Source organism: Flintibacter sp., assembly GCF_046973065.1.
This window is the reverse complement of the sequence record NZ_JBKVXZ010000005.1, coordinates 1-54861: the sequence shown is the minus strand read 5'-3', so window position 1 is coordinate 54861 and position 54861 is coordinate 1. Positions and strand designations below refer to the sequence as shown.

Sequence of the window (54861 nt, the reverse complement as noted above, 5' to 3'; positions counted from 1 at the left end):
CCATGATGTCCGCGCCGCCAGTGGAGTTCACCACACTTACCAGGATCTGGGCCCCGGTCTGGGCAAACAAGGAGGCGTTCATGGCGTCGATATGCTCCATGGTCTCATCCGTCAGCACCCCGGCGTAGTCATATACATACGTATAGGACCCCACAATGGCGGTGGACGCCTGGCCTCCGGTGTCCGGCTTCTTGGCCTGCCCAATCACCACCCCGGCCACGATGGCTAAAATCAGCACCACCGCCGCCACGGCCCGTTTCTGAAAAAACTTCATAAGCGTATGTCCTCTCCGTCCCTTCCCCGCAAGCGGGAAAGGGGGCTAAGGGAAAGCCTCCGGTTTTCCCCAGTTCTTCCGCCATTGGCGAAAGAAGAAATTTGAATCATTTTCACCGCAGCGTGTACGTGGCGAAACTACCTTGATCCAAGCGCCCCGGGCGCGTTCACCAGTCCGCAGACTGGTGGGGATTCCAAAGGGGGATCCTGCTCTCCCTTTAATTTCTCAGCTCCAACAGCTTTTGCTTCAGCTCGCCCTCGATGCGGCCCAGCTCCGCCTCGGCGGCCCTGCGCTTCTGGGCGCCCTCCCGCTGGATGTTCAGCACCTCGTCCAGCGTGGAGATCAGCTGTTGGTTGGTGTGCTGCAGCGTCTCAATGTCCACCACGCTCCGCTCTGCCTCCTTGGCGGTCTCAATGGTGCCCATCTTCAACAGATCCGCGTTCTTTTTCAGCAGCTCATTGGTCATCTCCGTCACGGCGCTCTGGGCCGCCGTGGCCTGGCGGCCGTGCTCCAGCCCCAGGGCCAGCACCATCTGACTCTTCCACAGGGGGATGGTGTTCACCAGGGAGGACTGGATCTTTTCCACCATCAAGGTATCGTTGTTCTGCAGCAGCCGAGTCTGGGGGCCCATCTGCACAGAGATCATCCGGGTCAGCTCCAGGTCGTGGAGCTTTTTCTCAAACCGCTCACACATCTGGACCATGTCGTTGTATGCCTGGGCGTCCTCCTGAGCGCCGGACTGTTCTGCCTTGGCCTTCAGAGCAGGCAGTTCGCCCGCCCGCATGTCCTCCAGCTTCTTCTTGCCCGCCAGAATGTACATGGTGAGCTCCTTGTAGTATTTCAGGTTCAGCTCATACATCTGGTCGAACATGGCCACATCCTTTAAAAGCGTGACCTGATGCTGCTCCAGCTCCCGGGCGATCTTGTCCACGTTGGACTCCACCTTGGCGTACTGGGCCTTCATGGCCTCCAGCTTGCTGCCTGTCTTTTTGAAGAGGCCGAAGAGCCCCTTCTTCTCCTCTTCCTCGCCGAAGCCCTTCAACTCCACCACCAGCTCGCTGAGGGACTTGCCCACCTCTCCCAGGTCCTTGGTGCGCACAGAGTTCAGGGCATTCTCAGAAAAGCTGGCCACGTTCTTCTGGGCCGCCGCGCCGTACTGCAGGATCAGGTTGGAGTCCGTCAGGTCGATCTTCTTGGAAAACGCCTCCACCGCCTGTTTCTCCGCGTCGTTCAGCAGGTTCTCGTCCAGCCGCACCGGCGTCGCCTCCGGCTTGGCGGCCTCCGGTGCGGGGGCGGCGGGCGCTGCCGGGTCCAGAGTCAACTGGGGCACCGCATCCGTCCGGCTGGGATCCAGGGTCAGTTCAGGCATCATGCTCTTCTCGTCTGCCATTGTGTCATCCTCCATCATAGTATCATTCACTCTCTGCCATTTTCTTCATTCCGGCGGGCTTCTCCCGCCGCCCGCACACCGCAGACAGCATAAACCACTGCGTACACCACCCCCAGCACACCGCAGAGGGTGCAGATGCCCGGGGCCTGCTTCATAAAACCGATACCTAGCAGCAGCCATATCACAGAAGAGAAAAAGTGATGGGCAGCCTCTCCCCACCTTCCCGCCTGTTTACAGGCCTTGTCCAGCCGAAGGCCCAAAGCCACCGCCCCCGCCAGCCATGCCAGCGGCAGCAGGAGCTCCGCGTTATGCAACCCGCCACGCTCCAGTTTCCAGAACAGAAGGACAAATCCTGCGGCCATATAGAAAACCAGGCCCGCCATTCTGATGGCGATCTTTCTCATGGCGTTTCCTCCGATCACAGCTCCAGCCGGATATCGGTCTCTTTCTTCTCGTCCGGCTCCGCCTTCAGCGGGCTGTCCACCAGTCCCTCCCGGGCCATCATGTTCTCCAGCACCGTGATATCCGTGGAGATGTCCAGGGCCTCGGCGCCGTACAGGCTGTCCAGCTGCTTTTCAAAGGCCGCCACGATGGTCCGCATCATCCCCTCCACCTTGGCCAGGGTGGTGTCGATGTTCTCTCCGGAGACCCCGGTACCGCTCATGCGGTCATAGGCATTCAGCAACTTCAGGGTGGTGGGCAGGTAGTAGTCCAGAAAGCGCCTGATCTGGGGCAGCTTCTCCGGGTGCGTGCGCACCTCGTCGAAGATTCGGGCGCTCACCTGCTCCAGCCGCACGATGTCGGCGGAGATGCCGGGGTCCGCGATATCCTCATCCAGCCGTTTCATCTCCCGGATGGCCATCTCCCCGTCGCGGGCCATCTTGTCCAGCTCAGGATTTCCTGTAGAGGCCGGTTTCTTTTCAACGGGCTCCTCGGCCTTTTCCGGCGGCGCCTTGCCAGCCTCCTCTCCCACGGGGCCGCCCCGGCACAGGGCGGCCGCCGCCGCGAACGCCAGAAGGGAGGCCCCCGCCGCCAGGGCATAGTGCAGCGGCTCATACAGCGGCAGCACCAGCGCGTAGGCCAGCCATACCGCCGCAGCGGCGTAAAAAGGCGCCGCACGCTTCTGTCTTGTGGTCTCCATCCGCTTCAGCCTCCCCAGGTCGCTTTTAACGGTATTATACCCCGCCGGAGAGAGCCGGTCAACGGCAGGGACAGAAAATCCCCCGAAGCAAAGCGGCGCCCCTCTCGAAAGAGGGGCGCCTGCTTTCATTTGGGGAGCCCATAGCCCAGCGTCACCGGGTCCTGCCATAGCCCCAGCTCCGGCGGATGGAACGTGCAGTAGACGAAGAGGAACGCCAGCCCCCACAGCGCCAGCAGGCCCAGGATCTGCTGCCAGAGAGAGGTGAAGCGCCCCCGCCGCAGAAGCCGGAAATCCAAGGCGAATGCCCCCAGCACGGAGAGGTAGAACACGGCGATGTCCGCCCAGAGCAGATGCCGCCCCAGCACGCCGGTGTACGTATAGAACAGCACCGGAATCAGCGCGACCCCTGTCACTGTGCTGACGCCCCGGGCTGCCAGAAAGTTCGGATAGTTCCGTCCCAGGCAGCACACCTGCACCACGGAAAAGAGAAACATGGGGAAAAACAGCAGCTTCATATGTTCCCAGGTGGACTCATTCACCGCAGAGAAGGCAGCCGCCGCGCCCCATCCGCCGCTCCAGTCGTAAACAAAGTGCAGCAGCGTCCCCATCGCCGCCGTGAACAGCGCACCCGCCAGCTCCCAGTAAAACAACCGCTTCCCCATATCCACCTCCACGACAAAACAAAAGGACTGCGGCCAGGCCGCAGTCCCAGTTTATACCGGCGTTGGCAGATTTATGCATCCAGATACGCCCCATAGCTTCCCAAGGCCGCCGCCAGCGTCTCCGGTGTCCAGTCCCAGTAGAAGGAAGCCTCTCCCGGCGCTGAAAAATGCCGGTCGGACTTCCGCCGGCCGGCATCTCTTCTCTTTTTTCACACAAACACCGCCTGTACCAGCACCATGTACAGCACAGTACCCCCAGCGATGGACAGCAGCACATTCCGCTTCCAGAGATGGAGCCCCGCCACCGCAGCAATGGCGATCAGCTCCGGCGCTCCGTGGGGCGCCGACAGCCAGGAGATGCTCCGCAGGCAGTACACCACCAGCAGGCCCATCATGGCGGGCGGAAGGACTTTCCCCAGGTATGCCACTACAGCGGGGGGGCTGTTTCTTCTCTGGAAACAGCCAAAAGGGCAGCCATCGGGTCAGCTGGGTCCCAGCGGCCACCGCCAGGATAATACCCAGCGTCTGTAAAGGCGTCAGTGTCACAGGTCCCCCTCCTCTCCGCTGCGGTCCAGGCGGCGCCGTGCACCCAGCAGCACTGCCAGCACCAGCACCATGGCGGGGATCACCATGTTGTCCGCTCCGAACACCGCCAGGCTGGCAGCGGCGCAGAGGATCCCCATCACCCCGGCGGGCCGGTTCTCCGGCTTCTTCCACTGCTCCAGGAACAGTACCACGAACAGCGCCGTCAGAGCAAAGTCCAGGCCCGTAGTGTCAAAGGTGAGGAAACTCCCCAGCAGGCCGCCCAATGCTGTGCCCGTAATCCAGTAGAGGTAGTCCAGCAGGGAGATCCAGAAGTAGAAGTCCTTCCGGGCCACGCCTTCCGGCGGCTCCAGAGTGGACACCAGGGAAAACGTCTCGTCGCACAGCACGTAGATCAGAAACGCCCGAACCTTTCCCAGGCCCTTGTATTTGTCCAGCAGGCTCAGCCCGTAGAACATGTGCCGGGCATTGACCATGACGGACAGCAGAAACGCCTGCACGGGGTCAAAGGCCGTGGTCAGCAGCGTGACAGCCACAAACTGCATGCTGCCGCCGAAAGCGATGGCGCTCATGAGGACGGACCATCCCGGCCCATACCCCTTGGACTGCATCAAAAGGCCATAGGCAGTCCCCAGGCAAAGAAAGCCCGTCATCACCGGAATGGTGGCGGGAAACGCCGCCCGCAGGGCTCCATTGTGACAGCTTGTACGGCGAATTCTCTCCATAGGCTCTCCTTCTGCATTGGTGGCTGCTACTGCTCTGCGGGCAGGCTGCCACACAACACCACCAGGAACGCCAGTGTCAGCAAAACCGCCATCAGTAAATTGGGCGTGGAGCTGACAAAGCCCATCCGCCCTACCTCTGTCTGCTTTCCCTTTGGGTCCTGGGCCCAATCGATCCATGCCGCCGCACACAGTACCCCCAGGAAGGCGATCTTCCAGCCCGAAAACACGCCGGCCAGCCCGGCCGCCAGCAGGAGCGCGGCCAGCGCCACCAGGATGATCCGCACCAGCCGCAGGCCCCATCGCTTCATTCCCTCACCCCCAGGTCTGGAATGCGTCGCTTACATCTTCTCCGGTGCGTCCACGCCGATGAGCTTCAGTCCGTTCCGCAGGACGATCCGGGTGTCATCCGCCAGCTTCAGCCGGGCGTCCCGGACCGCCGGCTCCTCGCCCTTGATGCGGCAGGCGGTGTAGAACCGGTGGAAGCAGGCCGCCAACTCCTGGAGATAACGGTTGATGTGGCTGGGGTCGTAATCCCGGGCCGCCAGCTTGATCTCCTCGCAGAACTGGGCGATCTGCTTCAGCAGGGCCCGTTCCGCCTCGCCGGAGAGCAGGGACATGTCCACGTCCGCCTGTCTGGGCACGGAGGTGCCATCCTCCGCCAGAGCCCGCAGCAGTGAGCAGATCCGGGCGTGGGCGTATTCCACGTAGTAGATGGGGTTTTCGCTGTCCTCCCGGACCGCCAGACCCAGATCGAACTCCATCTGGGTATCCGGCTTGGCATTGAAGTACCACCGGGCGGCGTCCACGCTGACCTCGTCCAGCAGGTCGGACAGGGAGATGGCCTTGCCGGTACGCTTGCTCATCCGTACCACCTCACCGTCCCGCAGCAGCTTCACCAGCTGCATCAGCACGATGTCCAGCCGCTCGCTGCCGTTGAGGCCGAGCGCGTCCAGGGCGCCTTTCAGCCGGGCCACGTGGCCGTGGTGGTCCGCACCCCAGATGTTGATGACCTTGTCGAAGCCCCGGACAGCGAACTTGTTCCGGTGATAGGCGATGTCCGCGGCGAAGTAGGTGTAAAACCCGTTGGCCCGGCGCAGTACGTCATCCTTCAGGTCCAACTTCTCGATGTCCGCCTCTTTCTTCCCCTGCCTGCGGTAGTGGTCCCGTAGGATGTCGGCCGTGCGGAGCCATAGGGCGCCGTCCTTCTCATAGGTCCAGCCCCGCTCCGCCAGCAGATCCACTGTCTCCTTCACATAGCCGCTCTCATGGAGAGAGGACTCGTAGAACCAGTTGTCATAGTGGATCTTGTACCGCTCCAGATCGGTCTTCATCTTAGGCAGGTTGATGGACAACCCGAACTGGGCCAGCGCCTCCTGGCGCTCCGCCTCCGGCACATCCAACAGCTTGTCTCCGTTTTTCTCATAATAGGCCCGGGCCAGGTCCTTGATGTCCTCACCCTGGTATCCGTCCTCCGGGAAGGGCACCGCGTCCTCCCCCCGGATGATCTGGAGATACCGGGCTTCAATGGAGTGGGCGAACTTATCGATCTGGTGGCCCGCGTCGTTCACGTAAAACTCCCTCGTCACGTCGGCGCCGCACGCCGCCAGCACGCTGGCCAGGGTGTCTCCCAGCACGCCGCCCCGGGCATTGCCCATGTGCATGGGGCCGGTGGGGTTGGCGGAGACGAATTCCACCATGATCTTCTGCCCCTTCAGGTGGTCGGCGGTGCCGTAGCCGGCACCCTCGCTCTCCACCGCCTCGCAGACGGCAGCGTACCAGCTGTCGTTGAGACGGAAGTTCAGAAAGCCCGGTCCCGCAATCTCCGCGGAGGCAAAGTAGCTCCCCGCCAGGTCCATGTGGTCCAGCAGTGCCTGGGCGATATTACGGGGCGGCTGCCGCAGCGCCTTGGAGGCCGCCAGGGCAAACGTGGTGGTGAAATCGCCGTTGGCGGTGTCCTTGGGGATCTCCACCGGGGCGGTCTTCACCTCCGCCTGGGGCAGCGTCCCGTCCGCCACTGCAGCCTGATAGGCGGCCATGGCCAGCGCCGCCGCCTGGTCCTTCGCGTTTTGTACCATGTTGATCATATCGTTCCCTCTTTCGTGAATGAGGAATTCAGAATGAGGAATTTTGGTGTCCGGCAAAGCCGGACAGATTCCAATTGCCACCTGCGGCGGCACCGCAATTCCTAATTCCCAACTCCTGTTTTTCCCGTTTTACCCGGGTCTTAAAGCTGTTTCTCCCTGTCACCGTGCGCTTCCCACGGGACAGATCCCGGGGGACCCCTTTTCTCGGAATCCCCGGGCGAAATGAATTCGCCCTCCGCCAAAGATTTTGGCTCCTCCAAAATACTTGGACGCGCTGCCGCACGATTTGCCGGAATGCTCTCTTACTTTCGCTTTACCCGGATCTTGAAGCTGTTTCTTCCTGTCACCGTATGCTCGACCGCGATGGAGTACTTGATCTCCAGCAGGCCGCCCCGCTCGCTGAGGTTGTGCCGCAGGGCGCTGGTCTGGATATCCACCGACAGCTCCCCGTAGGGGGTCTCATACAGGGACGTGTGCTGCCGCCCCTCCTCAAACACCATCTGGGAGTTCACACTGCCCACCCGGCGCAGGATCACCTGGGGCCCGCTGACCTCAAAGGTGGTGGTCGTCCCCTCCATGCCAGTGAGGGCTGTCTCCTGATAGGTCAGCAGCAGGCCCTTCTCCGTCAGCTCCAGGGTCCCCTCCGTCGTCAGCTCCGTGGCATCCGGGTCCACATCGTCAAAATACTGCTCTCCCCGGATGAAGAGCAGCACCGGCAGCTTCTTCTGCCGCGTCTCAATATCGCTCAATGTCAATCCTCCGTGCTGTATGGCGCAGGTCCTCCTGCAGAAACAGCGAGGCCGTCCGCTCAAAATCCTCCACCCGGTCACTGACGTAGAACTCCGTCTCGCCGCGGCGGCGCTCGTCCGCCCGCAGCTCCCGGGCCTTCAGCATCCGTTTCAGCTCAAAGGCGGACTCCTCCCCGGCGGACACCAGCTCCACGCCCGGCCCCATCACGTCCCCGATCACATCCGTCAGCAGCGGGTAATGGGTACAGCCCAGAATCAGGGTGTCCACCCCCGCATTCTTCAGGGGCGTCAGATACTCCCGGGCCACGGTCTCGATCACCACGTCTCCCCGCCGGATGCGCCCGGCCTCCGCCAGGGGCACGAACAGGGGGCAGGCCCGGCTGAACACGGTCACCTCCGGGTCCAGCCGCCGGAGAGCCGCCTCGTAGGCACCGGAGCGGACGGAGGCCGCCGTGGCGATGAGCCCTACCCGCTTGTTTTGGGTCATCAGCACCGCCCGGCGGCAAGTGGGCTCTACCACGCCTACCATGGGCAGGTCGTTTTCCGCCTGCAGCGCCGCCAGCGAGGTGGTGGTCACCGTCCCGCAGGCGATGAGGATGGCCTTCAGATCGAAGGAGCGCAGGAAACGCACATCCTGGCGGGCGTATTTCAAAATGGCCTCCCGGGAACGGCTGCCATAGGGCACCCGGGCGGTGTCACCGAAGTAGATCAGGTCCTCCTCCGGCAGGATGCGCCAGAGGGAGTGCACCGCCGTCAGACCCCCCAGGCCTGAATCGAATACCCCGATAGGACGCTGGTCCATCCCGCTCCGCCTCCTTCTTCTCCCGCCGCCGGACCGGCGGCCGCCTCATGCTCATTTTGCATCTGGATTACATATTATACTATGCGGCGCCTTCTGCCGCAAGACAGATTTTAGTCTTTTTGCCCTGTTTTTTATGTGGAATTCTGCGTATGTCTCTGCTATAATCGTGACAGTATCATCTATTTGGGAGGTGTCTGCCCCATGAAGATCGAACTGACGGAACAGCAGTTCCGGTATCTGCTGGATCTGGTGTACATAGGAAACTGGGTCATCAATTCCACCCGGGAGAACGACCGCATCCAGGAATATGACCAGGTGGAGAGCCTGATTTTCTCCCACTGCCTGCACCACAAGATGAGCAAGCTGGTGGAGCTGTACCGGGGGGAGCTGATCCCCTCCCGGGCCTTTGCGGACGGCGGCATCCACGAGGCCATCGAGCAGTATGAGGACGTGGTGTTCTATGAGATCCTGGCGGAGGAGCTGGCCCTGCGGGACATGGATGGGGAACCCCTGACCCGTGAAAACTATGGGGAGCTGATGGAGCGGATCGACGCTTATCTCTCCGAGTTTGACGAGCACGGCACCGACAACATCTCTGTGGACCTGCCGTAAGGCGGAAGGCACGCCGCCCCGGCACCGGAGAGGTTTCTCTCCAGGCTTGTTTCAAAGAACAGAAAGAGAAAAAGGAGCAACGAGATCATGGCTGAAAAATCCAAAGTCTACTTTGCGGACTTCCGCGCCCCCAGCTGGCGGGAGAACCTGCCCCAGAAGCTGGCCCGGCTGATGATGACCGCCGGCTTCGGCGATATCGATATGGACGGCAAGTACGTGGCCATCAAGATGCACTTCGGCGAGCCGGGCAACCTGGCCTACCTCCGCCCCAACTGGGCCCGGGCCGTGGTGGACCTGGTGAAGTCCCACGGCGGCAAGCCCTTCTTGACGGACTGCAATACCCTGTATGTCGGCGGCCGGAAAAACGCCCTGGACCACATCGAATCGGCTTATATCAACGGCTTCACCCCCTACTCCACCGGCTGCCACATCCTGATCGCCGACGGCCTGAAGGGCAACGACGAGGTAGAGGTTCCCGTGGAGGGCGGGGAGTATGTGAAGTCCGCCAAGATCGGCCGTGCGGTGATGGACGCGGACGTGTTCATCTCCCTGACCCACTTCAAGGGCCACGAGCAGGCCGGCATGGGCGGCGCTCTGAAAAACATCGGCATGGGCTGCGGCTCCCGGGCCGGCAAGATGGAGCAGCACAACTCCGGCAAGCCCTTCGTCAAGCAGAAGAAGTGCATCGGCTGCCGGGCCTGCGCCAGGATCTGCGCCCACGGCGCGCCCCAGTTCGGTGCCGACGGCAAAGCCACCATCGACACGGACAAGTGCGTGGGCTGCGCCCGGTGCCTGGCGGTGTGCCCCAAGGATGCCATCCAGTGCCTGTATGACGAGGCGCCCGCTATTCTGAATAAGAAGATCGCCGAGTACACCAAGGCCGTGGTAGACGGCCGCCCCTGCTTCCACGTGTCCCTGGTAGTGGATGTCTCCCCCAACTGCGACTGCCACGCGGAGAACGATGTCCCCATCGTCCCGGACGTGGGCATGTTTGCCTCCTTCGACCCGGTGGCTCTGGACCAAGCCTGTGCCGACGCCGTGCTGGCCCAGACTCCCGCGCCCAACTCCGCCCTGTTTGACGAGGGCTGCGACTGCTCCTCCGGTGACTACTTCCACGCCGCCCATCCGGACACGGACTGGGCCGTCTGCCTGGAGCACGCGGAGAAGATCGGCATCGGCACCCGGGCATACGAGCTCATCAAAATCTGATCGGAACGAAACGAAGCAGGACTTAAAAAGTCCTGCTTCGTTTTCCGCATTGCGGGACCCCACTCAGGCGAACAGGGCGTTGAACTGCTCCACCACCGCGTCCGCGCCGGTGTGCGCCACCAGCATCACAAAGTTGCCATTGGAGACAATCCGGGACTCGTTCCGCCACATCTCCGTGGGCGCGGGGTACCAGGCACCGCCGGGGCTTGTGCCGTCCCCCACCTGATAGTCGATTCGGGCCTGGAAGATGTCCTTCACCGCCTGGACATCGCCGCTGTTCTCCACCTCTACCAGGGCAATCTCGTCACCGGAGGCGGAGATCATGGCCATCTGCACCAGACACTGCTGGGTGGCGATGGCGGAGAGTCCCGCATAGAACGTATCCAGCGTCTCACCCTCCACGGCCATCAGGGCGGGCCACGTCTCCTGGTCCCCGGTCACGGAAGCGCAGAAATCCGCCAGATCCACGCCGGAAGCAGACTCCACTGGAGGGGCAGGGGCGGGCTGGGCCGGCGTCTCCGGCTCCTTGTCCGGCTGCTGGGGCTTTGTGTCCTCCACCGGCTGGTATACCGGCTTCTCCGCCGGGTCTGCCGGACGGCTCCCCGTCTCCGGCTCCTTCGCCGGGTCCGCGGGGCGGGAGCCCAGATCCGGCTCGTCCTCCTGGAGCTGCTGGGAATCATCCGCCGTCTCAGGGCCCTCTATGGTCACAGGGACGCCGTCCTCCCCATCGGTTTCCGAAGTCTCTTCCTCCTGGGGCGGCGCAGCTTCCTCCATCCTCTGGTCCTGGGCGGCGTCCTCCTGCGCCTCCGTTCCTCCACAGGCAGCCAGCGCCAGTATCAGCGCCAGAGCCAGCAATCCTGCAAGTCCTCTCTTTTTCATGTTTTTCTCCTAACCTCTCACGGGATTTCACGGCGCTCCGCCGCGGTCTGAGAGGTTAGACGGGCTCTACGGAAAAAAGTTCCCGCTCCGGCGATTTTTCTCCGCTGCTCCGCCCATGACCGCCCCGGTGTGTATAACATTGACTTTTTTCGGAAATTCAAATATAATTGTTTTATCCAAACATCAAATAAATACACAGGCCGCGCGTCGTCCGCGCGGCCGCTTTGCCCTTATTCAGCGGACATCCGTCCACCTGCAAGGCAAGAGGAGGTCTCCTATGAAGAAACACCTTCAGGACAGCTTGGTCATCGGTTTCGCCCTGTTCTCCATGTTTTTCGGCGCAGGTAATGTCATCTTCCCCCCTTATCTGGGACTGGAATCGGGTCCGGAGTGGCTGGCCGGCTTTTTCAGTTACTTTATGGCCGACATCGGACTGGCCCTGCTGGCTATGTTTGCCATTCTCCGGCAGGGAAGTCCCGACGGGATCACCGCCCGCATCGGCAGGATTCCCTCCACAGCGCTCATGTGCGCCATTGTGCTGTGCATCGGTCCCATGCTGGCCATTCCCCGGACTGCCGCCACCACCTACGAAACTTCTCTGGCCCCGCTGGTGTCCGGCTTCAGTCCGGCGCTCTTCTCCATCCTCTTCTTTCTGCTGATCCTGCTGCTGTGCGTGCGGGAAACAGCGGTGGTGGACATCGTGGGAAAGATCCTGACCCCCGCTCTGCTGATTGGCCTGTTGATCCTGATCGTGGTGGGTGTGGTGAATCCCATCGGGCCGGTGGGTGAGCAGCCGCTGGTGGAGAATGTGGCCGCCACCGGCGTGGAAGCCGGCTATCAGACCATGGACGTGCTGGCGGCCATCGTGTTCGGCTATATCATTCTGAAGAGCGCCCGGGAGAAGGGACACACGACTCCCGGCGCCCAGCTCCGGGTGGTGTCCGGCGCCAGTCTGGTGGCAGGCATCGGCCTGCTGGCGGTTTATCTGGGGCTGACTTATCTGGGCGCCACCACCGCCCGCTTCTTCGACATCACCGTGGACCGCACGTTCCTGGTGGTGTCCATTGTCCGGAACCTGTTGGGGCAGGCGGGCATCATCCTCTTTGCCGTGGTGGTGGCTCTGGCCTGCGTCACCACCGCTGTGGGGCTGGTCAGCGCATGCGCCGATTACTTCTCCGGCCTCTCGGGGGGCCGCGTTTCCTACCGCACGCTGGTGTGCGTCATCTGCGTGTTCAGTGCCGTGGTATCCAACTTTGGTCTCAATGAGATCATCGCCATCGCCTCCCCCATCCTCAGCGTGGTCTATCCCCCCACGCTGGTGCTGATCGTGCTGGCCCTGTTCGGCAGCCGCATCCGCCGGGACTGGGTGTTCCGCCTGGCGGCCCTGGGCGCCCTGGCAGTGAGCCTGCTGGAGGTAGTCCGCACCTACACCGGTGTGGAGCTGGCCTTTCTGGACCTGCTGCCCCTGGCGTCTCTGGATTTCGGCTGGGTGTTGCCCGCCGCTGTCTGCGGCGCAGTGGGCGCCCTGATCCCCGGCGGCCGGACTGCCGCCTCCTGATGCCATATTTTCATTTTTCACATACTGGAGGACTGATTGTATGAAACAGCACTATCAAGGTCTCGGCCACATTGCCGTGTATACGGCGGATATGGACGCCAGCATCGCCTTTTACAGGAAGATCGGCGGCAGCCTGCATCTCCGGGCCCCCGCCTGCCCGCCGGAACAGCAGCGGGAGCTGGCCCTTGTGGAGTTCGGCGGTTTCCTGGTGGAGTTGATTGCCGCCCCTGTGCCGGAGGGTGCGGGCTGCATCCCTCATTTCGCCGTCTATGTGGACGATGTGGACCAAGCCGCCGCGGATCTCCGCGCCGCCGGCGTGGACACCTTCCAGACCGCAGAGAAGTGCGTGATGCCCAACACCTTCGGCGGGTTGGAGAACTGGTTCTTCACTGGCCCCTCCGGGGAACAGATCGAACTTTTGAAGATGATTTGAGTCCGCTTTGGCTGCGGAACAGGGAGACCGTCTATTGGACGGTCTCCCTGTTTTTCTGTGCAAATACACCGCAGATATGGAAAATCGAGCTCTCTCCTGTGTCTGCGGCGGCCGTCAGCGCATGGGGATTTACAGTGTTTCGGCCTACCCTGCCAGGGGCAGGCACACCACCAGCTCGAACCCGTTGTCCCGGACCCCAGCGTCCAGGGTGCCGCCATAGCGCTCCGCGATTTCCCGCATCCCGGGGATGCCGAAGCCGTGGGCGGACTTGTCCGTCTTGGTAGTTGCAAGATCCGGCTGCACCGCGCCGCCCAGGGTGTTCTCCACCCGCAGCATGAAGAGTCCCTTGTCCGCCTTGCAGCGGATGGTGATTCGCCGTTCCCCGGCGCCCCGGCTGCCCTCGATGGCGTTGTCCAGAGCGTTGCCCAGCAGGGCGCACAGATCCATATCCGCCACAGGCAGGTCCCGGGGCAGGGAGACGGCGAAGTCTGCGGCGACTCCCTCCCGCTCCATGGCCTCCGCCTTGGCGGTGAGGACGGCATTGGCCGCCTCGTTTTCACAGAGTCGTCTGGTTCCCCGCAGGGCCGGGGAACCGGCTATCTGGTCCAGATAGCCGATGGCCCCCTGTTCATCTCCCTGCTCCAGAAAACCCCGGACCGCCGTCAGGTGATTCCGCAGATCGTGGCGGAGACGGCGCACCTGGGTCTCCTGCTGCCGGAGGCCCTGATAGTAGACCTCCCGCAGACCTGCCAGGCGATTTGCCTGCTCCAGCCGCTCGTGATCCGCCAGAATCAAAATGGCGAACAACAGGACCAGAGAGGTCAGAAATACAAAGGGCAGCACCACCATGCCCTGGTACATCGCCACGGTATTGACCTCGATAGAGTCATACCGCCGGAAGGTCAGCAGCACCACGGCGATCAGGGCGCACAGGGGCATGGCCGCTAGACCCAGCACCAGCTTCCACAGCCGCCGGGAGAGCACCACCGGCTCCCGGGGCAGGCGGCGGCGCAGCAGCAGCCACAGCGGGCCGAACACCAGCGGGCGGGCCAGGCGCACCAGCACGTCATAGAGCGCATTCCTGTTGATCCGCTCCACATAGGTGTCCAGCAGGGCACACACGGACATCTCCAGGCAGAAGAGGATGATGCACACCGCCAGCCGCCCTATCCGGTCACCCCGGGTAGAGAGGAGGAACAAGGCGAAAAACGCCGGCAGCGTATAGAGCAGGTTGGGGTCGCCGATCCAAATCACCATGCCGGTGGACCCCGCCAGGGTCAGAAAGAGCAGCACCCTCCAGAAGCGCCCATTCCGGGGGCGGACAAAGGGGGCACAGAGCTTGTAGAGGAAAAAGCCGCTGGCCGCCACGGTCAGAAAATAGCCGCAGTTGAGCCAGATCTGCCAGAGAACATCCCGCATCCTCATCCCTCCAGCTCCGCCCGGGTAAAGGCCAGCAGGGCCGAGGGCTGGCAGGACCGGCTGACCGGCAGCCGCCGGCCGTCCCGCAGCACCACCTCGCCGCCCTCCATCCGGTCCACAGCTCCTGTCCGAACCAGATACCGCTGGTGGATGCGGACAAAGTCCGCCCCCACCTCCGCCGCCACCGTGTCCAGCTTGCCGTAAAACGTGTACTCCCGTCCGGCGGTGACACAGGCCACCTGCCGCCGGTCCGAGACGAAATACAGAATGTTGGCAATGGGGATCCGGTAGTGGGTGTCCCCGCTGCGGCAGATGTAGGCCCGGTCCAAATCCCGGACCAGCGCCGCCTGTGCCCGGTCCAGCACCTCCTCCAGCTGTTCCGCCTTCGGGGGCTTTAAGAGATACCCCAGGGCCCCCACGGAGTACCCGTCAAAGACGTGCTCTGCATACCCGGTGACGAACACCAGCTGCAGTCCGGCGTCCGCCGCCCGGAGCCGCCGGGCGGTCTCCATGCCGTCCAGCTCCCCCATCTCCATGTCCAGAAACACCAGGTCCAGCTCCCCGGCGTGGCTCTCCAGCCAGCGGAGCAGTCCCTCGCCAGAGGAGAACTCCCGGAACTGCCCTTGAACGCGCCGCTTTTCCAGGACCCGCTCCAGAGCGGCCCGAAGCACCAGCCTGGCGTCGTAGATATCGTCACAGATGCCGATCCGCAGCATCCCCATCACCTCAAACCGAAAACTGCCCGCCGGGGTCCGGCAGGGGGCGCTTTTCGCCCTAAACTACCTGCCCATTCTACCACAGGAACCGCCGTCTGCCAAACCAAACTTGACGGCAAATCCGCCAAACTTGACATCCCCTCCCCTCCCAACGCAAAACTTGACATCCAGGCCGCCGCAGATGACACCCCCGTTTGCGGCGGCTCTTTTTTCGCGGTACGCTGGTGTCAACAAGGAGGGAAACACCATGACAAACGCCACTGCCATCTCCCGCTCCCGTGTGTGGAGCGTGCTCACCACTCCCGCCGCCATCCCCCAGACGGGGCCACGGCTGAAAACCAATCTGGACACGGATCTGCTGAAGCTCATCGCCATCGCCGCCATGCTGATCGACCACATCGGCGGCGCCTTTTTCCCGGAGGTGGGCGTGTTCCGCTGGATCGGCCGACTGGCCTTCCCTATCTTCTGCTACTGCCTGACGGTGGGCCTGCTGTACACCCACGACGTGCGGAAGTACCTGACCCGGCTGGGCATCTTCGCCCTCGTCAGCCAGCCCTTTTACATCCTGGCCTTCCACCCGGTCGGCGAATTCTGGGCCAACCTCACCAACTGGAACATCTTCTTCACCCTGTTCCTGAGCTTGCTGGGCATGTACGGCCTGAAGGAACGGAAATGGTGGCTGTTCGCCCTGGCGCTCTTCACCGTCAGCTGGTGGAACTTCGATTACTCCGGCACCGGCATCCAGCTGATGCTGATCTTCTACCTCTGCCGGAACCGGCCCCGCCTGGGCGCGGCCCTCTACCTCCTCAGCTATCTTCCGGCCCTGATGAACGGCTGGCCGGAGGATCCCCTGTGCCTGACGGTGGGCGGCCTCTGCATCGACTGGTCCATTTTCGCCGTGTTCGCCGCGCCCCTGATCTTCTGCGCCACGCACTCCCGCATCAAGATCAACCGCTGGTTCTTCTACGCCTTCTATCCCGCCCATCTGGCGGCCATCGCCCTGGCGGGGAATATCCTGTGAGACAGAAAGGAAGAGTTTTATGTTAACAGTCAAAGATCTGCACAAATCCTACCAAGTGGGCAAGACCACCTATGAAGTCCTCAAGGGCGTGTCCCTCACGGTGGAGAAGGGGGAGTTCGTGGCTGTCATGGGCCCCTCCGGCTCCGGCAAGACCACGCTCTTAAACTGCATCTCCTGCTACATCCCCATCGACAGTGGGGAGATCATGCTGGGGGATCGGCAGCTGGCAAATCTCAGCGAGGACGCTTTGGCCAAGGTCCGCAACCGGCAGCTGGGCTTTGTGTTCCAGGACTTCCTGCTGCTGGACGGTCTGACGGTCCGGGAGAACATTCTCCTGCCCGCCATCATCGGCGGCGCCGTCACCGGCCAGACGGAGGCCCGGGCGGACCAGCTGTGCGATGTATTCGGTATCTCCGCCATCCGGGACAAATACCCGGCGGAGATCTCCGGCGGTGAGAAGCAGCGTACCGCCGTGGCCCGGGCGCTCATCAACCATCCCCTGCTGATCCTGGCGGACGAACCCACCGGCAACCTGGACAGCAAGTCCAGCCGGGCGGTGATTCGCTCCTTTGAACAGGCCAAGGAATCCCTGGAGGCCACCATCTTCATGGTGACCCACGACTCCTTTGCCGCCTCCTTCTGCGACCGGGTGGTCATCCTCCGGGACGGAGTGGTGTGGCGGACCCTGGAAAAGGGCGCCACGGACCGCACCGCCTTTCAGGACCAGCTGTTGGACGCCATCCGGGACATGGGGAAGGAGTGAGACCATGCGGCACTTTTCCGACGCCTACGCGGCCCTGCGCCGCAAAAACAGGGGCCAGTATGCCTTGCTGGCAGGGTGCAGCTTCTTCTCCGTGCTGCTGATCACTGCCTATGTCTGCATGATGCGCTCCCCCACCATCCTCTCCGTCTTGCCGGAGGGCGGCGACAGCCGCAAGCAGGTGATGATGGTGTTCGTTCTGGCGGTCATCGGCTGCGCCGTGTTCACCGCCTATGCCGCCGGGCTGTTCTTCCGGCAGAAGTCCCGGGAGACCGGCGTGTTCCTGGCCCTGGGGGCCACCCGCCGCCAGCTGCAGCGGGAGATGGGCAAGGAGCTGGCGGTGATCTCCCTGGGCTCCTGCGCCGCCGGGGCGGTCTTGGGCGGCCCTCTGGCCTGGGGCGTGTGGCAGCTGTTCCGCCTGTTCCTGGTGGACTCCCAGGAGATGGCCCTGTCCTTCGATCCCCGGTCCTATCTGCTGTCCATGGTCTTTGCCGCCTACGTGGTGGGGATGCTGTTCTTCCTGGGCGGCCGGTCCATCCGCCGCACCAACATCATCGACATCGTCCAGGAGTCCCACAAGTCCGAGCCTATCCGCGAGGTAAAGCGGTGGTACGGAAGCGTGGGCATCGTCCTGGTGGTAATCGGCGCCCTGGCAGGGTTTCTGATGCCGTCGTTCTTTATCACGGTTCTCCATTGGTATTCCCCCTCTGGGGTGGACGCCGTCTTTTACCTGCCGGCGCTGGTCGGCATGTACATGATCCTGCTCCACACGGTGGTGAACGGCTGGCGGAAGCGCCACAAGTACCGGGACATCATCGCCACGTCCATGATGAAGTTCCAGGGCCGTCAGACGGTGCGGAACATGCTGGTGATGACGCTGCTGATCGTCGGCGCCTATTTCGCCTCCTTCTACGCCCCCATGCTGAATACCAGTTCCACCTACAGCTTCTCCACCCGGCCGGTGGACTTCGAGTACCACTGGCGGAATGATCAGAACTGGCCGGAGCGGGGCGAGGTGGAATCTCTGGCGTCGAAGCATGGTGTTGACATCACCTCCTGGACCCAGGTGGACGCCGCCACCCTGGGCTGTGACGGCACTGTCTCCATCGAGCAGAGCTCCGGGGCTCTGGGCACCACCTACACCCAGGAATACCGGGAGGTCCAAGGCGGGGCCACCTATTTTTCCGAGAGCGCCTGGAACGCCCTCACCGGCCAAGATGTGGACCTGGCCCCCGGCACCTGCGCCAACGTGCTGGATGACGAGGGCGGCGCCAGCTATCTCTCCGGCGGCGACGTGACGCTGGTCACCAATATGGTCACCGGGGCCAGCCTGTCCGTTACCCCGGCGGAGCCTCTGTGTTTCACCATGCTGCTGGGCTGCTACGTGCTGGATGACGCCGACTACGAGATCCTCACCGCCGGACTCACCGACCTCTGGCGGGAGACCTGGGTATTCTTCAACGTGGCGGATGCGGAGGCCAGCTATCCCTTTGCCGACGCCCTGTTCAACGAGATCGTGGACCGCTCCGGCGACGATGTGCTGCAGATGGACGCCTACGACCTGGTAAGTGCGGCGCTGGCGGAGGAGGCCGGCGAGGTCTATGACTACGACCGGGCACATATCGCCGCCCATGGCTTCCCGGTGATAGAGCGGGAGGACCGGGACACCTCGGAGTTCCGCAACTACTGGCTCTACATGCCCCAGTTCCGGGTGCTGGATCAGAACGACTTCGTCACCACCATGGCGGTGTTTTTGGTGCTGTTCATCTTTATCGCCCTGATCTGCTTCGCGGCGGTCATCGTCATTGCCTTTACCCGGTGCATGACCATCGCCCTCACCAACGCACGGGTGTACGACGACCTGCGGCACCTGGGGGCGCCGAACCGCTATCTGTTCCGGTCCGTAAAGGGGCAGGTGTCCAAGGTGTTTCTTGTGCCCGCCATCGTGGGCACGGCAGTCATCTCCGCCTTCTACCTCATGATTATGTACTTCAATGATAACCGCTTCACCCCCGGCGAGATGGCCGGCATGGCCGTCTGTGCTGCGGTGATCGCCGTGCTTTCGGCGGTGCTCTATGGGGTATACCGCATCACCCGCCGCAGCGTCTGCCGCGCGCTGGGAATCCAAGGCAAGTGAAGCTTCCGCGCTGCCGGAAATTTGGTCCGGGGGCACAGGGATATTCCCTGTGCCCCCGGACCTTTTTGTTTATTTTCCGCCGCTGCCGGCGATCTTTCTCCACAAGGTGCTTCGGCCGATTCCAAGCCGCTTGGCCGCAGCGGACTGATTCATGTTCTCCTCCCGCAGCACCTGTTCGATCACTCTCCGCTCGATGTCCTCCAAGGTCCCGGAGAGATCCACCGCCGGCGGAAGGGCACTCACTTTCCGCATCTCGTTCTGCAGGACCGCGGCCACCTCAGCGGCAGTGATATAAAATCCCGAGGACGCCGCGATCATCTGGCGCAGCACCTTTTCCAGCTGCACCAGATTCAGCGGCCACTCAAATTCCACCATCAGCTCCATGGCATCCGGCTCCATGCCCACGGTGGATTTGGCCAGCGCGGTATTGTACTGGGGAATCATCATATTGACAAAGGCGGGAATATCCTCCTTCCGCTGGGCCAGAGACGGCACATTGATGGTGAATCCGCTGAGCTGCAGATAGAGCCGGCTGGAGAACTGTCCCCGGGCCACCTCGGCAGACAGGTCGCAGCAGCTGGAGCTGATTACCCGATGGCGGTGGGTCATCTTGGTATCCTCAATATAGGTCCCCACCTGCTGCTGCAGATCCTTCGGCAGCGTATCCACGTTTTCCAGATATACCGTGTATCCCGTGGCGTGAATGGGAGACGCGGCATTATTCAACAGCATGTCCCAGTTTTTCTCCGTCAGATCCCTGCACTGCAGGCGCATCAGCGTGGTCCCCTCCGTGGCGCTTTTGGTGTGAATGCGACGGGCCACCACGCCCTTGTGGGTCCCCACCGCCCCCTGGATCAGAACGGGCAGCGCGGAACTGCCGGCAGTCTGGATGAGCTTGTCCATTGGGCGCAGATACAGCTCGCTGGAAGCCGGCAGGCTCTGCGCCTGGCGGATGTCCTCCGGGCCCTGGGCGATGGGGAGGCGATCGACGGCCATCTGGATTTTGTCTCCAAGCTGGATTATGAAGTGGAGCTGGCCGTTGTCCTGGGCAGGGACGCGCTCCATGTCCGGGAGGAAGATGTGGGCGACTACATCTTCGGATACAGCGTGGCCAACGACGTCAGCGCCCGGGACGTCCAGTACCGCCACAAGCAGAACTTCCTCGGAAAAAGCCTGGATACCTTTTTTGCCATGGGGCCGGTCATTGTCACTGCGGACGAATTCCCCTGCCCGCCCGCGCTATCCATCAGAAGCTTTGTCAACGGAGAGCTGCGGCAGAACAGCGTGACGGACCAGGTGTTCTTCAATATCCGCCACATCGTCAGTGAGCTCTCGCAGGGCATGACGCTGCCGGCGGGCACCATCCTCATCACCGGCACCCCCGCCGGAGTGGGGATGGGAATGGATCCCCCCTGCTTCCTCAAGCGCGGAGATGTGGTCACCTGCGAGATCGACGGGATCGGTCGCATCTCCAACCCCATCCGCTAGCGTTCTGTTTTGAAACGATTCCTGTCCAATCCCTTCAAGGGGCCCCGGAGGTTTTGCCATTGTCCTCCGGGGCCCCGCTCTTTTGATTCCACAGCTCCGCCGGGGTGCAGCTTCTTCTCGCCCATCAGGGTCCGGGCCGGGCGTCTCTCCAGAGCCCGCCTCTGTCCGGATGCCGCCGTCTACTTGCCTCCTCTTCGTATCCGTCAGCCGATCCTTTAGCCGCCGTGATGCCTGAAGCCCATCCCGCGGGACGCCGCTCACAGCGTCCCGCAGGCCCTCCTGTCCGCTTGCCGGTGGGGCGGCGCTCCGGGGAAACATATTCCTCTGTTTGGGGCGGGCAGCTTTGGAGACGCGGTTGCCGGTGGCCGTTGTCCCGCGCTGCCCGGCAATCTCCCCCCACCGCAGAAAAAAAGCGCCCTCCGCGGCGGCGGAGGGCGCTTGACAGGACGGCAGGACTGCCGCAGATCTCCGCGGCGGTCCTGTTCCGTTGGATTTGATTTTCAGGCAAGTCAGTCCACCAGCCTGCGGGACGACAGCCGCCGTTTCCAGATGGAAGGGGCGAACAGAAGCAGCATGGGGAAGATCTCCAGCCGTCCCACCAGCATGTCGAAGGACAGCAGCAGCTTGGACCAAGGGGAGAAGCTGGAGAAGTTACCCATGGGACCTACAATCTCCAGACCGGGCCCCACGTTGTTGATGCAGGCAGCCACCGCTGTGAACGTAGTCACCAGGTCCAACTGCTCCAGAGACACCAACAGGCAGGACGCCACGAAGACCATCAGGTACACCGCCAGAAACAGATGGACGCCCCGGATGCTCCGCTCGTTCAGGGGCTTGCCCTCGAACTGGATGGCGGGCACCGCATTGGGGTGGAGCATCCGCCGCATCTCGCTGACAGACACCTTCTGCAGGATCACCACCCGGGCCACCTTGATGCCGCCAGCGGTGGAACCGGCGCAGCCGCCGATAAACATCAGCGCCACCAGAATGGCCTTTGAAAAGGTGGGCCAGGTGTTGAAATCCACCGTGGCATAACCGGTGGTGGTGATGATGGAGGACACCTGGAAAAACGCGTGCCGCAGGCTGGTGCCCACCGACTCGTACATGTGCACGATATCCAGGGTGATGGCAGCTACTGCCGTCGCCACAATGAGGACATAGGCCCACAGCTCCTCGGACCGGAACACGTCCCGGAACCGCCGCACCAGCAGGAAGTAATACAGATTGAAATTGATGCCGAAGAGCAGCATGAAAATGCCGATCACAATTTCAAAATAGGGGTTGTTATAAGCTCCCACACTGAGATTCCGGCTGCTGAAGCCGCCGGTGCCCGCACTGCCGAAGGAGTGGATGCAGGCGTCAAACAGCGGCATCCCGCCCGCCAGCAGCAGCACGATCTCAATGACAGTCATCACCAGGTAGATGCCGTAGAGGATTTTGGCGGTGTCGCTCATGCGGCTCACCAGCTTTCCAACCGCGGGTCCAGGCATCTCCGCCCGCAGCATGTGCATCCCGTGGCCATCCCCGCCCATAGGCAGAATGGCCATGACGAACACCAGAACACCCATGCCGCCCACCCAGTGGGTGAAGCTGCGCCAGAACAGAATGCCCCGGTTCAGCGACTCCACCTCCGTCAGGATGGTGGCCCCCGTGGTGGTGAAGCCGGAGACTGTCTCAAAGAAGCAATCTACAAAGCTCTCTATGGAGCCGGAGATGTAAAAGGGCAGCGCACCGAAGAGGGACACGGCAATCCACGCCAGCGCCACTACCGCCAGGCCGTCCCGTGCGAACAGAGACGCCTGCCGCGGCTTTTTGAAGCTCAGCAATCCTCCGCACAGCACCAGCAGCGCCGCAGGGAGCAGATACGGGACAGGGGATTCCCCATATCCCAGAGCCACCGCCATGGGAAGCAGCAGCAGCGCCGCCTCCACCAGCAGGATACGGCCAATGGCAAAGCCGATCATTCGATAATTCACAGAACTTACCTGCCTTCTCACTCTGCAAGGATATCCCGAAGATCCTCCAGCTGGGTGTCCGTGGTCACTACGATCACATCGTCGTGGAGGTGCAGGACATCATTGCCGGAGGGGATGACGATCTGCCCGTTCTGCCGCACGATACCTGCCAGTAGCAGGCCCCGCTTCAGCTTCAGATCCCGCAGGGGCACGCCGGCGAAGGAGATGTCCGGCGTCACGCTGAACTCCAGAGCCTCCACCTTCTCATCCACGATGCGGTGCAACGTTTTCACCTTGGAGGCGGAGGCGTTCTTCATGGCCCGGATATACTGGAGGATCAGCTCTGTGGTCACCGCACCGGTGGACACCACACTGTCGATCAGGCTCTCGGTGGAGACCAGCTCCAGCAGGGACTTGCGGTTGATCTTCGCCACCACCTTACAGCAGTCGCCGGACTGCTTGGCAGCGCTGAGTGCCATGAGGATGTTGGCCTCGTCCAGGCCCGTGATGGCCACGAAGGCGTCCGTCTGGCTGATTCCCTCCTCGCTGAGGAGCTCGCTGTCCGTCCCGTCTCCCACGATCACCAGCGCGCGGGGCAGTTTCTCGCTCATCTCCACGCACCGCTGCTCGTTCTGGTCGATGATCTTTACGGACATGCCCATCTCCAGCAGCTCAGATGCCAGATAGTAGCACATTTTGCTGGCGCCCACGATCATGACCGAAGAGGCCCGGGCCCGGAATACGCCCAGAAGCCGGAAGAACTTCTCCAGTTCCCGGGGTGCGGCAGTGAGATAGATCTTGTCTCCCGCCCGCAAGGTGAAATCGCCGGAGGGAATGATCGTCTCCCCCTGCCGGGCCACGGCGCAGATCAGCACCCGGACCTTGAAATTCCGGTACAGTTCCGAAAGCCGGGTGCCGTCCAGGGCCGTGTGCTCCGCCACCCGGTACTCCACCAGCTCCAGCCGCCCCTTGGAGAAGGACTCCAGCTTCATGGCGGTGGGGAACCGCAGCACACGGGCGATCTCACGGGCCGTTGCCGCCTCCGGATTGATGGCCATGGACAGCCCCAGCTCACTGCGCATAAACCGCAGCTGGCGGCCGTATTCCGGGCTGCGGATACGGGCGATGGTGTGCTGCACACCCATTTTCTTCGCCACAAGGCACGTGAGGATATTAATCTCGTCGCTGGAGGTAGTGGCGATCAGCAGATCGGCCTGCTCCACATCCGCCTCCTTCTGCACATCGTAGCTGGCGCCGTTGCCGCACACGCCCATCACATCATAGATGTTGATGATGTTCTCAACCAGATGTGGATTTTGGTCGATCACTGTGACCCTGTTCTCCACGGCCAGATGGCGCGTCAGGGCCACGCCCACCTTGCCCGCGCCCACAATGACGATCTTCATGCGGTCCTCCATCCTTTCTTCCGCCGGGACAGGTTCCGTTGGGGATCCTCCGGCGCAATCCTCCCACATTATAGCGGATATATCGGCAAAAGCAAATATCTTTTTCGTCAAATCTCCAAAAAATAGGACGCCGTCTTTCCCCCTGCCTCCCCTTGTGGTATGCTGTTCTGCGGAATATGGGCCCCGCCCGGAGAATAAGGAGACGATGAAATGAGCACCCCTGTCAAACTGCGCCTGTACTGTTCCATCTGTGCCCGGAACGACTTCTACATGGACCGCATCCGGGCCGTTGCCGACGGTCTCGGCCTGGACTACACTCTGGAGAAAATCACAGACGACGATGTGATCGACCGGATGGACCTGCTGATGCCCTGCCTGTACGCCTACTGCCCCGGCTGCCGGGTGCTGAACGAACAGGTGACGAGTGAGCATCCGGAGACCCTCTGCACTCCCGCCCTGGAGATCAATGGAACACTCCGGTTCTGGGGCGTCCCCGCCAGCGACGACGCGCTGCGGCAGGCGCTTCTTCCTTATAATTAAATAAGGTGCGGCTGCCACGTCCCGGAGAAGGCGGGCGTTCTCCAAAATTTTACTTGACAAACCGGCATAAACCGCATAAAATCAACGTGAAATTATTTTAGTTAAATTATTTTAATTAAAATAATTTCATCATTTTTCGACATAAGGAGTACCAATATGGAATTCGAGCAAGTACGTGATATCATCGTGGAGACCCTGGGCTGCGACGCGGAGCAAGTCACAATGGACGCCTCCCTGGCTGACGATCTGGGTGCTGATTCCCTGGCTTCCGTGGAACTGGTGATGGCTCTGGAAGAGGCCACCGGCATCTCCATTGAGGATAGCGCCCTGGCGGAGATGAAGACCGTCGGCGACGTGATGAACTACCTGAACGCCCACAAGCAGTAATCCCTGCCCCGCCGGCGGGCCCGCGCCCTCCGGCGGGTTCACTTTCCGCTGAGAAAGGAATGCGCTATGACCAACCAAGAGTTTTTTGAGATTGTCGCCTGCTTCGACCGCAGCACCGCTCAGACGATGAAGCTGTCCACGCAGGAGTTCACCATAGAGCTGACCCGTGGCGGCGCGTCTGCGCCTGCGGCCAGCGCACCTGCGGCCGCTCCGGCTGCCGCCGCTGCTCCGGTGCCTGCGCCCCAGAGCAGCTCCTCCTCTATTGACGCGCCTCTGGTGGGCACGTTCTACGCGGCGCCCGCCCCGGACCAGGCCCCCTTTGTCCTGCCCGGCGACCGGGTGTCCAAGGGCCAGACCGTCTGCCTGATCGAGGCTATGAAGATGATGAGCGAAGTTCCCGCTCCCTGTGACTGCGTCATTGAGAGCGTGTGCAAGAGCAACGGCGAGCTGGTGGCCTTCGGCGAGCCGCTGTTCCGTTATCGGCCATGCTGAGGCGGGTATTGATCGCCAACCGGGGAGAGATCGCCCTGCGGGTCCTGCGGGCCTGCCGGGAGCTGGGGATCGAGACGGTGGCCGTATACTCCCAGGCGGACGCGGACGCGCTCCATGTCCAGCTGGCGGGACAGGCGGTGTGCATCGGCCCTGCCCGGGCGGCAGACAGCTATTTGAATCAGGATGCTCTTCTGACGGTGGCCAAAGCCACCGGGTGCGTCGGCGTCCATCCCGGCTATGGCTTCCTCTCTGAAAACGCCGACTTTGCAGACGCCTGCGCCGCAGCTGGCCTGACCTTCATCGGCCCCTCCGGCGACGCCATCCGCAAGGCCGGCTCCAAATCTGCCGCGCGGGACCTGATGCGCGCCGCCGGCGTGCCCGTGACCCCCGGTTCCGACGGCCCGGTTGCCTCTGTGGAGGAGGCGCTGGCCGCGGCAGAGTCCGTAGGCTATCCTGTGTTGCTGAAGGCGTCCGCCGGCGGCGGCGGGCGGGGCATCCGCCGGTGCGACCGGCCGGAGGATCTGTCCGCGGCCTTTGCGGAGGCCAAGGCAGAGGCCCAGGCCTGCTTCGGCAATGACGAGATGTATCTGGAGAAGCTGGTGCTCCGGCCCCGGCACATCGAGTTCCAGGTGCTGGCGGACCGCTACGGCAACGTCATCCATCTGGGGGACCGGGACTGCTCGGTCCAGCGGCGGAACCAGAAGCTCATCGAGGAGGCCCCTGCCCGGTGTTTGACGCCGGAGCTGCGGGAGCGGATGGGCGCCGCCGCCGTAAAGGCGGCCAAAGCCGTTGGCTATGAGAATGCCGGCACAGTGGAGTTCCTGCTGGACCCGGACCGGGAGCATTTCTATTTCATGGAGATGAACACCCGCATCCAGGTAGAGCACGGCGTCACCGAGCTGGTCACCGGTGTGGATCTGGTGCGCCAACAGCTGCGGATTGCCTCCGGCCTGGCGCTGCGCCTGCGGCAGGAGGATGTGACGCTCCAGGGCCATGCCATCGAGTGCCGCATCAACGCCGAAGACCCTGTGCAGGGGTTCCGCCCCTGCCCCGGACGGGTGGATTTCCTCCATTTCCCCGGCGGCCCCGGCGTGCGGGTGGACTCCTGCCTGTACAGCGGGTGCGAGCTGTCTCCTTACTACGACTCTATGGCGGCCAAGATCCTAGCCTATGCCCCCACCCGGATGGAGACCATCCGGCGGATGCGCCGCTGCCTGGAGGAGTTCACTCTGGAGGGCTTCCCCACCAATGCGGAGCTCTCCTATCAGATTCTGTACCATCCGGAGTTCATTCTGGGAGAGTGCACCACTGCCTTCCTGGATGAACACCTGTCGGAGCTGCTGGAATTCAGCCGCAAGCTCAGTGAAAGCGGGGTGGATGCATGAGTGGGATGAACGGCGTCTTCGCCAAGCGCCGGGCGCGCCTGCTGGCCATGAAGGCCATCCGGGACAATCACATTCCCGGCGATAAAGCCATCACCTGTCCCAAGTGCGGGCAGGACAGCGACCGCAAATCCGTGGCGCAGAACCTGTCGGTCTGCCCCAAGTGCGGCTACCATTTCCCCATCGGCGCCTACTATCGGCTCAGCACGATTCTGGACCCCGGCTCCTTCCGGGAGCTGTTTGAAAAGCTGCCTGCGGCGGACCCGCTCTCCTTCCCCGGCTACCGGGCCAAGGTGGAGGCCGCCCAGCGCAAGACCGGCCTGACGGAGGCCGTGGTCACCGCCACCGGCACCATCGGGGGCCGCAAATGCGTAGTGGGTGTGCTGGACAGCCGCTTCTTCATGGGCTCCATGAGTGCCGCCGTGGGTGAGAAGATCACCCTGGCCATTGAGTACGCCACCAAGAACCGCCTGCCCCTGATCCTGTTCGCCGCCAGCGGCGGTGCCCGGATGCAGGAGGGCATCCTCTCCCTGATGCAGATGGCCAAGACCAGTGCGGCGCTGGCCCGCTTCTCGGAGAAAGGGCTTTTGTATATTTCCGTCTTTACGGACCCCACCACTGGTGGGGTCACTGCCAGTTTCGCCTCTCTGGGCGATATCATCCTGGCGGAGCCCGGCGCTCTGATCGGCTTTGCCGGTCCCCGGGTCATCCAGCAGACCATCGGCCAGACCCTGCCGGAGGGCTTCCAGCGGGCGGAGTTCCAGGAGGAGCACGGCTTTGTGGACGCGGTGGTGCCGCGCCTTCAGATGCGGGACACCCTGTCCCAGCTGCTGCGGCTCCATGAGAAAGGGGGACGCACATGAGCGAACCGCTGACCGCCGCCCAGCGGGTGGCCATTGCCCGCCACCCCCAGCGGCCCAATATCACAGATTATATTCAGGCGCTGTTCACAGACTTCTTTGAGCAGAAGGGCGACCGCCTCTGCGGCGAGGATGCCGCGATCTTGGGCGGCGTGGCCCTGTACCACGGCCGCCCTGTGACCGTCATCGGCACCCGGAAGGACAAAACGCTGGAGGAGAACCTCAAGTGCAACTTCGGCATGCCCAATCCGGAAGGGTACCGCAAGGCTCTGCGGCTGATGCGTCAGGCGGAGAAGTTCCGCCGCCCCATCCTCACGTTTATCGACACCTCCGGCGCCTATCCCGGCCTGGAGGCCGAGGCCCACGGCCAGGGCGAGGCCATCGCCCGGAATCTCTATGAGATGAGCCGCCTCACCGTCCCCGTCATCGCCCTCATCACCGGCGAGGGCAACAGCGGCGGCGCGCTGGCGCTGGGCGTTGCCAACCGGGTGCTGATGCTGGAGAACTCCGTGTACGCCATTCTCTCTCCGGAGGGCTTCGCCTCCATTCTGTGGAAGGACTCCGCCAGACATGAGGAAGCCTGTGAGCTGATGAAGCTGACGGCGCCGGACCTGCTGGAGCTGGGCGTCATCGACGGCATCATCCCTGAGCCGGAGGGCGGCGCCCATCTGGCTCCCGCCGCCCACATGCGGCAGGTGGATCGGGCCCTGAGCCGCTGCCTGGCGGAGCTCTCCAAAGAGAGCGGAGTCGCTCTGGCCGCAGGCCGGTATCAAAAATTCAGACGCATGGGCGCAGCACCCCAGAAGGAGGAAGCATGAGCGGAATCAAAATCAGAGGCACCGGCCGGTTCGCCCCTGCGAAAATCGTCACCAACGACGACCTGGCAAAAATCGTGGATACCAGCGACGAGTGGATCACCACCCGCACCGGCATCCAGACCCGCCACCACTGCACCACGGAGACCCACACGGATATGTGCGTGGGCGCCGCCCGGCAGGCGCTGGAAAACGCCGGGATTTCCCCGGAGGACATCGGCGCCTGCGTGGTGGCCACTTTCTCCTCCGACTACCTGTCCCCCTCTGCCGCCTGCATGGTGCAGCGGGGGCTGGGGCTGCCCCACGACGCGGTGTGCTTTGACCTGAATGCCGCATGCAGCGGCTTCCTGTTCGCCATCCACACCATGGAGTGCCTGCTGGCCCAGGCCCCCCGGAAGTACGGCCTGGTGATCGGCGCGGAGATGCTCTCCCGGTTCATCAACTGGGAGGACCGGGGCACCTGCGTCCTCTTCGGAGACAGCGCCGGCGCTGTGGTGGTGGAGTGGCGGGAGGACTATCCCTCCATCCACGCCGTTCTGGGCTGCCACGGCGACCCGGACATGCTGGGCGTCACCGGCGCGGAGAAGCCGGCGCCGGCCCGCATCTTCATGCACGGCCAGCCTACCTTCAAGTTCGCCGTTAAGGCAGTGCCCTACTGCATCGACCAGGTGTTGGAAAAGGCCGTCATGGCCATTGAGGACGTGGACTTCTTCGTCTTCCACCAAGCCAACGCCCGGATCATCGACCTGGCAGCCAAAAAGTACCACATCCCCCCGGAGAAGTACTACAAGAACATCCAGAAATACGGCAACACCTCCGCCGCCAGTATCCCCCTGGTCATCAGTGAGCTCCATGACCTGGGAAAGGTGGGGCCCGGCTCCCGGGTCTTGGTGGTGGGCTTCGGCGGCGGCCTCACCTGGGGCGGCGCCCTGGTGGAGTTCGCCTGACTCCCTGCACGTCAAGCAGGCGCTCTGGACGCAAGCCTGTTACCAGCGAAAACTTCAGCTTTATTTAGGCCGCGCACAGCGGCGAATGGGAGATTTTTATGAAAAAGCTCAATGAAATCCTGGGAACCAAGTACCCCTTTATCCAGGGCGGTATGGCCAACATCGCCACCGGCGAGTTCGCCGCCGCCTGCTCCAACGCCGGTGCCCTGGGCATGATCGCCACCGGCGGCTGGGACGGCGACCGTCTCCGCCAGGAGATCCGCCGGGCCAAGGAGCTGACGGACAAGCCCTTCGGCGTCAATCTGATGCTGATGAGCCCCTATGCCGACGACATCGCCCAGATCATTCTGGAAGAGGGCGTGAAAGTGGTCACCACCGGCGCCGGCAATCCCGGCAAGTACATTCCCGCCTGGAAGGAAAAGGGCATCAAGGTGATGCCCGTAGTGGCGGCGGCGGTTCTGGCCAAGCGGCTGGAGCGCTATGGCGTGGACGCCATCATCGCCGAGGGCACGGAGTCCGGCGGCCACGTGGGCGAGATGACCACCATGGCCCTGGTGCCCCAGGTCATCGATGCGGTAAGCGTTCCCGTGGTGGCGGCCGGCGGCATCGCGGACGGCCGTCAGGCGGCTGCGGCCTTTGCCCTGGGTGCCTGCGGCATCCAGGTGGGCACCTGTTTGCTTGCCAGCGAGGAGTGCCCCATCCACCCCAATTACAAGCAGGCTGTGTTGAAGGCCAAGGACAGTGATACGGTGGTCACCGGCCGCTCCATCGGCGGCCCGGTCCGAATCCTGAAGAACAAGATGGCCCGGGAGTATCTGGCCCTAGAGAAGCGCGGCGCCTCTCTGGAGGAGCTGGAGAAGGTCACCCTGGGCGGCCTGCGCCGGGCCGTGCTGGAGGGCGATGTGGAAATGGGTAGCGTCATGAGCGGCCAGGTGGCTGGTATGCTCCACGAGATCCGGCCCGTGGCCGAGATTTTCCGTGACCTGTATGAGAGCGGTATCGCACGGGCGAAGGCCACCGCCGCAGAATGGAGCGACGCAGAATGAAACTGGGCTTTTTGTACGCCGGTCAGGGCAGCCAGCATGCCGGCATGGGCGCCGATCTGTACGAGGCGTTTTCCGCTTTCCGGGCTGTTTACGACCATGCGGAAGTGGATTTTGACCTGAAGAAGGTCACCTTTGAGGACCCGGACGGCATCATCAACCAGACCCGCTACACCCAGCCCTGCATGGTGGCCTTTGCCGCCGGCATGACGGCGGTGCTGCGGGAGAAGGGCATCACCCCCGCTGTGGCGGCGGGCCTCTCCCTGGGTGAGTACTCCGCCCTTCACGCCGCCGGTGTGTTCGACGCCGCCACAGCTATCCGTCTGGTGGCTTTCCGGGGCAAGGCCATGGAGGAGGCGGCTGCCGGCCGGGAGAGCGCCATGATGGCCGTCCTGAATCTGGACCGCAGCCCCCTGCAGGATGCCTGCGACGCGGCCTCTGACCTGGGGTGCGTGGTAATCGCCAACTACAACTGTCCCGGCCAGCTGGTCATCGGCGGTGAGAAGGCCGCTGTGGAGAAGGCCGCCGCCATTGCCAAGGAGAAGGGCGCCCGCCGGTGCCTGCCCCTGAAGGTCAGCGGCCCCTTCCACACCCCCCTGATGGCCCCTGCCGGGAATGCCCTGCGGGAATACTTCCAGGGCGTGGCGTTTGCGGATCCCCAGATCCCCGTGATCTTCAACTGCCTGGGGGATGTGAAGGATGACAGCACCCCCATCCAGGAGCTGTTGGTAAAGCAGGTGCAGAGCAGCGTGTTCATGGAGGACTCCATCCGGAAGATGGCCGACATGGGCGTGGACGCCATCGTGGAGATCGGCCCGGGCAAAGCCCTCAGCGGTTTTGTGAAAAAGACCGTTCCCGGCATACCGGTCTGCGCGGTGGAGACCGCAGCGGATGTGGAGAACCTGCCCGACACGCTGGAACAACTGATAAAGGAGAAGGCATGATGAATTTTGCTGGAAAGACCGCCGTGGTCACCGGCGGCAGCCGGGGCATCGGCCGGGCCATCTGCGAGGAGCTGGCCCGGGGCGGCGCCAATGTGGTGCTGTGCTACGCCGGCCGGGCGGAAGCTGCCCAGGAGACCGTGACCGCTTGCGAGGACCTGGGTGCCAAGGCCCTGGCCGTGCAGTGCAACGTGGCGGACGAGGCCCAGGTGAAGGCCCTGATGGATGCCGCTGTGAAGGAATTCGGCCGGATCGACATTCTGGTGAACAATGCCGGCGTCACCCGGGACGGCCTTGTGATGATGATGAAGGAGGCCGACTTCGACGCGGTGATCGACACGAACCTGAAAGGCACCTTCCTGTGCATGAAGGCCGTGTCCCGAATCATGATGAAGCAGCGGTACGGCCGGATCGTGAACCTCTCCAGCGTGGTGGGCCTCCGGGGCAACGCCGGCCAGGTGAACTACGCCGCCAGCAAGGCGGGTGTGGTAGGCATGACCAAGTCCCTGGCCAAGGAGCTGGCCTCCCGGGGCGTGACGGTCAACGCCGTGGCCCCCGGCTTCATTGAGACGGACATGACCGCTGCCATGCCCCAGGCCGCCAAGGACGCCATGATGCCCACCATCCCTATGCAGCGGCTGGGTGCACCGGAGGATGTGGCAAAGGCCGTGGCCTTCCTGGCCAGCGACGAGGCCGCCTATGTCACCGGCCAGGTCCTGGCCGTCGACGGGGGCATGGCGATGTGAAGCATTCAAGGGGGACAGTGTCCCCCTTGGACGCTCCGCCGGTATGCCACCGGCTCCGCTGAACCCCCATCACCAGTCTGCACCCCAAGGGCACTTCCGCGCCGCTTTCAGCGGCTTGGGTCAAAGTATTTTCGGCAGGTACAGAAGGTGAATTGCCCCGCAGGGGCAAGAGAAGCCGCCCTGGGGTGCGCCCTGCCGAAAATGATTGGAATTTCTTGATCTGCCTCTGGCAGATCAACCGGGGAACCCCGAATGGATTTCCCCAGCCCCCTTCCTTTTGCGGGGCCTTTTGGAACACCTTTTCCGGGTGCTCCCAACTCTATCTACAGGAGGTATACTATGGAACGACGGAGAGTCGTGATCACCGGCCTGGGGGCCGTGACCCCCATTGGCCTTACCGCGGCAGAGAGCTGGCAGGCTGTGAAGGACGGTGTGTGCGGCATCGCTCCCATCACCCAATTCGATCCCACCGATCTGAAGGTCCATCTGGCCGCGGAGGTCAAGGGCTTCGTGCCGGAGAACTACATGAGCAAGCCAGAGGCCAAGCGGATGGGCCGCTTCACCCAGATGGCCGTCGTCTCCGCCAAGGAGGCACTGGACGGTGCTGGCTTCACGTTGGATGAAGCGGAGGCGGATCGCTGCGGCGTCATTGTCTCCAGCGGCATCGGCGGCCTCTCCATCACGGAGGCAGAGCACGACAAGGGCAAGGAGAAGGGCTGGGACCGGGTCTCTCCCTTCTATATCCCCACTGGCATCTGCAACATGGCCGCCGGCCAGATCGCCATCCACACCGGTTTCCGGGGCATGTGCTCCTGTCCGGTGACCGCCTGTACCGGCGGCACCAATGCCGTAGGCGATGCCTTCCACTATATCCGGGACGGTTATGCTGATGTGATGCTCTGCGGCGGTACGGAGTCCGCTGTGACGCCTCTGGCCATCGGCGCCTTCACCTCCATGAAGGCCCTGACCCAGAATCCCGATCCCAAGCGGGCTTCCATCCCCTTTGACGCGGAGCGCAGCGGCTTCGTGCTGGGCGAGGGTGCGGCCATCCTCCTGCTGGAGGAGCTGGAGCACGCCAAGGCCCGGGGCGCCCGAATCCTTGCGGAGGTCGTGGGCTACGGCGCCACCTGCGACGCCTATCACATGACCGCTCCCCGGCCCGACGGCAGCGGTGCCGCCAAGGCCATGGAGATGGCCCTTGCAGACGGCGGCGCCAAGCCGGAGGATGTGGACTATATCAACGCCCACGGCACCTCCACCCCCCTGAACGACGCCGGCGAGACGGCCGCCGTCAAGACTGTGTTCGGTGACCACGCCTACAAGCTGGCCATCAGCTCCACCAAGTCCATGACCGGCCACATGCTGGGCGCCGCCGGTGCTGTGGAGGCCATGTTCTGCGCCATGGCGCTGCATGACGGCTATCTTCCCGCCACCATCAACTATCAGGTGCCGGATCCCGCCTGCGACCTGGACGTGGTGCCGGGTCACGGCCGCAGCGCCGATGTGCGCTACGCCATGTCCAACTCTCTGGGATTCGGCGGCCACAACGGCAGCCTGCTGTTCAAACGATGGGAGGCGTGAGACCATGGCAAACGAATTGAATTCCAACCAGATCGCGCAGATCCTACCCCACCGGTTCCCCTTTGCTCTGGTGGACCGGATCACCGATTACGAGCCCGGCCAGTGGGCCAAGGGCCGCAAGTGCGTCAGCGTCAATGAGCAGTTCTTCTGCGGCCACTTCCCCCAGGAGCACGTCATGCCCGGTGTGCTGATCTTGGAGGCCATGGCCCAGGTGGGCGCCGTGGCCATCCTCTCCCTGCCGGAGAACCAGGGCAAGATCGCCCTGTTCGGCGGCGTGAAAAACGCCCGCTTCCGCCGGAAGGTGACCCCCGGCGACGTGCTGGAAATGGAGTGCGTTCTCACCAAGCGCCGCGGGCCGGTGGGCATCGGCGAGTGCAAGGCCACGGTCAACGGCGAACTGGCCTGTACGGCGGAACTGACCTTCGCCATCGGTGCGGAATGACAGCCGACGCTTTCCCGCCATGCGGGCAAGGCGCGGGAAAGAGGGCTTGCAGCCATGCTGAAAGACGCTTTTTTTAACGTGTACACCAAGTTCAAGCTGCACTTTTACCAGGAGATCTTCAGCCGCTTTCAGGATCGTGAGGCCAGTCTGACGACGGTGGAGACCTTCTGCATGGAGGCCATTCAGGCTCTGGGCAGTCCCACGGTGAATGAATTTGCCACCTTCATGCGGATCTCCCCTCCCAACGCGGCATACAAGGTCAACAGCCTCATCAAGAAAGGCTACATCCGCAAGGTCCAGTCTTCCGACGACCGGCGGGAATACCATCTGGAGATCACTCAGAAGTATATCGACTACTACAACATCAGCACGGCCTACATGACCGCCGTCATGAACCGCATCACGCAGCGGTTTACCCCGGCGGAGTGCGCCAAGCTGGAGGAGATGCTCACCATCATCAGCCGGGAGCTGATGGCAGAAGTGGAGATTCCAGACGCCCTTTCGGGACAAAGCAACTAAAGAAGCGGCACAGGCTGTCAGCCTGTGCCGCTTCCTTTTCAAAACAGTCCCTCCGGAATGCGGATATCCGCTCTGGGGACCCTCTCCCAGGCAAAGTCCTCCAGCAGGCTCTCCCCGCTTCTGGGTTCTGCAGAGGGGTTGAAGCCTGCGAGATATGCCAGTTTTCCCAGGATTTCCGGTGCCGTATACCGCTCTCCCAGCGTGTCCAGCCCCGCATCCGCGTTCCGCTTGCTGAGCCGCTGCCCGTCGCTTCCCAGAAGCAGCGGGAAATGGTAAAACGCCGGTGCCTCCAGTCCCAGCAGCCGATACAGCAGCAGCTGCCTGGGGGTGGACGCCAGCAGGTCCGCACCCCGCACTACTTCTGTGACGCCCATGGCCGCGTCATCCACCACCACCGCCAGTTGATAGGCAAATATGCCGTCCGACCGCCGCAGCAGAAAATCCCCGCAGTCCGCAGGCAGCCACTCCCTGTACTCCCCCATGTGGCCGTCGGTGAAAGTGATCTCCTCCTCCGGCACCCACAGCCGCAGGGCGGGGGCGCGGCCTGTGCGCCGGGCCCGCTCTGCCGCCTGCTCCGCAGTCAGACCGCGGCAGGTCCCCGGGTAGACCACCTGTCCATCCTCCCGGTGGGGAGCACTGGCGGCATGGAGCTCCGCCCGGGTACAGAAGCAGGGGTAGACCAGCCCCTGGGCCTCCAGTCGCCTCAGAGCAGCCTGATACAGCGCCGTCCTCCGGCTCTGCTCATAGGGGCCGCTGGGGCCGCCGATGACAGGTCCCTCGTCCCAGTCCAGTCCCAGCCACCGGATGTCCCGGCACATCTGCTCCCCATAACGCCGCGGGCATCGCGCGATATCCAGATCCTCGATCCGCAGGATCACTCTCCCGCCCTTCTGCCGGGCGCTGAGCCAAGCCAGCAGGCAGCACAAAATATTCCCCAAATGGATGCGCCCGCTTGGCGACGGCGCAAACCGTCCGGTCACCGCCATGGTCTCCTGCCCTCCTTGTCCGTTCATGCCACCCCATTATAGCGGGATTTCTCCGCTTCTTCAAGGCCGTTCCTCCCGTTTCTCCATGGTGAAATGTATCAGATGCAAAACATACGCAATATCTTCGCTCTATTTAAGATATAACCATAACGACAGGCAGGTATATGCCAGAAAAGCGTGAACATGACAGTTGAATTCCCCTGCCTCATCCCATGCTTCAGCGTTCAGCGTGCATCTCCTGATCGGCATTTCTCATAAAAGATCGGCGTGGACAAGCAAAGGAGAAAATGAAACGCCCCGTCTTTCCCGACCGGTACAGTACCCCTGCAGCTCCACACGCTGTATTCCTGTTACGCTGTCAGGCAAATCTGGAGGTATACGGGGGCTTCCCGCATTTATATCCTCCTGGACTGCACACTGGAGTTTTGCCGCGCCATTGAGGCACCATACCGTTCTTCACGCAGCAACAAGGGCCGCCGCTTGATAGCGGCGGCCCTTGTCATCGGGAAACGCAATCAGTTCTTGATGTGGATGGCGCGCTTCTGGACGTTCAGGGCGCACTCCCGCACGGACTCGGAAACCGTGGGATGAGAGTGGATCGTGGAGATCAGCTCATCCACGGTGGCCTCCAGCCGCAGGGCCAGAGCACCCTCGGCAATCAGGTCCGTAGCCCGGGGCCCGATGATGTGCATACCCAGCACTTCCTCGTACTTGGCGTCGGCGATGATCTTCACCAGACCCTCGCCGCCATTGATGATGAGGGACTTGCCGTTGGCCACCAGCGGGAACTTGCCCACCTTGTAGTCGATGCCCTTGGCCTTGCACTGCTCCTCGGTCAGACCGACAGAGGCAGCCTCCGGCTCCATATACACGCAGGTGGGGTTGGTCTTTTCGTCATACACGGCAGGGATCCCCATGATGTTCTCCGCAGCCACTTCGCCCATGGCGCTGGCGGTGTGGGCCAGCTGGGCCTTGCCGAAGACACAGTCGCCGATGGCGTACACGCCGGGCACGCTGGTCTCCATCTTGTCGTTGACGATGATCCGGCCCCGGTCGTTGGCAAGGCCGGCAGCTTCCAGGTTCAGGCTGGCGGTATTGGCCTTCCGGCCGATGGCCACCAGCACCTTCTCCGCCTCAAAGCTGACAGTCTCGCCGGCCTTGTTCTTGCAGACCACCTTGGCGCCCACGGGAGAGGCCTCCACGGCCTGCACCGGGCACTCCAGGTTGAACTCCATGCCCATCTTCTTCATGTGCTTCACGCCGATGGCAGTCAGGTCGCCGTCCAGCATGGGCAGCATGTGGTCCAGTGCCTCCACCACGGTGATCTTGGTGCCGAAGGCCGCGTAGGCGCAGGCCAGCTCCAGGCCGATGACGCCGCCGCCGATGACCACCATGCTCTTGGGCAGCTTCTCCAGGCTCAGCGCACCGGTGGAGTCGATGCAGTTGGGATTCTCCTTCAGGCCGGGGATGGGCGGCTGGGAGTTGACGGAGCCGGTGGCCACGATGATGGCGTCGGCGGTCATCTCCTCCACGGAGCCGTCGGACTTCTTCACAGAGAGGGTCTTGGGGCCGGTGAAGCTGGCCTCGCCGTCTACGCGGGCGACCTTGTTCTGCTTCAGCAGCCCGGCAACACCCTGGGTCAGCTGCTTGCTGATGGCGTTCTTGTGGGCGATCACCTGGGGGAAGTCCACTTCCACACCGGAGACCTTCACGCCGATGTCAGCACCCTGTTCCTTGATCTCGGACACCAGCTCCGCGCTGTGCAGCAGGCACTTGGTGGGGATGCAGCCGATGTTCAGGCAGGTGCCGCCGATGTGCTCGCGCTCCACTAGGGTCACTTTGGCGCCCAGCTGGGCCGCCCGGATGGCAGCCACATAGCCGCCGGGGCCGCCGCCCACGACGATGACGGTCTTCTGGCCAGCTGCGACGGAGGCTGCAGCCGGGGCAGGTGCAGCAGCAGGAGCGGCGGCAGCGGGTGCGGCGGCAGCGGGTGCGGCGGGAGCCGCGGCGCCGGCAGCATCGGGAACCGCCTCTCCGGCGGCGCCGATCCAGGCGATCACGCTCTTGCAGGGGGCGGTCTCGCCCTCCGGCAGCAGGATCTTCAGCAGGGTGCCGTCCTCCTCGGCCTCCACGTCGTTGGTCAGCTTATCGGTCGCCACGGAGAACAGGATGTCCCCCTTCTTGACGGTGTCTCCCTCTTTGAACTTCCACTCTTCAATGGTGCCCTCGGTCATCGTCAGACCCAGCTTGGGCATCAGAACTTCAGTTGCCATAATTTCTGTCCTTCTTTCATGAACTTACCCAAAAACCGCCTCTGATTCGGCCTTTGAGTTGTTTGGATCGTCAAATTTTGGACAATGACCCCTCAAAGGGAACCCGGCACAGGCCGGGTTCCCTTGAATGGGTTGTTTGATCTCACACCAGGAGCATGTAGGGGTTCTCCAGCAGCTCCGCGATCCGCTTGAGGAACTTGGAGGCCATCACGCCGTCGATCACGCGGTGGTCGGCAGTCAGGCTCAGGTTCATCATGGTCCGGATCACGATCTCGCCGTTGCGCACCACAGGGGTATCCACCATGTCGCACACGCCCAGAATCGCCAGCTCAGGCTGGTTGATGATGGGAGAGAAGCTGGTGATGCCATAGGGCCCGAGGCTGGAGATGGTGAAGGTGCCGCCGGTCATGTCCTCCATGCCCAGCTTGCCGGTGCGGGTGGCCTCGATCAGGGCCTCCGTCTCCTGGGCGATCTGTGCCAGGGACTTCTCCTCGCAGTTCTTCACGTTGGGCACGATCAGGCCATCGCCCTTGGCGACCGCCAGGCCCATGTTCACGTGCTTGTGGCGGGTCAGCATATTGTCCGCGAAGCTGGCGTTCACGTCGGGGAACTCGGTCAGGGCCTTGGCAACCACCTTCATCAGGATGTGGTTGTAGGTCAGCTTGATCCCCTGCTCCTTCAGGCCGTCCTTCAGCTTGGCCCGCAGGTCCTTCATGGCCGTGACCTCCACCGGACGGGTGTAGGTGACCCGCGGAGAGGTGTGCCAGGAGTTGGTCATGTTGGCAGCGATGCTGCGGCGCAGCGGATTCACCTTCACAGGCTTCTCGTCGTTGCTCTCAACAGCGGCAACGGCCTCAGCGGCGGGAGCTGCGGCTGCACCCACACCGGCGGCGGCCAGCACGTCCGCCTTCATCACGCGGCCCTGGACGTCCAGCTTGCTGACGTCCACGCCCAGCTCGGCAGCCAGCTTGGCAGCCATGGGGCTGGTCTTGGGACCGGCCACAAAGTTCTCCACGTCCTTGGCCACCACGGTCCCGTTGGGGCCGGTGCCGGGGATTTGGGAGAGGTCATAGCCCTTTTCCTTCGCCAGCTTCTTGGCGTAGGGAGTCGCCAGCACGTAGGCACCGGCGGGACGGTCCGCATGGGCCGTGGGGGCGGCGGCAGGAGCCGCGGCAGAGGCTGCGGACGGCGCAGCGGCAGGAGCGGCAGCAGCGGGCGCGGCGGCACCGGAGGCATCCGGAATCGCCTCGCCGGGCTGGCCGATCCAGGCGATCACGCTCTTGCAGGGGGCGGTCTCGCCCTCCGGCAGCAGGATCTTCAGCAGGGTGCCGTCCTCTTCGCACTCCACGTCGTTGGTCAGCTTATCCGTCGCTACGGAGAACAGGATGTCCCCCTTCTTGACAGCGTCGCCCTCTTTATATTTCCACTCTTCAATGGTGCCCTCGGTCATCGTCAGGCCGAGCTTGGGCATCAATACTTCAGTTGCCATACTTGAAAATCTCCTTTTCAACAGGCATTAAAACATGCCCTTGATGCCCTTTACCAGGTCCTCCGGAACCACTTTCACCATCTTCTCCAGGGTGGGAGCGAAGGGGATCGGGCAGAAGGGAGCGCCGTACCGCAGGATAGGGGCATCCAGATACTCCATGGCCTCCTCCGCGACGGTGGCGGAGATCTCCGCGCCGAAGCCGCCCTGCTTGACAGCCTCGTGGACGATGCAGAGGCGGTGGGTCTTCTTCACACTGTTCAGCACGGTCTCCTTATCCCAGGGAGACAGGGTGATCAGGTCGATGACTTCGGCCTCAATGCCCTCCTTGGCCAGCAGGTCCGCAGCGCCGCGGGCATTCTTCATGCCGATGGAGTAGGACACGATGGTCACATCCTTCCCCTCACGCTCCACGCGGGCCTTGCCCAGGGTGTAAGGCTCCTCCTCGCCGATCTCGGGCACTTCGCCTTTCTCCTTGTACAGGATCTTGTTCTCGAAGTACAGCACGGGGTCGTCGCACTCGATGGCGGCCTTCAGCACCATCTTGGCGTCATAGGGATTGGAGGGCGCCACAACCTTGATGCCGGGGATGTGGGCGAACCAGGACTCCACGCACTGGGAATGCTGTGCAGCGCCGCCGCCGGCAGAACCGTCGGGCGCACGCAGGACCAGGGGCACCTTGGCCTGGCCGCCGAACATGTAGCGGACCTTTGCCATCTGGTTGAAGATCTCGTCCATGGGCACGCCGATGAAGTCGGCGAAGTGCATGTCCACCACGGGACGGGCGCCGGCCAGAGCCGCGCCTACGCCGCCGCCGATGATAAAGGTCTCGGAAATGGGGGTATCAATGATCCGGCCGGGGAACTGCTGGGGCAGGCCCTTGAACTGACCGAAGATACCGCCCTGACGGGCCAGGTCCTCGCCCATTGCGAATACAGTGGGGTCTTTCGCCATCGTCTCGGCCATGGCCTCTTGAGTGGCCTGAGAAAAAGTGATCTTACGCATCGTATTTGTCCTCCTTCGCCTTAGTCATCCACGTAGACGTACTTCATGTACTCGGACGCATCGGCGTACTCGCTCTGCATAGCGTACTCCTTGGCGTCTTTGATCTTCTGCTCACACTTGGCATCGATGGCGTCGCACTCCTCGGCGGTCATCAGCTTCAGCTTGGCGGCCTTGGCGCGGAACATCTTCAGAGGATCGGTGTCGTGATAGATCTTCTGGGTCTCGGCGTGGTCACGATACAGTTCAGGGTCGCCCACGAAGTGGCCCTCAATGCGGTAGGTCTTGGCCTCGATGAACGTGGGGCCTTCGCCGGCACGGGCACGGGCAACCGCCTCCTTGGCGGCCTCATACACAGCAAAGACATCCTGGCCGTCCACGATCACACCGGGCACATGATAACCAGCCGCGCGGTCGGAGATGTTCTCCACATTGCAGGTGGTGCGGTAAGGCGTGGTGGAAGCCCAGCAGTTCATCTCGTTGACGAAGATCACGGGCAGCTTCCAGGCGGAAGCGACGTTCATGGCCTCGTGGAAAGTGCCGCGGTTGGAGGCACCGTCACCGAAGAACACCACAGAAACCCGGTCGTTCTTCAGGATCATCTTGCTGGCCAGGGCAGCGCCGGTGGCCAGGTTGTAGCCGCCGCCCACGACGCCGTTGGCGCCCAGCATACCCACAGAGAAGTCGGCAATGTGCATGGAGCCGCCGCGGCCCTGGCACAGGCCGGTCTTCTTGCCGAAGATCTCAGCCATCATGCGGTTCACATCCGCGCCCTTGGCCACACAGTGGCCGTGGCCGCGGTGAGTGGACTCGATCATATCGTCCTTCCGCAGAGCGGAGCACACACCAGTGGCGATGGCCTCCTCACCGATGTACAGGTGCACGAAGCCGGGAATCTCACCATTCAGGAAGTCGTGCTTCACGCTCTCCTCAAACTTGCGGATGGTGCACATGGTCTCATAAAAGTGCTCCGCCAGTTCCTTGGTGTATTTTGCTGCCTTTGTTGCTGCCATAGGAAAAACTCCCTTCTGCCGACTCTCCTGTCGGCACTCTTTGAAATTTGCTGGGACAGATGCGCTGAGCGGTGAAATCGTCAAAATTTTCACCTATGTTCTCTGAAAAGACGTGGCAACAGTTTCCTGCAGCCACGTCCTCTCAGCTAACGCAACTTACGAAACCTTAACCGTTGTTTATACGGAAACGCAGGCTGCCCTTCAATTAGGCGGCGGGCTCAGTGGTGCCAGCATCAGCCTGAGTGACGCTGGTGAAAGCCTCGATCAGCTCGGGGGTCAGCTCGTCGGCGAACTCGTCGTACACGGGGGCAGAAGCCTCAGCGAACTCAGCAGCAGCCTCGGGAGTCAGCTCGGTGATCTCAACGCCAGCCTCGGCCCACTTGTCCATGATCTCCTGATCCTGGCTGCGGTTCAGCTCACGCTCGTACTCGCAGGCAGCCTGGCCGGCCTCGTCAACGATGGCCTGCAGCTCGGGAGACAGGGAGTTGTACAGCTCAGCGTTCATGCAGAAGAACAGGCAGTCATAAGCGCCGGTCCAATAGGTCAGATAGCTCTGGACCTCCTGGATGGAAGCGGCATCAGCGGTGGGCAGGGGGTTCTCCTGGCCGTCGTAGGTGCCGGTCTGCAGAGCGGTGAACACCTCGGACCAGTTGGCGTTGGTGTAGTCGGCGCCCCACAGCTCATAGGAACGGTTCAGCAGCTGGGAACCCGCGACACGCATCTTCAGGCCGTTCATGTCAGCCTTGCTGGCGATGGCGTGCTTGCTGTTGGTGATGTGGCGGAAGCCGTTCTCCGCAATGCCCAGCAGGTGCACGTTGTAGGTGCTCTCCAGGATCTCGCCCAGAGCCTCGCCGCCGGCGCCGTCCAGGGCCGCGTCAGCCTCTTCCGTGCTGCTGAACAGGAAGGGCAGGGAGACCACGTTGAACCGCTGGTCGAAGGAGGACCAGATCAGGTTGGAGTGCATGGACAACTCGGTGGTACCGTCCATCAGGGCCTGGATGCCGTCGGTCTGGTTGCCGGCGGTCAGCTGGTCAGCGGGATAGTACTGAACGGTGATGGCACCGCCGGTCTTCTCGCCCACGATCCGGGCGAACTCCTTGGCGCCGTCCACCCAGGGAGAGGTCTCCGTGGCGGAGCAGGCGAACTTCCAGGTCATTTCCTCGAACTCGCCAGTGGAAGCGGCAGCATCATCGCCGCTGTCGGCAGTGGTATCGCTGGCAGCGTCATCGCCACCGCCGCAGGCCACCAGGGCCAGAGCCATGGTGAGCGCCAGGAGCAGTGCAAGAAACTTTTTCATTGTTTTGCCTCCTTAAAATAGTTGTAGCAGGTATTATCTGAAACCGCAAAGCGCGGTTACAGCCAAGTCAGGAGATGCTTATTTGCCGAACAAGAGCACGGTAGAGAACCCGGGCACATAGGTGATGAGCAGCAGCGCAATAATGCATGCCACAATCTGGGGCCACACAGCCTTGGACATAGAGACAATGGTGACCTTGGTCTTGTCCCGCAGGCCCTGAAGCTTCTCGGACACACCGATGGCGACGAACAGGTTGACACCCACGGGAGGAGTCACCTGGCCGATAGCCAGGTTCACTGTGGCGATCACGCCGAAGTGGACGGGGTCGATGCCCAGCTGGGTGGCTACGGGGTACATGATGGGGATAAAGATGTACATGGCGGAGTTGGCGTCCACGAAGCAGCCTGCAATCAGGAAGATCACGTTGACGATCAGCAGGAAGATGTACTTGTTGCCGGAGATCTCCAGCAGCAGAGCCTGGGCCGCCTGCGCAATGCCGAACACCGTGCACACATAGGAGAACAGGGTGGCCGCGCCGATGATCAGCATGATGCCGCCGGTGGTCTTGCCGGAGTCGACCAGGATATCGATCATATCCTTCATCTTGACCTCACGATAGATGAAGACGCCGACCACCAGACCGTATACCACGGAGACGGCAGCCGCCTCGGTGGGGGTGAAAACGCCGCCGTAGATGCCGCCGATGATGATGACGGGCATCAGGAAGCCCCAGAAGGCCTCACGGAAGGACTTCCAGCGCTGGCCCCAGGAGGACTTTGCCTTGGATGCCTGGATGCCCTTCTTGCGGCACTCGATCATGATGATGATCACCAGGGACAGGCCCATCATGATGCCGGGAATCCAGCCGCCCATGAACATATCGCCCACGGAGACGCCGGTGATGGAGGCGTACACCACGAATGCGATGGAGGGCGGAATGACGATGGCGATGGAGGAGGCGCTGGCCATCAGGGAAGAGGCGAAGGGGGCGGAGAAGCCGCCGCGGTTGATCATGGCGGGAATCAGGATAATGCCCAGAGCCGCCACGGTGGCGGGACCGGAGCCGGAGATGGCGCCGAAGAAGCAGGCCACGATAACAGCCACGATGGCGATGCCGCCGCGCCGATGGCCGACGCAGTCATCAGCAAACGCCACCAGACGGCTGGAGATGCCCGCCTTGGCCATGATGTTGCCGGACAGAACAAAGAACGGAATAGCCAGCAGCAGGAACTTTGCCATGCCGCTGTACACGTTGGTAGGGACGACCGTCAGGGGGGAACTGCTGAAGAGCAGGGCGAAAATGGAAGACATACCCAGGCTGACGGCAATGGGGATATTCAGCAGCAGCATCACGAAGAAGCTGCCGAACAGGATCAAGTTAATCATACAGTCTCTTTGCCTCCCTCTGTCTCAGCCGGCTTCACACAGGCGGCCTTGTTGCTCATCACGTCGACCAGATACTCGATCGCATGGAGCACCAGGAAGATGGAGCCGATGGGCAGCAGGATGGTAAACACCCATTCGGGCCAGCCCAGAGAGAAGGTCTCTTTGCCGGTGCTGATCTGATCGAACACCTTGTTAAAGCCGGTGTAGATCAGGATGGCGTAAAAGATCAGGTTCACGACCGTGTCAATCACGGTCAGAATCTTTTTACCCCCGACGCCCACATTGTCGAAGATCAGGGACAGCGTAATCATGCTGCCGTCTCTGGTAGCTAGGGCGCAGCCCAGCATGATCATCAGGATGAACACGTTGATGACCAGCTCCTCGGACCACGCGAAGTTGGAGTGGAAAACATACCGAGAGAGCACGTTGATAAACGTGATCGCTGTAACCACGACGGTAATCACGCAGAGCACGAATTCCTCGACTTTGGTGAGCCCGTTCATGATCGTCTTGTAGGTTTTCATTCGATCAATCCCTTCAGTTAGTGTGGCGCCCCGTCTTAACAGAATATTTATACGTCTCCTGCGCATGAATAGTTGCCTGTCTATCATGCCGTATGAATAAACTGCCGCAAAGCCACCTGTTTCACAGAAATACATATTAAATTTCTGTTAATGGAGACAAGTATATCACTTTGCCAATTCAATATCAATCAGCAATCAGAAATTTGTCATTTTGCCCATTTTTGTTCTGTTGCTCTTTGCCAATTTTGTACAAACAGCAAAAATATGGCAATTTTAACAGAAAAATAAATTATTTTTGGACTTTTTGCTGATTTTTCGGAAAAAGTATGGTATAATCAACCATAAAACCGCAAAGCGCCGATTCTTACGCAAGCCTTACGCAAATCATGGCATTTTGAAATTTTATTCTGAAAGACGTTTGTCCCGCAAGTAAAAATCCTGTACACACAAGGAGCGACATCATGTCCCATTGCCAAATCACACTCAGCGTCAACGCCGGGGTCGCCCTGCATCTGGGTGTCATGCGGGTCTGGTCCGACGCGCTCCACGACCGTCGGGTTGTGGGGTTCTCCACTGTCACCCCTGAGCGCTGGAACATTCTTCAGGCTCATCCGGACTTCGCCAGCCCGGATCTGCTCTTTTTCACCCATTGCCATCCGGACCATTACTCCCGCGCCCTGACAGAGCAGGTGATTGCCCAAAATCCGCAGGTGGCCCTGGTGCTGCCGGAGCAGGAGTTTGACCGCCAGCTGGTGCTGGCCGGTCCCAGCAGCCATCTCACTCTGGAGGGGCTGCACATGGACTTCATGCGCCTGACTCACGAGGGTGCACAGTACCGGGAGGTCCCCCACTACGGCTGTATCCTGGAATATGACGGTTTCCGGGTCCTGATCGCCGGAGACTGCGCCGTGGCGGACCCGCAGCTGCGGGATTTCATCGGCATCCGCCCCATTGATCTGGCCCTTTTGAACTTCCCTTGGGTGACTCTTCGGAAGGGCCGTCACTTCATCGAACAGGCCATCCGGCCGGAGCATCTGGTGGTATACCATCTCCCCTTCTCCCACGATGACCGCTGGGGATATCGGGATGCCGCCGTCAAGGGCGCGGGCCAGCTCCAGGGGGTGCCGGATGTCCGGCTGCTGCTGGAGCCGTTCCAGCGGGAAATCCTGACCTGACAGAAGCAAAAAGAGAGACGCGCCGGGCGCGTCTCTCTTTTTGCTTCTGCGGACGCTGTCTCAGTCCACATAAAATATTGTATCCAGCACCTGGTCCCGGGTGATGGTTCCGAAATAGTCCCGGAGGGGGAAGCGGTCCAGCACCGCCCCCACGTCCTCCCGCCGGAATGGCGTGCCCATCAGGGCGCCGGTCACCTCGTCCATGGGGCTGACAGCCAGAAAATCTCCGTAGAACACGATCTGGCGGATGATCCCCTGGTCCACCTCCACACAGGGCTCCAGGGTGCCACCGTCCCAGCGGCGCTTGTTCCGCAGGTTGTACTTGGGGGAACGGCCGAAGTTCCACTCCCAGGTGTCGTACTTGGTGCGCTTCAGCTCATCCACAGCAGCCAGTTCCTCATCTGTCAGGTGATCCTCCACCAGACCGCTGCCGGCCAATGTTTTCTTCAGATAACTCCAGAAGGCGGGCATATCCATATCCGTCTTCAGGAACTCCCGGATGTTGCCGATCCGACTGCGCACGGATTTTGCGCTCTTGGACTCGAACTTTGCCGGGTCCACATTCAGCGCCCCGGACACCATGCCGGGGTTGGCGTCGAACAGCAGTGTCCCATGATACAGGAAGCGCCCGCGGAGCAGCCGCTGGGCTGTGCCGGACACCTTCCGCCCCTCCACCAGGATGTCATTGCGGCCGGAGGCCTCCGCCTGCAGGCCCAATCCCTGTAAGGCCTCCACAATGGGACGGGTGAACCGCTCCATGGTCAGCCGCTCCGCGTCTCCCACGTCGGTGATGAAGGAGTAGTTCAGGTTGCCCAGATCATGGTACACGGCACCGCCGCCGGTGGTGCGGCGCACCACATGGATTTGATGGGCCTCCACAAAGGCCCGGTTGATCTCACCCTCGGCGTTCTGGTTCTGCCCGATGACGATGGTGTTGTCGTTCTGCCACAGAAGCAGATACTCCCCCGACCGCCGGCTGCGGAGTACCGTCTCTTCAAACGCCAGATTGTAAAAAGGGTCCTGGGATCCGGTCTCCAAATAGTGAATTTCCTGACTCATAGCCGCCTCCTCTGCAAAAAGTGCCGGATGTTTTTTCTTATTGTATACCGTCCGGGCGGTCCCGGCAATGTGCAGAACCACCGAAAATGCCCGCCATCTTTCCGCTGCCCGGATGCGGGAGCGCCCGTTGCGGAATCGGACACAGCGGTCCGGGTTCGGCCCCGGGCCGCTGTGAGGGGAACGCATTTTTACCAGATGGCCTTGGTGTCCACGTCCTGCTTCAGCCGGGCGGCAAAATCCGCCACGGACATGGCGCCCAGATCCTCACCGGTCCGCAGGCGGACGGAGACGGTCTGGTTTTCCATATCCCGGTCGCCCACTACCAGCATATAGGGGATCTTCTCCAGGGTGGCCTCCCGGATCTTCTTGCCGATCTTCTCGTTGCGGCCGTCCACCTCCACCCGGAAGCCGGCGGCATCCAGCTGCTTTGCGATCTGATCGGCGTATTCCAGGGCGCGGTCTGTAATGGGCAGGACCTTCACCTGCACCGGGTTCAGCCACACCGGGAACGCGCCGGCAAAGTGCTCGGTGATGACGCCGATGAACCGCTCCACGCTGCCCAGAACCACCCGATGGACCATGACGGGGCGGTGCTTCTGGCCGTCCTCTCCGGTGTACTCCAGTTCAAACCGCTCCGGCAGCTGGCTGTCCAGCTGGATGGTGCCGCACTGCCAAGTGCGGCCCAGGGAATCGGCCAGATGGAAGTCCAGCTTGGGGCCATAGAAAGCGCCGTCGCCCTCGTTGACCTCGAAGGTCTTGCCCATGTCGGTGATAGCGTTTTTCAGGATGTCCTGGTTATGCTCCCACTCCTCCACAGTGCCGATGTGATCCTCCGGCATGGTGCTGAGTTCAATGGTGTAGCTGAGGCCGAAGGTGGAGTACACTTCGTCGAACAGGCGGACCGTCTCCTGGATCACGTCCTTCATCTGGTCCGGGGTCATGAAGATGTGGGCGTCGTCCTGGGTGAAGCAGCGGACCCGGAACAGGCCGTGGAGCGCACCGGACAGCTCGTGCCGGTGTACCAGGCCCAGCTCGCCCACCCGCAGGGGCAGCTCCCGGTAGGAGTGAGGCTCGCTGGCGTAGACCAGCATGCCGCCGGGGCAGTTCATGGGCTTGATGGCGTAATCCTCTTCGTCGATAACAGTGGTGTACATGTTCTGCTTATAGTGGTCCCAGTGGCCGGAACGCTCCCACAGCTGACGGTTGAGGATGATGGGGGTGGAGATCTCCACATAGCCGTACTTCTTGTGGACCTGGCGCCAGTAATCCAGCAGGGTGTTTTTCAAGGTCATGCCCTTGGGCAGGAAGAAGGGGAAGCCGGGGCCCTCGTCCCGCAGCATGAACAGGCCCAGCTCCCGGCCCAGCTTCCGGTGGTCCCGCTTCTTAGCCTCTTCGATCCGCTGGAGGTAGGCATCCAGCTCGTCCTTCTTCGGGAAGGCGATGCCGTAAATCCGCTGGAGGGTCTCCCGGTTGGAATCACCCCGCCAGTAGGCGGCGTTGCAAGCGGTGAGCTTGAGGGCGTTGCCCTTGATGCGGCCGGTGGAGTCCAGATGGGGGCCGGCGCAGAGATCCGTGAACTCGCCCTGCTTGTAGAAGGAGATATGGGCGTCTGCGGGCAGGTCGTTGATAAGCTCCACCTTGTAGGGCTCTGCCTTCTCCTCCATGAACTTCAAAGCCTCCTCCCGGGGCAGCTCGAACCGCTCCAGCTTCAGCTTCTCCTTGCAGATCTTCCGCATCTCTGCCTCGATCTTCTCCAGGTGCTCCGGCGTGAAGGCGAAGGGGGCGTCCAGGTCGTAGTACCAGCCCTCGTCGATGGAGGGGCCGATGGCCAGCTTCACCTCCGGCCACAGGCGCTTCACGGCCTGGGCCATCACGTGGGAGCAGGTGTGCCAGTAGGTCTGGCGGTACGCCGGATTCTCAAAGGTAAACTCGTTGTTCTTCACTTCTTCAGACATGGTTGATCCTCCTTTTGTTCAAGGGGCAGAAAACAAAAATCCCACCCCTGAAAAATCAGGGGTGGGATACAAAATCGTATTCCACGGTTCCACCCTGCTTGCATCCCCGGAGGGATGCCGCTCGTGTCCTCTATAACGGGAGGTCCCGTCCCAGCCTACATATCGGTGGGCGGCTCCAAGGCGGTGGCTGTGTTCCGGGCTCTGGCAGGGTCCGCTTTCAGCCAGCGGCGGTCCCTCTCTGCTGTCGAGTCCCGGACAGCGTCCTTTTCAATGCTTTTTTCAGTAAAAATAAATATATCACGGGCCTTTTTCCTTGTCAAGTGGGGGAACCTGCCTTTTTCCGGACGTCGGTTCCCTCTGTCTTTACAGGCCGGGCCAGAGGATGTCCCGGGCCACCGGTGTGTAGAACAGCCGCTCCACTTCCTCCCGTCGCCGGGTCTGCCCCAGGATCCACATGAGCTTGGCCACCACGGCCTCCGTGGTCATGTCGTAGGCCTCCAGCACCCCCAGATCGCTTTTGAGGCGGTAGCCCACGTGATACACCCCCAGGTCGCTGCCCTCATTCTCCACCTGGGTGGTGAGAACGACGACCCGCCCCGCCTCCATCCAGCGGCGAACGCAGTCGTAAAAGCCGCCCGCCTCCGGCAGGCCGCCCACGCCGAAGCTCTCGATAATCAGGGCGTCGTTCCGCTCCAGCAGGAAGTCCGCCGCATCCCGCCCGGTGCCGGGCACCAGCTTCAGCAGGGCCACCCGCGGGTCCAGGCGGTCGTAAAACACCGGGGCCTCCCGGCAGTCCTGGCGGATGTACCGCAGCAGCACGCCGTCCCGCAGGACGCCCAGCTCCGGGTGATTGATGCTGGAAAAGGCCTGGAAGCTCTTGGAGCGGGTCTTCTTGGCCCGGGTCCCCAGGATCACCCGGCTGTTGAACACGATAGAGACCCCCGGCAGGTCCTCCGCCGCGCAGCGGAAGGCGTCCGCCAGATTTGTCTTGGAATCCGTGGAATCAAATCCGATGGGTCTCTGGGCGCCGGTCAGCACAATAGGCTTAGGACTACCCTGGATCAGATAGCTCAGGGCCGCCGCCGTATACGCCATGGTGTCCGTGCCGTGGGTGATGACAAAGCCGTCATAGCAGCCGTAGTGCTCCCGGATACAGGCGGCGATCTCCAGCCAGTGAGCCGGGGTCATGTTGGTGCTGTCCAGGTTCAGCAGCTGGAGGCAGTCCACGCCGCAGATGTCCGAGATCCCGGGAATATGGGAGAGCAGCTGCTCCGTGGTCAGCTCCGGTGCAAGGCCGCTGTCCGTCACGTCCGAGGCGATGGTGCCGCCAGTGCCGATCAGCAGAATCTTCTTCATCTCATTCATTTCATCCGCTCCTCCGCTCACCCCAGATCCCGGTGGTCCAGCGCTGCCAGGCCGAACCGGGCCGCCAGGTCGATCTCCGCCCGTTCCGCTTCCGTCTCCGCCTGCTTCCGCCGCTGGCGCAGCTCCCGGAGAAACAGGCCCCGGAGGGAGTCCTCCTCCGCCCGCCGCCACAGGTCCTCCGCCATACGGGTGCGGTCCCGGACCTCCAGGGCGTAAAACCAGTCCGCCAGCGCCTCCTGGATGGCCGCGGCGCCAGCGCCGCCCTCTCCGGTCTCGCCGGTGAGGAGGATGCGGTACAGGTCCCCGGCCGTCTCCGGCGGCAGAGCTGCCTCCACGGCGGCCCGGGGCTCTTTTCCGGTGACGTCCACCTCTAAAACCTCATACCGGTGCCGGGCAAAGGGCACAAAGGTCAGGGAGACCTCTCCGCCGTCGGAGATCGTCCCCTCGTAAAAACCTTTCTCCCCCAGCTCGTCGAACCCCCGGCCCTCCGGACAGCCGGGCCAGGCGCAGACCGTCCGCCCCAGTGTCAGGGGCGCCGTCCGCTTGTGGACGTGGCCCAGTGCCAGATAGCAGAGGCCGCTGGCCGCCGCCTCTTCCCGGCGGATGGGGCCGTACCGCGCCTCCGCCCCGTCCAGCTCCCCATGGAGCAGGCCGATGTGACACTTTCCGTCTGCCGGGGCGGTGAAACCCGCCAGCAGGCTCTCTGGCTGTTCCGGGCCGGAGAATGCCGCCCCGTGGATCACCAAGTTCCGCTCCGGCACCTCCACGGCTGTGAGCCTGTTCTCTTTGAATACGTACACATTCTCCGGCCAGTCCACCGCCTCCCAGGGACTGCCGGGTCCGTACCAGTCGTGGTTGCCGGGGGAGATGAACACCCTGGTCCGCATCTGTCCCAGAGCGGCGGCCAGCTGTTCCCCCGTCTCCCGGAAGGGGCTGGCGCTGTCGAACAGATCCCCCGCCAGCAGCACCAGATCGATGCCGTGTTCCTTCACGTAGTCCGCCAGACGGAGAGCCAGCTCCCGGCTCTCCCGGCGGCGGGCCGCCGCCTGTCCGGGCGGCAGGGCGCCGAAGGCGCTGTCCAGGTGGAAGTCCGCGCCGTGCAGAAACCGGATCATCCCTGCTCCTCGGGCCGCCAGCCCTTGCACACATCCACCCACGCGGCAAAGTTGGAGGCGTACCGCTCCAGCTCGTCGCAGGTCATCTCCACGGCGCTGTTGCTGCTGCCCGCGGCGGGGAACACCGTCTCGAACCGCTTCATGGACACATCCAGGTACACCTTCACATCCTCCGGCAGGGCAAAGGGGCACACGCCGCCCACGTCGTGGCCGATCAGCTCGTGGGCCTCCTCATGGGTCAGCATTTTGGCCTTGGTGTGGAACTGGGCCTTGTAGCGGCTGTTGTCCACCTTGGCGTCCCCCGCCACCACAATGATGATGGGCTGGTCCTCCACCTTGAAGCTGAGGCTCTTGGCAATGCGGGCGCCCTCCACACCCACGGCCACCGCCGCCAGCTCCACCGTGGCGGAGGAGACATCGAACTCCCGGATTCGCTCTTCGATGCCGAGGGGCTTGAAATATGCTCTGACTTTTTCAATGGACATGATGGTTTGTTCCTCTCTATCTGAAATTTTAACCAGCCGGTTTGAAATCGTCCCGGTCACCGTACGTCGATCCGCTCCACGGCGGTGCACAGTCCGGTGGCGCTGTCCAGCGTGAAGATGGCCCCCTGGAGCTTGGCGGGTCCCTCCGGCGCCCGGTAGCGGCCCGGCAGGCCGCCCAGGAATCCCTCCACGGACTGCCGGGGGTCGATGCCCAGCACCGACTCGATGGACCCGGTCATTCCCAAATCCGTAATATAGCCCGTGCCCTTGGGACACACCCGCTCGTCAGCGGTGGGCACGTGGGTATGGGTCCCCCACAGGGCGGACACCCGCCCGTCCAGATAGTAGCCCATGGCCAGTTTCTCACTGGTTGCCTCCGCGTGGAAGTCCACCAGGGTGAAGTCCGCCGCGTCTCTCTCCAGCAGCCGGTCCGCCGCCGTGAAGGGGTTGTCCGCCCCCCAGGCCAGGTCGCACCGGCCGATCAGGTTCAGCACCCGGATCCGGACGCCGCCCAGGTCGTAAACACCGCAGCCCCGACCCGGGGCCCGGCCGGTGTAGTTGGCGGGCCGCAGCAGCCAGGGCGCGTCCTCCAGGAAATCCGCAATCTGGCTCTTGCCGAAGGCGTGGTTCCCCAAGGTCACCACGTCGGCACCGGCGTCGTAGATCCGCTCCGCCTGGTCGCGGGTCAGCCCCACTCCGGCGGCATTCTCGCCGTTCACCACCGTGAAGTCGATGGCCTTCCACTTCTGGAGGGGACGCAGGTGCCGCTCCAGATGGCGGAGGCCGGGCTCCATCACCACGTCGCCCACTGCCAGAATGTGATACAGCATAGCGCGCCTCCCGTCTTTACAATCTAATGTGTTAGTATACCAAAAACCATCCCGCTTGCAAAGAAAAACCGAAAATTTTTCCGCCGCCGTTGCGTTTCCTCCAGTCATCCCTTATAATGATTCCGGACACTATAAGAAATTCTGATTGCTGGAGGGATGATCCATGGCGGTCAAGCTGGAGCTGTACCGAGTGTTCAAAGAGGTGGCGGAGACGGGCAACATCTCCCTGGCGGCAAAAAACCTCTACATCTCCCAGTCGGCGGTGAGCCAGTCTATCAAGCAGCTGGAGACGGCGCTCCAGGCCCGCCTGTTCGCCCGCAGTCCCCGGGGCGTCTCCCTCACCTGGGAGGGGCAGATGCTCTACCAGTATGTCCGCAGCGCCCTGGGCCTGCTGGCCACAGGGGAGGACAAGCTGTCCCAGGCCCAGCAGCTGTTGCTGGGCACCTTGACCATCGGCGCCAGCGACACTGTCACCAGCTTTTTCCTGACGCCATATTTGGAGGCCTTCCACCGCCAGCACCCGGGCATCCGGCTGAAGATTGTCAGTGGCCGCAGCGCCAAGGTGCTGAGCATGCTGAAATCCGGCGCTGTGGACATCGCCTTCGCCTCCTCCCCCACGGACCCCGCCGCGCTGCATACCTGGTCCTGCTTCGCCACCCACTCCGTCTTTGTGGCGGGCAGCGGCTACGACTGTGACTTCGACCACGTGTATACCCGGCAGGAGATCGCGGAGTTCCCCCTGATCCTGCTGGAGCGCAAGGCCAGCAGCCGGGTGTTTCTGGAGCAGTACTTTCTGCAAAGCGGCATCACCCTGACGCCGGAAATCGAGCTCTCCTCCCGGAGCCTCCTGGTATCCCTGGCCCGGATCGGCCTGGGGGTGGCCGGTGTGACGCTGGAGTTTGTGCAGAAGGCCCTGGACAGCGGGGACATCCGCCTGCTGAAAACCGACTTCACCATTCCCGCCCGCAGCGTGGACATGTGCACCCTGCGGGACGTGACGCCCACCGCCGCGGCCTCCGCCTTTATGGAGATGGTCCGGCAGGACGCCCGGTGACGGCCATGGAACAGCTGTTTCTGATCCTGGAGCTGGTTGGGACGCTCGCTTTTGCCGCCTCCGGCGCCATCACCGGCCTGAAAAAGAACATGGACGTTTTCGGCGTCTGCATTCTGGGCCTCACCACCGCGGTGGGCGGCGGCGTCATCCGGGACCTGCTCCTGGGCATCACGCCGCCGGGCACCTTCCAGGATCCCATCTACGCCGTGGTGGCCCTGCTGACCTCCCTGGTGCTGTTTCTGCCCCGCATCCGGCGGCTCCTCATGTGGGACCAGCGGCTCTACGACTTGGTGCTGCTGATTATGGACTCCGCAGGCCTTGGCATCTTCACCGTGGCGGGCATCCGCATCGCCTATGAACACGCGGCCCGCCCCACCCTGTTCCTGCTGGTGTTTGTGGGCGTGGTTACCGGCGTGGGCGGCGGCGTGCTGCGGGACGTGCTGGCCGGGGACACGCCCTACATTTTCGTCAAGCATGTCTATGCCTCCGCCTCCCTGGCCGGGGCGCTGGCCTGCGTGGTCCTCTGGCCCCTGGCGGGAGAGATGGCCGCCATGCTCTGCGGCAGTGCGCTTGTGGTCGCCGTCCGCATCCTCTCCGCCCACTTCCGCTGGAACCTGCCTCACGCCCATGACTGAACAAACGGCCTCTCCGGATCGGGAGAGGTCGTTTTCTGTCCGGGGGACTCTTTTACAGGCCGTCAATGTTCGAGCCCGGATCCGCCGCTTTTCCCACGCCGCCCAATGGAGATGCTAGGTTCTCTTCTCCATCTCTGCCATCCATGCCGGGATCGTATCTATACCCTCCGCCTTCCTGACAAAATAAACAGAAATTGAAATCAGGTTTCTAAGCAGCGGAAATGGGCACTCTGTTGCAAAAGAGGGTTGTGCCGTCCCAGTTTTTTTGATATACTAGATTGGTTTTCGGCCATTTCGGGCGGTCTTTCCGCCGAATGGCCCTGCACAACAGTTCACCAAGCAAAGGAGCGCGTATATGAAGCAGAAAAAAATTCCTCTCTCCCTCCAAATCTTTCTGGCGCTGGGGCTAGGCATCGCGGTCGGCATGGCCTTCACGGGAAATCCCACCTTTGCCGTCAGCTATATCAAGCCCTTCGGCACCATTTTCCTGAACCTGCTGAAGTTCGTGGTGTGGAGTAGGGAGGCACCGCCTTGCCATATTACTATGGTAGGTTCGCACCACC

Annotated in this window: 55 protein-coding genes and 1 pseudogene (1 of these 56 only partly in view); 25 read left to right on the top strand and 31 right to left on the bottom strand. The window is 62.5% G+C overall.

The features are described from left to right. The 11 genes from ACLTXB_RS03515 to murI all read right to left on the bottom strand — a co-directional run. A protein-coding gene (locus ACLTXB_RS03515) for a TPM domain-containing protein (protein ID WP_412260446.1) crosses the window boundary here: on the bottom strand, positions 1-274 show its start. 800 nt of this gene lie to the left of the window's left edge; 274 of the gene's 1074 nt are visible here — the first part of the coding sequence; it begins with the start codon at positions 272-274; its stop codon lies beyond the left edge, outside the window. A 217-nt stretch (positions 275-491) separates the two neighbouring features. Beyond that, complete coding sequence (locus ACLTXB_RS03510) at positions 492-1664, bottom strand: toxic anion resistance protein (RefSeq protein ID WP_051320049.1); 1173 nt, start codon at positions 1662-1664, stop codon at positions 492-494. A gap of 26 nt (positions 1665-1690) precedes the next feature. Further along, entirely contained in the window at positions 1691-2068 is a 378-nt protein-coding gene (locus tag ACLTXB_RS03505; RefSeq protein ID WP_119310608.1) for a hypothetical protein, read from the bottom strand. A gap of 14 nt (positions 2069-2082) precedes the next feature. Then, positions 2083-2805, bottom strand: a complete 723-nt coding sequence (locus ACLTXB_RS03500; RefSeq protein ID WP_317334290.1) for a 5-bromo-4-chloroindolyl phosphate hydrolysis family protein — start codon at positions 2803-2805, stop codon at positions 2083-2085. Between the two features lie 125 nt (positions 2806-2930). After that, positions 2931-3467 (bottom strand): DUF6512 family protein, encoded by a 537-nt coding sequence (locus ACLTXB_RS03495; RefSeq protein WP_119310606.1) that lies wholly within the window; start codon positions 3465-3467, stop codon positions 2931-2933. 209 nt (positions 3468-3676) lie between these two features. Continuing rightward, a complete protein-coding gene (locus ACLTXB_RS03490) occupies positions 3677-3895 on the bottom strand; it encodes a branched-chain amino acid transporter permease (RefSeq protein ID WP_353734546.1) in 219 nt (72 codons plus the stop codon). 114 nt (positions 3896-4009) lie between these two features. After that, positions 4010-4735, bottom strand: a complete 726-nt coding sequence (locus ACLTXB_RS03485) for an AzlC family ABC transporter permease (RefSeq protein WP_412260441.1) — start codon at positions 4733-4735, stop codon at positions 4010-4012. Positions 4736-4761: 26 nt separating this feature from the next. Continuing rightward, on the bottom strand, positions 4762-5043 hold the full coding sequence (locus tag ACLTXB_RS03480) for a hypothetical protein (protein ID WP_287553868.1): 282 nt from the start codon (positions 5041-5043) through the stop codon (positions 4762-4764). Positions 5044-5073: 30 nt separating this feature from the next. Next, entirely contained in the window at positions 5074-6819 is a 1746-nt protein-coding gene (gene argS / locus ACLTXB_RS03475) for an arginine--tRNA ligase (RefSeq protein WP_287553869.1), read from the bottom strand. 302 nt (positions 6820-7121) lie between these two features. Continuing rightward, positions 7122-7568, bottom strand: a complete 447-nt coding sequence (locus tag ACLTXB_RS03470; RefSeq protein ID WP_273481798.1) for a DUF1934 domain-containing protein — start codon at positions 7566-7568, stop codon at positions 7122-7124. Then, positions 7555-8370 carry a glutamate racemase gene (murI, locus tag ACLTXB_RS03465; RefSeq protein ID WP_021751452.1) on the bottom strand — a complete coding sequence of 272 codons (816 nt, stop codon included), beginning with the start codon at positions 8368-8370 and terminating at the stop codon, positions 7555-7557. Before murI ends, ACLTXB_RS03470 begins: the two co-directional genes overlap by 14 nt. Positions 8371-8571: 201 nt before the next feature. Here murI and ACLTXB_RS03460 point away from each other — a divergent pair, with 201 nt between their 5' ends. Next, positions 8572-8982, top strand: a complete 411-nt coding sequence (locus ACLTXB_RS03460; RefSeq protein ID WP_021751450.1) for a hypothetical protein — start codon at positions 8572-8574, stop codon at positions 8980-8982. 87 nt (positions 8983-9069) lie between these two features. Further along, entirely contained in the window at positions 9070-10191 is a 1122-nt protein-coding gene (locus ACLTXB_RS03455) for a DUF362 domain-containing protein (RefSeq protein WP_021751449.1), read from the top strand. A gap of 63 nt (positions 10192-10254) precedes the next feature. Here ACLTXB_RS03455 and ACLTXB_RS03450 read toward each other — a convergent pair whose 3' ends face one another. Next, complete coding sequence (locus tag ACLTXB_RS03450) at positions 10255-11070, bottom strand: DUF4358 domain-containing protein (protein ID WP_287553870.1); 816 nt, start codon at positions 11068-11070, stop codon at positions 10255-10257. 277 nt (positions 11071-11347) lie between these two features. On the opposite strand from ACLTXB_RS03450, the gene brnQ reads away from it, so the two are divergent. Continuing rightward, positions 11348-12628 carry a branched-chain amino acid transport system II carrier protein gene (gene brnQ, locus ACLTXB_RS03445; protein ID WP_021751446.1) on the top strand — a complete coding sequence of 427 codons (1281 nt, stop codon included), beginning with the start codon at positions 11348-11350 and terminating at the stop codon, positions 12626-12628. Positions 12629-12668: 40 nt separating this feature from the next. Next, positions 12669-13061 (top strand): VOC family protein, encoded by a 393-nt coding sequence (locus ACLTXB_RS03440; RefSeq protein WP_287553872.1) that lies wholly within the window; start codon positions 12669-12671, stop codon positions 13059-13061. 144 nt (positions 13062-13205) lie between these two features. On the opposite strand, the gene ACLTXB_RS03435 is transcribed toward ACLTXB_RS03440, so the two are convergent. Together ACLTXB_RS03435 and ACLTXB_RS03430 are read right to left on the bottom strand one after the other, a co-directional pair. After that, entirely contained in the window at positions 13206-14480 is a 1275-nt protein-coding gene (locus tag ACLTXB_RS03435; RefSeq protein ID WP_287553873.1) for a sensor histidine kinase, read from the bottom strand. A 2-nt stretch (positions 14481-14482) separates the two neighbouring features. Next, positions 14483-15196: a LytR/AlgR family response regulator transcription factor gene (locus tag ACLTXB_RS03430; protein ID WP_036631374.1), complete on the bottom strand. Its 714-nt coding sequence runs from the start codon at positions 15194-15196 to the stop codon at positions 14483-14485. A gap of 247 nt (positions 15197-15443) precedes the next feature. Between ACLTXB_RS03430 and ACLTXB_RS03425 the strand changes: the two genes are divergently transcribed. The 3 genes from ACLTXB_RS03425 to ACLTXB_RS03415 are packed head-to-tail and all read left to right on the top strand — an operon-like array spanning position 15444 to position 19114. Further along, entirely contained in the window at positions 15444-16217 is a 774-nt protein-coding gene (locus ACLTXB_RS03425; protein WP_025544916.1) for a TraX family protein, read from the top strand. A 19-nt stretch (positions 16218-16236) separates the two neighbouring features. Beyond that, positions 16237-16980 carry an ABC transporter ATP-binding protein gene (locus tag ACLTXB_RS03420; protein WP_025544914.1) on the top strand — a complete coding sequence of 248 codons (744 nt, stop codon included), beginning with the start codon at positions 16237-16239 and terminating at the stop codon, positions 16978-16980. Positions 16981-16984: 4 nt separating this feature from the next. Beyond that, positions 16985-19114: an FtsX-like permease family protein gene (locus ACLTXB_RS03415; RefSeq protein ID WP_317334280.1), complete on the top strand. Its 2130-nt coding sequence runs from the start codon at positions 16985-16987 to the stop codon at positions 19112-19114. A gap of 69 nt (positions 19115-19183) precedes the next feature. Here ACLTXB_RS03415 and ACLTXB_RS03410 read toward each other — a convergent pair whose 3' ends face one another. Continuing rightward, positions 19184-20110, bottom strand: a complete 927-nt coding sequence (locus tag ACLTXB_RS03410; RefSeq protein ID WP_333637353.1) for a helix-turn-helix domain-containing protein — start codon at positions 20108-20110, stop codon at positions 19184-19186. A 30-nt stretch (positions 20111-20140) separates the two neighbouring features. Here ACLTXB_RS03410 and ACLTXB_RS03405 point away from each other — a divergent pair, with 30 nt between their 5' ends. Further along, the gene (locus tag ACLTXB_RS03405; RefSeq protein ID WP_051365634.1) at positions 20141-20602 is read left to right on the top strand and encodes a fumarylacetoacetate hydrolase family protein; all 462 of its coding nucleotides are present in this window, start codon (positions 20141-20143) and stop codon (positions 20600-20602) included. Positions 20603-21111: 509 nt separating this feature from the next. Here ACLTXB_RS03405 and ACLTXB_RS03400 read toward each other — a convergent pair. Continuing rightward, positions 21112-22578: a TrkH family potassium uptake protein gene (locus tag ACLTXB_RS03400; RefSeq protein ID WP_412260432.1), complete on the bottom strand. Its 1467-nt coding sequence runs from the start codon at positions 22576-22578 to the stop codon at positions 21112-21114. 17 nt (positions 22579-22595) lie between these two features. Beyond that, complete coding sequence (gene trkA, locus ACLTXB_RS03395; protein ID WP_256264410.1) at positions 22596-23963, bottom strand: Trk system potassium transporter TrkA; 1368 nt, start codon at positions 23961-23963, stop codon at positions 22596-22598. A 210-nt stretch (positions 23964-24173) separates the two neighbouring features. Between trkA and ACLTXB_RS03390 the strand changes: the two genes are divergently transcribed. The 13 genes from ACLTXB_RS03390 (at position 24174) to ACLTXB_RS03330 (ending at position 34658) form a co-directional block, all read left to right on the top strand. After that, complete coding sequence (locus ACLTXB_RS03390) at positions 24174-24503, top strand: hypothetical protein (protein WP_412260428.1); 330 nt, start codon at positions 24174-24176, stop codon at positions 24501-24503. A gap of 156 nt (positions 24504-24659) precedes the next feature. After that, a complete protein-coding gene (gene acpP / locus ACLTXB_RS03385) occupies positions 24660-24890 on the top strand; it encodes an acyl carrier protein (RefSeq protein ID WP_021751426.1) in 231 nt (76 codons plus the stop codon). Positions 24891-24956: 66 nt separating this feature from the next. After that, positions 24957-25382 (top strand): acetyl-CoA carboxylase biotin carboxyl carrier protein, encoded by a 426-nt coding sequence (locus tag ACLTXB_RS03380; RefSeq protein WP_021751425.1) that lies wholly within the window; start codon positions 24957-24959, stop codon positions 25380-25382. Further along, on the top strand, positions 25376-26767 hold the full coding sequence (accC, locus tag ACLTXB_RS03375; RefSeq protein ID WP_412260425.1) for an acetyl-CoA carboxylase biotin carboxylase subunit: 1392 nt from the start codon (positions 25376-25378) through the stop codon (positions 26765-26767). The genes ACLTXB_RS03380 and accC overlap by 7 nt, the downstream gene beginning before the upstream one ends. A gap of 5 nt (positions 26768-26772) precedes the next feature. Beyond that, positions 26773-27627: an acetyl-CoA carboxylase, carboxyltransferase subunit beta gene (gene accD, locus ACLTXB_RS03370; RefSeq protein ID WP_036628633.1), complete on the top strand. Its 855-nt coding sequence runs from the start codon at positions 26773-26775 to the stop codon at positions 27625-27627. Next, positions 27624-28442: an acetyl-CoA carboxylase carboxyltransferase subunit alpha gene (locus ACLTXB_RS03365; RefSeq protein WP_412260422.1), complete on the top strand. Its 819-nt coding sequence runs from the start codon at positions 27624-27626 to the stop codon at positions 28440-28442. Before accD ends, ACLTXB_RS03365 begins: the two co-directional genes overlap by 4 nt. After that, positions 28439-29386: a beta-ketoacyl-ACP synthase III gene (locus tag ACLTXB_RS03360; protein ID WP_287553881.1), complete on the top strand. Its 948-nt coding sequence runs from the start codon at positions 28439-28441 to the stop codon at positions 29384-29386. Before ACLTXB_RS03365 ends, ACLTXB_RS03360 begins: the two co-directional genes overlap by 4 nt. A gap of 98 nt (positions 29387-29484) precedes the next feature. Next, positions 29485-30432 carry a DUF561 domain-containing protein gene (locus ACLTXB_RS03355; RefSeq protein WP_021751420.1) on the top strand — a complete coding sequence of 316 codons (948 nt, stop codon included), beginning with the start codon at positions 29485-29487 and terminating at the stop codon, positions 30430-30432. Then, positions 30429-31373 (top strand): ACP S-malonyltransferase, encoded by a 945-nt coding sequence (fabD, locus tag ACLTXB_RS03350; protein WP_119310592.1) that lies wholly within the window; start codon positions 30429-30431, stop codon positions 31371-31373. The genes ACLTXB_RS03355 and fabD overlap by 4 nt, the downstream gene beginning before the upstream one ends. Next, the gene (gene fabG, locus ACLTXB_RS03345) at positions 31373-32116 is read left to right on the top strand and encodes a 3-oxoacyl-[acyl-carrier-protein] reductase (protein ID WP_036631366.1); all 744 of its coding nucleotides are present in this window, start codon (positions 31373-31375) and stop codon (positions 32114-32116) included. The genes fabD and fabG overlap by 1 nt, the downstream gene beginning before the upstream one ends. A 339-nt stretch (positions 32117-32455) precedes the next feature. After that, positions 32456-33697: a beta-ketoacyl-ACP synthase II gene (gene fabF, locus ACLTXB_RS03340; protein WP_021751416.1), complete on the top strand. Its 1242-nt coding sequence runs from the start codon at positions 32456-32458 to the stop codon at positions 33695-33697. Between the two features lie 4 nt (positions 33698-33701). Next, the gene (gene fabZ / locus ACLTXB_RS03335) at positions 33702-34139 is read left to right on the top strand and encodes a 3-hydroxyacyl-ACP dehydratase FabZ (RefSeq protein WP_119310591.1); all 438 of its coding nucleotides are present in this window, start codon (positions 33702-33704) and stop codon (positions 34137-34139) included. Positions 34140-34193: 54 nt separating this feature from the next. Next, on the top strand, positions 34194-34658 hold the full coding sequence (locus ACLTXB_RS03330; RefSeq protein WP_021751414.1) for a MarR family winged helix-turn-helix transcriptional regulator: 465 nt from the start codon (positions 34194-34196) through the stop codon (positions 34656-34658). Positions 34659-34696: 38 nt separating this feature from the next. Here ACLTXB_RS03330 and gluQRS read toward each other — a convergent pair whose 3' ends face one another. The 8 genes from gluQRS to ACLTXB_RS03290 form a co-directional block, all read right to left on the bottom strand. Continuing rightward, positions 34697-35671, bottom strand: coding sequence for a tRNA glutamyl-Q(34) synthetase GluQRS (gene gluQRS, locus ACLTXB_RS03325; RefSeq protein ID WP_021751413.1), 975 nt, complete (start codon positions 35669-35671; stop codon positions 34697-34699). A gap of 488 nt (positions 35672-36159) precedes the next feature. Beyond that, complete coding sequence (gene lpdA, locus ACLTXB_RS03320) at positions 36160-37917, bottom strand: dihydrolipoyl dehydrogenase (RefSeq protein ID WP_287553885.1); 1758 nt, start codon at positions 37915-37917, stop codon at positions 36160-36162. A gap of 142 nt (positions 37918-38059) precedes the next feature. Then, complete coding sequence (locus ACLTXB_RS03315; protein WP_287967191.1) at positions 38060-39406, bottom strand: dihydrolipoamide acetyltransferase family protein; 1347 nt, start codon at positions 39404-39406, stop codon at positions 38060-38062. A gap of 27 nt (positions 39407-39433) precedes the next feature. Next, complete coding sequence (locus ACLTXB_RS03310) at positions 39434-40408, bottom strand: alpha-ketoacid dehydrogenase subunit beta (protein ID WP_021749712.1); 975 nt, start codon at positions 40406-40408, stop codon at positions 39434-39436. A gap of 20 nt (positions 40409-40428) precedes the next feature. Next, positions 40429-41418, bottom strand: coding sequence for a thiamine pyrophosphate-dependent dehydrogenase E1 component subunit alpha (locus ACLTXB_RS03305; protein ID WP_021749711.1), 990 nt, complete (start codon positions 41416-41418; stop codon positions 40429-40431). A gap of 205 nt (positions 41419-41623) precedes the next feature. Next, complete coding sequence (locus ACLTXB_RS03300) at positions 41624-42715, bottom strand: DctP family TRAP transporter solute-binding subunit (RefSeq protein ID WP_021749710.1); 1092 nt, start codon at positions 42713-42715, stop codon at positions 41624-41626. Positions 42716-42793: 78 nt separating this feature from the next. After that, on the bottom strand, positions 42794-44101 hold the full coding sequence (locus tag ACLTXB_RS03295; RefSeq protein WP_287553888.1) for a TRAP transporter large permease: 1308 nt from the start codon (positions 44099-44101) through the stop codon (positions 42794-42796). Continuing rightward, positions 44098-44625: a TRAP transporter small permease gene (locus tag ACLTXB_RS03290; protein ID WP_036630559.1), complete on the bottom strand. Its 528-nt coding sequence runs from the start codon at positions 44623-44625 to the stop codon at positions 44098-44100. Before ACLTXB_RS03290 ends, ACLTXB_RS03295 begins: the two co-directional genes overlap by 4 nt. Before the next feature lie 461 nt (positions 44626-45086). On the opposite strand from ACLTXB_RS03290, the gene ACLTXB_RS03285 reads away from it, so the two are divergent. After that, a complete protein-coding gene (locus tag ACLTXB_RS03285; protein ID WP_287553889.1) occupies positions 45087-45800 on the top strand; it encodes an MBL fold metallo-hydrolase in 714 nt (237 codons plus the stop codon). Between the two features lie 60 nt (positions 45801-45860). On the opposite strand, the gene ACLTXB_RS03280 is transcribed toward ACLTXB_RS03285, so the two are convergent. The 6 genes from ACLTXB_RS03280 to ACLTXB_RS03255 all read right to left on the bottom strand — a co-directional run bounded on the left by ACLTXB_RS03280 (position 45861) and on the right by ACLTXB_RS03255 (position 52609). Then, positions 45861-46859, bottom strand: a complete 999-nt coding sequence (locus ACLTXB_RS03280; protein WP_051319960.1) for a lipoate--protein ligase — start codon at positions 46857-46859, stop codon at positions 45861-45863. Between the two features lie 188 nt (positions 46860-47047). Then, the gene (thrS, locus tag ACLTXB_RS03275) at positions 47048-48814 is read right to left on the bottom strand and encodes a threonine--tRNA ligase (protein ID WP_021749704.1); all 1767 of its coding nucleotides are present in this window, start codon (positions 48812-48814) and stop codon (positions 47048-47050) included. A 363-nt stretch (positions 48815-49177) separates the two neighbouring features. Beyond that, complete coding sequence (locus tag ACLTXB_RS03270) at positions 49178-50179, bottom strand: asparaginase (RefSeq protein WP_353733890.1); 1002 nt, start codon at positions 50177-50179, stop codon at positions 49178-49180. Between the two features lie 17 nt (positions 50180-50196). Further along, positions 50197-51294, bottom strand: coding sequence for a metallophosphoesterase family protein (locus ACLTXB_RS03265; RefSeq protein ID WP_412260405.1), 1098 nt, complete (start codon positions 51292-51294; stop codon positions 50197-50199). Then, the gene (locus ACLTXB_RS03260; protein ID WP_273481929.1) at positions 51291-51779 is read right to left on the bottom strand and encodes a YbaK/EbsC family protein; all 489 of its coding nucleotides are present in this window, start codon (positions 51777-51779) and stop codon (positions 51291-51293) included. The genes ACLTXB_RS03265 and ACLTXB_RS03260 overlap by 4 nt, the downstream gene beginning before the upstream one ends. Before the next feature lie 56 nt (positions 51780-51835). Continuing rightward, positions 51836-52609 (bottom strand): TIGR00282 family metallophosphoesterase, encoded by a 774-nt coding sequence (locus tag ACLTXB_RS03255; protein WP_025545162.1) that lies wholly within the window; start codon positions 52607-52609, stop codon positions 51836-51838. Between the two features lie 163 nt (positions 52610-52772). Here ACLTXB_RS03255 and ACLTXB_RS03250 point away from each other — a divergent pair, with 163 nt between their 5' ends. The 3 genes and pseudogenes from ACLTXB_RS03250 to ACLTXB_RS03240 all read left to right on the top strand — a co-directional run. Beyond that, positions 52773-53663 (top strand): LysR family transcriptional regulator, encoded by an 891-nt coding sequence (locus ACLTXB_RS03250; protein ID WP_021749699.1) that lies wholly within the window; start codon positions 52773-52775, stop codon positions 53661-53663. 5 nt (positions 53664-53668) lie between these two features. Further along, entirely contained in the window at positions 53669-54298 is a 630-nt protein-coding gene (locus tag ACLTXB_RS03245) for a trimeric intracellular cation channel family protein (RefSeq protein WP_021749698.1), read from the top strand. A gap of 355 nt (positions 54299-54653) precedes the next feature. Continuing rightward, positions 54654-54861 (top strand): annotated as a pseudogene (locus ACLTXB_RS03240) (hypothetical protein); the annotation flags it as partial.

What these genes read in the sequence shown, in the direction of transcription:
- ACLTXB_RS03510 (WP_051320049.1), bottom strand. Translation starts at nt 1,664, where the DNA reads ATGGCAGACGAGAAGAGCATGATGCCTGAACTGACCCTGGATCCCAGC.
- ACLTXB_RS03505 (WP_119310608.1), bottom strand. Translation starts at nt 2,068, where the DNA reads ATGAGAAAGATCGCCATCAGAATGGCGGGCCTGGTTTTCTATATGGCC.
- ACLTXB_RS03500 (WP_317334290.1), bottom strand. Translation starts at nt 2,805, where the DNA reads ATGGAGACCACAAGACAGAAGCGTGCGGCGCCTTTTTACGCCGCTGCG.
- ACLTXB_RS03495 (WP_119310606.1), bottom strand. Translation starts at nt 3,467, where the DNA reads ATGGGGAAGCGGTTGTTTTACTGGGAGCTGGCGGGTGCGCTGTTCACG.
- ACLTXB_RS03485 (WP_412260441.1), bottom strand. Translation starts at nt 4,735, where the DNA reads ATGGAGAGAATTCGCCGTACAAGCTGTCACAATGGAGCCCTGCGGGCG.
- ACLTXB_RS03480 (WP_287553868.1), bottom strand. Translation starts at nt 5,043, where the DNA reads ATGAAGCGATGGGGCCTGCGGCTGGTGCGGATCATCCTGGTGGCGCTG.
- argS (WP_287553869.1), bottom strand. Translation starts at nt 6,819, where the DNA reads ATGATCAACATGGTACAAAACGCGAAGGACCAGGCGGCGGCGCTGGCC.
- murI (WP_021751452.1), bottom strand. Translation starts at nt 8,370, where the DNA reads ATGGACCAGCGTCCTATCGGGGTATTCGATTCAGGCCTGGGGGGTCTG.
- ACLTXB_RS03460 (WP_021751450.1), top strand. Translation starts at nt 8,572, where the DNA reads ATGAAGATCGAACTGACGGAACAGCAGTTCCGGTATCTGCTGGATCTG.
- ACLTXB_RS03455 (WP_021751449.1), top strand. Translation starts at nt 9,070, where the DNA reads ATGGCTGAAAAATCCAAAGTCTACTTTGCGGACTTCCGCGCCCCCAGC.
- ACLTXB_RS03450 (WP_287553870.1), bottom strand. Translation starts at nt 11,070, where the DNA reads ATGAAAAAGAGAGGACTTGCAGGATTGCTGGCTCTGGCGCTGATACTG.
- brnQ (WP_021751446.1), top strand. Translation starts at nt 11,348, where the DNA reads ATGAAGAAACACCTTCAGGACAGCTTGGTCATCGGTTTCGCCCTGTTC.
- ACLTXB_RS03440 (WP_287553872.1), top strand. Translation starts at nt 12,669, where the DNA reads ATGAAACAGCACTATCAAGGTCTCGGCCACATTGCCGTGTATACGGCG.
- ACLTXB_RS03435 (WP_287553873.1), bottom strand. Translation starts at nt 14,480, where the DNA reads ATGCGGGATGTTCTCTGGCAGATCTGGCTCAACTGCGGCTATTTTCTG.
- ACLTXB_RS03430 (WP_036631374.1), bottom strand. Translation starts at nt 15,196, where the DNA reads ATGCTGCGGATCGGCATCTGTGACGATATCTACGACGCCAGGCTGGTG.
- ACLTXB_RS03425 (WP_025544916.1), top strand. Translation starts at nt 15,444, where the DNA reads ATGACAAACGCCACTGCCATCTCCCGCTCCCGTGTGTGGAGCGTGCTC.
- ACLTXB_RS03420 (WP_025544914.1), top strand. Translation starts at nt 16,237, where the DNA reads ATGTTAACAGTCAAAGATCTGCACAAATCCTACCAAGTGGGCAAGACC.
- ACLTXB_RS03415 (WP_317334280.1), top strand. Translation starts at nt 16,985, where the DNA reads ATGCGGCACTTTTCCGACGCCTACGCGGCCCTGCGCCGCAAAAACAGG.
- ACLTXB_RS03410 (WP_333637353.1), bottom strand. Translation starts at nt 20,110, where the DNA reads ATGGCCGTCGATCGCCTCCCCATCGCCCAGGGCCCGGAGGACATCCGC.
- trkA (WP_256264410.1), bottom strand. Translation starts at nt 23,963, where the DNA reads ATGAAGATCGTCATTGTGGGCGCGGGCAAGGTGGGCGTGGCCCTGACG.
- ACLTXB_RS03390 (WP_412260428.1), top strand. Translation starts at nt 24,174, where the DNA reads ATGAGCACCCCTGTCAAACTGCGCCTGTACTGTTCCATCTGTGCCCGG.
- acpP (WP_021751426.1), top strand. Translation starts at nt 24,660, where the DNA reads ATGGAATTCGAGCAAGTACGTGATATCATCGTGGAGACCCTGGGCTGC.
- ACLTXB_RS03380 (WP_021751425.1), top strand. Translation starts at nt 24,957, where the DNA reads ATGACCAACCAAGAGTTTTTTGAGATTGTCGCCTGCTTCGACCGCAGC.
- accC (WP_412260425.1), top strand. Translation starts at nt 25,376, where the DNA reads ATGCTGAGGCGGGTATTGATCGCCAACCGGGGAGAGATCGCCCTGCGG.
- accD (WP_036628633.1), top strand. Translation starts at nt 26,773, where the DNA reads ATGAACGGCGTCTTCGCCAAGCGCCGGGCGCGCCTGCTGGCCATGAAG.
- ACLTXB_RS03365 (WP_412260422.1), top strand. Translation starts at nt 27,624, where the DNA reads ATGAGCGAACCGCTGACCGCCGCCCAGCGGGTGGCCATTGCCCGCCAC.
- ACLTXB_RS03360 (WP_287553881.1), top strand. Translation starts at nt 28,439, where the DNA reads ATGAGCGGAATCAAAATCAGAGGCACCGGCCGGTTCGCCCCTGCGAAA.
- ACLTXB_RS03355 (WP_021751420.1), top strand. Translation starts at nt 29,485, where the DNA reads ATGAAAAAGCTCAATGAAATCCTGGGAACCAAGTACCCCTTTATCCAG.
- fabD (WP_119310592.1), top strand. Translation starts at nt 30,429, where the DNA reads ATGAAACTGGGCTTTTTGTACGCCGGTCAGGGCAGCCAGCATGCCGGC.
- fabG (WP_036631366.1), top strand. Translation starts at nt 31,373, where the DNA reads ATGAATTTTGCTGGAAAGACCGCCGTGGTCACCGGCGGCAGCCGGGGC.
- fabF (WP_021751416.1), top strand. Translation starts at nt 32,456, where the DNA reads ATGGAACGACGGAGAGTCGTGATCACCGGCCTGGGGGCCGTGACCCCC.
- fabZ (WP_119310591.1), top strand. Translation starts at nt 33,702, where the DNA reads ATGGCAAACGAATTGAATTCCAACCAGATCGCGCAGATCCTACCCCAC.
- ACLTXB_RS03330 (WP_021751414.1), top strand. Translation starts at nt 34,194, where the DNA reads ATGCTGAAAGACGCTTTTTTTAACGTGTACACCAAGTTCAAGCTGCAC.
- gluQRS (WP_021751413.1), bottom strand. Translation starts at nt 35,671, where the DNA reads ATGAACGGACAAGGAGGGCAGGAGACCATGGCGGTGACCGGACGGTTT.
- lpdA (WP_287553885.1), bottom strand. Translation starts at nt 37,917, where the DNA reads ATGGCAACTGAAGTTCTGATGCCCAAGCTGGGTCTGACGATGACCGAG.
- ACLTXB_RS03315 (WP_287967191.1), bottom strand. Translation starts at nt 39,406, where the DNA reads ATGGCAACTGAAGTATTGATGCCCAAGCTCGGCCTGACGATGACCGAG.
- ACLTXB_RS03310 (WP_021749712.1), bottom strand. Translation starts at nt 40,408, where the DNA reads ATGCGTAAGATCACTTTTTCTCAGGCCACTCAAGAGGCCATGGCCGAG.
- ACLTXB_RS03305 (WP_021749711.1), bottom strand. Translation starts at nt 41,418, where the DNA reads ATGGCAGCAACAAAGGCAGCAAAATACACCAAGGAACTGGCGGAGCAC.
- ACLTXB_RS03300 (WP_021749710.1), bottom strand. Translation starts at nt 42,715, where the DNA reads ATGAAAAAGTTTCTTGCACTGCTCCTGGCGCTCACCATGGCTCTGGCC.
- ACLTXB_RS03295 (WP_287553888.1), bottom strand. Translation starts at nt 44,101, where the DNA reads ATGATTAACTTGATCCTGTTCGGCAGCTTCTTCGTGATGCTGCTGCTG.
- ACLTXB_RS03290 (WP_036630559.1), bottom strand. Translation starts at nt 44,625, where the DNA reads ATGAAAACCTACAAGACGATCATGAACGGGCTCACCAAAGTCGAGGAA.
- ACLTXB_RS03285 (WP_287553889.1), top strand. Translation starts at nt 45,087, where the DNA reads ATGTCCCATTGCCAAATCACACTCAGCGTCAACGCCGGGGTCGCCCTG.
- ACLTXB_RS03280 (WP_051319960.1), bottom strand. Translation starts at nt 46,859, where the DNA reads ATGAGTCAGGAAATTCACTATTTGGAGACCGGATCCCAGGACCCTTTT.
- thrS (WP_021749704.1), bottom strand. Translation starts at nt 48,814, where the DNA reads ATGTCTGAAGAAGTGAAGAACAACGAGTTTACCTTTGAGAATCCGGCG.
- ACLTXB_RS03270 (WP_353733890.1), bottom strand. Translation starts at nt 50,179, where the DNA reads ATGAATGAGATGAAGAAGATTCTGCTGATCGGCACTGGCGGCACCATC.
- ACLTXB_RS03265 (WP_412260405.1), bottom strand. Translation starts at nt 51,294, where the DNA reads ATGATCCGGTTTCTGCACGGCGCGGACTTCCACCTGGACAGCGCCTTC.
- ACLTXB_RS03260 (WP_273481929.1), bottom strand. Translation starts at nt 51,779, where the DNA reads ATGTCCATTGAAAAAGTCAGAGCATATTTCAAGCCCCTCGGCATCGAA.
- ACLTXB_RS03255 (WP_025545162.1), bottom strand. Translation starts at nt 52,609, where the DNA reads ATGCTGTATCACATTCTGGCAGTGGGCGACGTGGTGATGGAGCCCGGC.
- ACLTXB_RS03250 (WP_021749699.1), top strand. Translation starts at nt 52,773, where the DNA reads ATGGCGGTCAAGCTGGAGCTGTACCGAGTGTTCAAAGAGGTGGCGGAG.
- ACLTXB_RS03245 (WP_021749698.1), top strand. Translation starts at nt 53,669, where the DNA reads ATGGAACAGCTGTTTCTGATCCTGGAGCTGGTTGGGACGCTCGCTTTT.